This is a genomic window from Candidatus Methanoperedens sp. (genome assembly GCA_027460535.1).
Taxonomy (GTDB): domain Archaea; phylum Halobacteriota; class Methanosarcinia; order Methanosarcinales; family Methanoperedenaceae; genus Methanoperedens.
This window is the reverse complement of the sequence record JAPZAR010000011.1, coordinates 109,547-164,568: the sequence shown is the minus strand read 5'-3', so window position 1 is coordinate 164,568 and position 55,022 is coordinate 109,547. Positions and strand designations below refer to the sequence as shown.

67 protein-coding genes and 1 pseudogene (2 of these 68 running past the window's edge) are annotated in these 55,022 nt (G+C 45.5%); 30 read left to right on the top strand and 38 right to left on the bottom strand.

Going from position 1 to position 55,022, the window contains the following annotated elements; translation table 11 throughout:
• From O8C65_05380 to O8C65_05370, 3 genes are all read left to right on the top strand, one after another.
• A protein-coding gene (locus O8C65_05380; GenBank protein MCZ7356345.1) for a cupin domain-containing protein crosses the window boundary here: on the top strand, positions 1–54 show its 3' portion. Its footprint begins 237 nt before the window's first position; the window shows 54 of its 291 coding nt (coding positions 238–291); the start codon falls outside the window, past its left edge; the stop codon is at positions 52–54.
• A 156-nt stretch (positions 55–210) separates the two neighbouring features.
• Positions 211–2,025, top strand: coding sequence for a hypothetical protein (locus O8C65_05375; GenBank protein ID MCZ7356344.1), 1,815 nt, complete (start codon positions 211–213; stop codon positions 2,023–2,025).
• A 335-nt stretch (positions 2,026–2,360) separates the two neighbouring features.
• The gene (locus tag O8C65_05370; protein MCZ7356343.1) at positions 2,361–2,765 is read left to right on the top strand and encodes a hypothetical protein; all 405 of its coding nucleotides are present in this window, start codon (positions 2,361–2,363) and stop codon (positions 2,763–2,765) included.
• Positions 2,766–3,023: 258 nt separating this feature from the next.
• Here the strand turns inward: O8C65_05370 and rbcL are convergent, their stop codons facing one another.
• Both rbcL and O8C65_05360 read right to left on the bottom strand, forming a co-directional pair.
• On the bottom strand, positions 3,024–4,316 hold the full coding sequence (gene rbcL / locus O8C65_05365) for a type III ribulose-bisphosphate carboxylase (protein MCZ7356342.1): 1,293 nt from the start codon (positions 4,314–4,316) through the stop codon (positions 3,024–3,026).
• Positions 4,317–4,390: 74 nt separating this feature from the next.
• Positions 4,391–5,371, bottom strand: a complete 981-nt coding sequence (locus O8C65_05360) for a transcriptional regulator (GenBank protein MCZ7356341.1) — start codon at positions 5,369–5,371, stop codon at positions 4,391–4,393.
• A gap of 75 nt (positions 5,372–5,446) precedes the next feature.
• Here O8C65_05360 and O8C65_05355 point away from each other — a divergent pair, with 75 nt between their 5' ends.
• Entirely contained in the window at positions 5,447–6,709 is a 1,263-nt protein-coding gene (locus O8C65_05355) for a tRNA(Ile)(2)-agmatinylcytidine synthase (protein ID MCZ7356340.1), read from the top strand.
• On the opposite strand, the gene O8C65_05350 is transcribed toward O8C65_05355, so the two are convergent.
• Complete coding sequence (locus O8C65_05350) at positions 6,666–7,442, bottom strand: NAD+ synthase (GenBank protein ID MCZ7356339.1); 777 nt, start codon at positions 7,440–7,442, stop codon at positions 6,666–6,668. The two genes, O8C65_05355 and O8C65_05350, sit on opposite strands and share 44 nt — an antisense overlap.
• Positions 7,443–7,636: 194 nt before the next feature.
• Here O8C65_05350 and O8C65_05345 point away from each other — a divergent pair, with 194 nt between their 5' ends.
• From O8C65_05345 to O8C65_05315, 7 genes are all read left to right on the top strand, one after another.
• Positions 7,637–8,572 carry a replication factor A gene (locus O8C65_05345; GenBank protein MCZ7356338.1) on the top strand — a complete coding sequence of 312 codons (936 nt, stop codon included), beginning with the start codon at positions 7,637–7,639 and terminating at the stop codon, positions 8,570–8,572.
• Positions 8,573–8,575: 3 nt separating this feature from the next.
• Positions 8,576–9,145 carry a DNA-binding protein gene (locus O8C65_05340; protein ID MCZ7356337.1) on the top strand — a complete coding sequence of 190 codons (570 nt, stop codon included), beginning with the start codon at positions 8,576–8,578 and terminating at the stop codon, positions 9,143–9,145.
• 89 nt (positions 9,146–9,234) lie between these two features.
• Positions 9,235–9,456 (top strand): type II toxin-antitoxin system HicB family antitoxin, encoded by a 222-nt coding sequence (locus tag O8C65_05335; protein MCZ7356336.1) that lies wholly within the window; start codon positions 9,235–9,237, stop codon positions 9,454–9,456.
• Entirely contained in the window at positions 9,440–9,673 is a 234-nt protein-coding gene (locus O8C65_05330; protein ID MCZ7356335.1) for a type II toxin-antitoxin system HicA family toxin, read from the top strand. Before O8C65_05335 ends, O8C65_05330 begins: the two co-directional genes overlap by 17 nt.
• 27 nt (positions 9,674–9,700) lie before the next feature.
• On the top strand, positions 9,701–10,657 hold the full coding sequence (locus O8C65_05325; protein MCZ7356334.1) for a DUF1848 domain-containing protein: 957 nt from the start codon (positions 9,701–9,703) through the stop codon (positions 10,655–10,657).
• A 51-nt stretch (positions 10,658–10,708) separates the two neighbouring features.
• Entirely contained in the window at positions 10,709–11,254 is a 546-nt protein-coding gene (locus O8C65_05320; protein MCZ7356333.1) for an arginine decarboxylase, pyruvoyl-dependent, read from the top strand.
• Between the two features lie 166 nt (positions 11,255–11,420).
• Complete coding sequence (locus O8C65_05315) at positions 11,421–11,765, top strand: heat-shock protein (GenBank protein ID MCZ7356332.1); 345 nt, start codon at positions 11,421–11,423, stop codon at positions 11,763–11,765.
• A gap of 56 nt (positions 11,766–11,821) precedes the next feature.
• Here O8C65_05315 and O8C65_05310 read toward each other — a convergent pair whose 3' ends face one another.
• Both O8C65_05310 and O8C65_05305 read right to left on the bottom strand, forming a co-directional pair.
• Positions 11,822–12,859 carry a radical SAM protein gene (locus O8C65_05310; GenBank protein ID MCZ7356331.1) on the bottom strand — a complete coding sequence of 346 codons (1,038 nt, stop codon included), beginning with the start codon at positions 12,857–12,859 and terminating at the stop codon, positions 11,822–11,824.
• Between the two features lie 11 nt (positions 12,860–12,870).
• On the bottom strand, positions 12,871–14,358 hold the full coding sequence (locus tag O8C65_05305) for a radical SAM protein (GenBank protein MCZ7356330.1): 1,488 nt from the start codon (positions 14,356–14,358) through the stop codon (positions 12,871–12,873).
• A 795-nt stretch (positions 14,359–15,153) separates the two neighbouring features.
• Between O8C65_05305 and O8C65_05300 the strand changes: the two genes are divergently transcribed.
• Positions 15,154–15,372, top strand: coding sequence for a hypothetical protein (locus tag O8C65_05300; GenBank protein ID MCZ7356329.1), 219 nt, complete (start codon positions 15,154–15,156; stop codon positions 15,370–15,372).
• 135 nt (positions 15,373–15,507) lie between these two features.
• Positions 15,508–15,759, top strand: a complete 252-nt coding sequence (locus tag O8C65_05295; GenBank protein ID MCZ7356328.1) for a hypothetical protein — start codon at positions 15,508–15,510, stop codon at positions 15,757–15,759.
• A gap of 49 nt (positions 15,760–15,808) precedes the next feature.
• On the opposite strand, the gene O8C65_05290 is transcribed toward O8C65_05295, so the two are convergent.
• The 7 genes from O8C65_05290 to O8C65_05260 all read right to left on the bottom strand — a co-directional run bounded on the left by O8C65_05290 (position 15,809) and on the right by O8C65_05260 (position 20,020).
• Positions 15,809–16,237, bottom strand: a complete 429-nt coding sequence (locus O8C65_05290; GenBank protein ID MCZ7356327.1) for a hypothetical protein — start codon at positions 16,235–16,237, stop codon at positions 15,809–15,811.
• Positions 16,234–16,758: a nucleotidyltransferase domain-containing protein gene (locus O8C65_05285; protein MCZ7356326.1), complete on the bottom strand. Its 525-nt coding sequence runs from the start codon at positions 16,756–16,758 to the stop codon at positions 16,234–16,236. The genes O8C65_05290 and O8C65_05285 overlap by 4 nt, the downstream gene beginning before the upstream one ends.
• Positions 16,759–16,856: 98 nt before the next feature.
• Positions 16,857–17,129, bottom strand: a complete 273-nt coding sequence (locus tag O8C65_05280) for a DUF1894 domain-containing protein (protein MCZ7356325.1) — start codon at positions 17,127–17,129, stop codon at positions 16,857–16,859.
• Entirely contained in the window at positions 17,108–17,560 is a 453-nt protein-coding gene (locus O8C65_05275; protein ID MCZ7356324.1) for a DUF1890 domain-containing protein, read from the bottom strand. The genes O8C65_05280 and O8C65_05275 overlap by 22 nt, the downstream gene beginning before the upstream one ends.
• A complete protein-coding gene (locus O8C65_05270) occupies positions 17,557–18,993 on the bottom strand; it encodes a methanogenesis marker 14 protein (GenBank protein MCZ7356323.1) in 1,437 nt (478 codons plus the stop codon). Before O8C65_05270 ends, O8C65_05275 begins: the two co-directional genes overlap by 4 nt.
• 143 nt (positions 18,994–19,136) lie before the next feature.
• Entirely contained in the window at positions 19,137–19,853 is a 717-nt protein-coding gene (locus O8C65_05265) for an RNA methyltransferase (GenBank protein ID MCZ7356322.1), read from the bottom strand.
• 11 nt (positions 19,854–19,864) lie between these two features.
• Positions 19,865–20,020: a hypothetical protein gene (locus tag O8C65_05260; protein ID MCZ7356321.1), complete on the bottom strand. Its 156-nt coding sequence runs from the start codon at positions 20,018–20,020 to the stop codon at positions 19,865–19,867.
• Positions 20,021–20,180: 160 nt separating this feature from the next.
• Between O8C65_05260 and O8C65_05255 the strand changes: the two genes are divergently transcribed.
• Positions 20,181–21,173 (top strand): hypothetical protein, encoded by a 993-nt coding sequence (locus tag O8C65_05255; protein ID MCZ7356320.1) that lies wholly within the window; start codon positions 20,181–20,183, stop codon positions 21,171–21,173.
• Positions 21,174–21,210: 37 nt separating this feature from the next.
• Here the strand turns inward: O8C65_05255 and O8C65_05250 are convergent, their stop codons facing one another.
• The 6 genes from O8C65_05250 to O8C65_05225 are packed head-to-tail and all read right to left on the bottom strand — an operon-like array spanning position 21,211 to position 25,169.
• On the bottom strand, positions 21,211–21,567 hold the full coding sequence (locus O8C65_05250) for a dihydroneopterin aldolase family protein (protein MCZ7356319.1): 357 nt from the start codon (positions 21,565–21,567) through the stop codon (positions 21,211–21,213).
• On the bottom strand, positions 21,554–22,225 hold the full coding sequence (gene pssA, locus O8C65_05245) for a CDP-diacylglycerol--serine O-phosphatidyltransferase (protein MCZ7356318.1): 672 nt from the start codon (positions 22,223–22,225) through the stop codon (positions 21,554–21,556). The genes O8C65_05250 and pssA overlap by 14 nt, the downstream gene beginning before the upstream one ends.
• 2 nt (positions 22,226–22,227) lie before the next feature.
• The gene (locus tag O8C65_05240) at positions 22,228–22,857 is read right to left on the bottom strand and encodes a phosphatidylserine decarboxylase (protein ID MCZ7356317.1); all 630 of its coding nucleotides are present in this window, start codon (positions 22,855–22,857) and stop codon (positions 22,228–22,230) included.
• Positions 22,847–23,662, bottom strand: a complete 816-nt coding sequence (gene artA, locus O8C65_05235; GenBank protein MCZ7356316.1) for an archaeosortase A — start codon at positions 23,660–23,662, stop codon at positions 22,847–22,849. Before artA ends, O8C65_05240 begins: the two co-directional genes overlap by 11 nt.
• A gap of 35 nt (positions 23,663–23,697) precedes the next feature.
• Positions 23,698–24,708: an NAD(P)/FAD-dependent oxidoreductase gene (locus O8C65_05230; protein MCZ7356315.1), complete on the bottom strand. Its 1,011-nt coding sequence runs from the start codon at positions 24,706–24,708 to the stop codon at positions 23,698–23,700.
• Complete coding sequence (locus O8C65_05225) at positions 24,705–25,169, bottom strand: hypothetical protein (GenBank protein MCZ7356314.1); 465 nt, start codon at positions 25,167–25,169, stop codon at positions 24,705–24,707. The genes O8C65_05230 and O8C65_05225 overlap by 4 nt, the downstream gene beginning before the upstream one ends.
• Before the next feature lie 198 nt (positions 25,170–25,367).
• Between O8C65_05225 and argH the strand changes: the two genes are divergently transcribed.
• The 4 genes from argH to ftsZ all read left to right on the top strand — a co-directional run bounded on the left by argH (position 25,368) and on the right by ftsZ (position 30,668).
• Positions 25,368–26,834 carry an argininosuccinate lyase gene (gene argH, locus O8C65_05220; GenBank protein MCZ7356313.1) on the top strand — a complete coding sequence of 489 codons (1,467 nt, stop codon included), beginning with the start codon at positions 25,368–25,370 and terminating at the stop codon, positions 26,832–26,834.
• Between the two features lie 71 nt (positions 26,835–26,905).
• A complete protein-coding gene (cdhD, locus tag O8C65_05215; protein ID MCZ7356312.1) occupies positions 26,906–28,189 on the top strand; it encodes a CO dehydrogenase/acetyl-CoA synthase subunit delta in 1,284 nt (427 codons plus the stop codon).
• Positions 28,189–29,598: an acetyl-CoA decarbonylase/synthase complex subunit gamma gene (gene acsC / locus O8C65_05210; protein MCZ7356311.1), complete on the top strand. Its 1,410-nt coding sequence runs from the start codon at positions 28,189–28,191 to the stop codon at positions 29,596–29,598. The genes cdhD and acsC overlap by 1 nt, the downstream gene beginning before the upstream one ends.
• Positions 29,599–29,687: 89 nt before the next feature.
• Entirely contained in the window at positions 29,688–30,668 is a 981-nt protein-coding gene (gene ftsZ, locus O8C65_05205; GenBank protein MCZ7356310.1) for a cell division protein FtsZ, read from the top strand.
• 28 nt (positions 30,669–30,696) lie between these two features.
• Here the strand turns inward: ftsZ and O8C65_05200 are convergent, their stop codons facing one another.
• The 12 genes and pseudogenes from O8C65_05200 to O8C65_05145 all read right to left on the bottom strand — a co-directional run bounded on the left by O8C65_05200 (position 30,697) and on the right by O8C65_05145 (position 41,866).
• Positions 30,697–31,116 (bottom strand): nucleoside 2-deoxyribosyltransferase, encoded by a 420-nt coding sequence (locus O8C65_05200; GenBank protein MCZ7356309.1) that lies wholly within the window; start codon positions 31,114–31,116, stop codon positions 30,697–30,699.
• Between the two features lie 93 nt (positions 31,117–31,209).
• Positions 31,210–31,437 carry a type II toxin-antitoxin system HicB family antitoxin gene (locus O8C65_05195; protein ID MCZ7356308.1) on the bottom strand — a complete coding sequence of 76 codons (228 nt, stop codon included), beginning with the start codon at positions 31,435–31,437 and terminating at the stop codon, positions 31,210–31,212.
• Positions 31,438–31,539: 102 nt separating this feature from the next.
• Positions 31,540–33,888, bottom strand: coding sequence for a DUF3656 domain-containing protein (locus O8C65_05190; GenBank protein ID MCZ7356307.1), 2,349 nt, complete (start codon positions 33,886–33,888; stop codon positions 31,540–31,542).
• Between the two features lie 85 nt (positions 33,889–33,973).
• On the bottom strand, positions 33,974–34,540 hold the full coding sequence (gene engB, locus O8C65_05185; GenBank protein MCZ7356306.1) for a GTP-binding protein EngB: 567 nt from the start codon (positions 34,538–34,540) through the stop codon (positions 33,974–33,976).
• Positions 34,540–35,478 (bottom strand): DHHA1 domain-containing protein, encoded by a 939-nt coding sequence (locus O8C65_05180; protein ID MCZ7356305.1) that lies wholly within the window; start codon positions 35,476–35,478, stop codon positions 34,540–34,542. Before O8C65_05180 ends, engB begins: the two co-directional genes overlap by 1 nt.
• The gene (locus O8C65_05175; GenBank protein ID MCZ7356304.1) at positions 35,475–37,199 is read right to left on the bottom strand and encodes a hypothetical protein; all 1,725 of its coding nucleotides are present in this window, start codon (positions 37,197–37,199) and stop codon (positions 35,475–35,477) included. The genes O8C65_05180 and O8C65_05175 overlap by 4 nt, the downstream gene beginning before the upstream one ends.
• Positions 37,200–37,242: 43 nt before the next feature.
• Complete coding sequence (locus tag O8C65_05170) at positions 37,243–39,003, bottom strand: ribosome biogenesis/translation initiation ATPase RLI (protein ID MCZ7356303.1); 1,761 nt, start codon at positions 39,001–39,003, stop codon at positions 37,243–37,245.
• Between the two features lie 12 nt (positions 39,004–39,015).
• Positions 39,016–39,360 carry a hypothetical protein gene (locus O8C65_05165; protein ID MCZ7356302.1) on the bottom strand — a complete coding sequence of 115 codons (345 nt, stop codon included), beginning with the start codon at positions 39,358–39,360 and terminating at the stop codon, positions 39,016–39,018.
• Between the two features lie 6 nt (positions 39,361–39,366).
• Positions 39,367–40,251: an acetylglutamate kinase gene (argB, locus tag O8C65_05160; GenBank protein MCZ7356301.1), complete on the bottom strand. Its 885-nt coding sequence runs from the start codon at positions 40,249–40,251 to the stop codon at positions 39,367–39,369.
• Between the two features lie 54 nt (positions 40,252–40,305).
• Positions 40,306–40,713 (bottom strand): hypothetical protein, encoded by a 408-nt coding sequence (locus tag O8C65_05155; GenBank protein ID MCZ7356300.1) that lies wholly within the window; start codon positions 40,711–40,713, stop codon positions 40,306–40,308.
• 36 nt (positions 40,714–40,749) lie between these two features.
• Positions 40,750–41,087: pseudogene (locus tag O8C65_05150) on the bottom strand (nucleoside 2-deoxyribosyltransferase).
• A 245-nt stretch (positions 41,088–41,332) separates the two neighbouring features.
• Positions 41,333–41,866, bottom strand: coding sequence for a J domain-containing protein (locus tag O8C65_05145; GenBank protein MCZ7356299.1), 534 nt, complete (start codon positions 41,864–41,866; stop codon positions 41,333–41,335).
• A 494-nt stretch (positions 41,867–42,360) separates the two neighbouring features.
• Between O8C65_05145 and thiI the strand changes: the two genes are divergently transcribed.
• Complete coding sequence (thiI, locus tag O8C65_05140) at positions 42,361–43,530, top strand: tRNA 4-thiouridine(8) synthase ThiI (protein MCZ7356298.1); 1,170 nt, start codon at positions 42,361–42,363, stop codon at positions 43,528–43,530.
• Here the strand turns inward: thiI and O8C65_05135 are convergent.
• The 3 genes from O8C65_05135 to O8C65_05125 are packed head-to-tail and all read right to left on the bottom strand — an operon-like array spanning position 43,523 to position 45,055.
• Positions 43,523–44,002, bottom strand: a complete 480-nt coding sequence (locus O8C65_05135) for a thioredoxin domain-containing protein (GenBank protein MCZ7356297.1) — start codon at positions 44,000–44,002, stop codon at positions 43,523–43,525. The two genes, thiI and O8C65_05135, sit on opposite strands and share 8 nt — an antisense overlap.
• Before the next feature lie 47 nt (positions 44,003–44,049).
• Positions 44,050–44,319, bottom strand: a complete 270-nt coding sequence (locus O8C65_05130) for a hypothetical protein (protein ID MCZ7356296.1) — start codon at positions 44,317–44,319, stop codon at positions 44,050–44,052.
• A gap of 40 nt (positions 44,320–44,359) precedes the next feature.
• Entirely contained in the window at positions 44,360–45,055 is a 696-nt protein-coding gene (locus tag O8C65_05125) for an RNA ligase partner protein (GenBank protein ID MCZ7356295.1), read from the bottom strand.
• Positions 45,056–45,394: 339 nt separating this feature from the next.
• Here O8C65_05125 and O8C65_05120 point away from each other — a divergent pair, with 339 nt between their 5' ends.
• From O8C65_05120 to O8C65_05105, 4 genes are all read left to right on the top strand, one after another.
• Positions 45,395–45,688, top strand: coding sequence for a hypothetical protein (locus O8C65_05120; protein MCZ7356294.1), 294 nt, complete (start codon positions 45,395–45,397; stop codon positions 45,686–45,688).
• A 159-nt stretch (positions 45,689–45,847) separates the two neighbouring features.
• Complete coding sequence (locus O8C65_05115) at positions 45,848–46,024, top strand: DUF5350 domain-containing protein (GenBank protein MCZ7356293.1); 177 nt, start codon at positions 45,848–45,850, stop codon at positions 46,022–46,024.
• Between the two features lie 131 nt (positions 46,025–46,155).
• A complete protein-coding gene (locus tag O8C65_05110) occupies positions 46,156–46,452 on the top strand; it encodes a hypothetical protein (GenBank protein ID MCZ7356292.1) in 297 nt (98 codons plus the stop codon).
• A gap of 65 nt (positions 46,453–46,517) precedes the next feature.
• Positions 46,518–47,978, top strand: coding sequence for an RtcB family protein (locus tag O8C65_05105; GenBank protein MCZ7356291.1), 1,461 nt, complete (start codon positions 46,518–46,520; stop codon positions 47,976–47,978).
• Between the two features lie 2 nt (positions 47,979–47,980).
• On the opposite strand, the gene O8C65_05100 is transcribed toward O8C65_05105, so the two are convergent.
• Positions 47,981–48,325, bottom strand: a complete 345-nt coding sequence (locus O8C65_05100) for a DUF5615 family PIN-like protein (protein MCZ7356290.1) — start codon at positions 48,323–48,325, stop codon at positions 47,981–47,983.
• Positions 48,326–48,331: 6 nt separating this feature from the next.
• The gene (locus O8C65_05095; protein MCZ7356289.1) at positions 48,332–48,622 is read right to left on the bottom strand and encodes a DUF433 domain-containing protein; all 291 of its coding nucleotides are present in this window, start codon (positions 48,620–48,622) and stop codon (positions 48,332–48,334) included.
• A gap of 213 nt (positions 48,623–48,835) precedes the next feature.
• Between O8C65_05095 and O8C65_05090 the strand changes: the two genes are divergently transcribed.
• Genes O8C65_05090 through O8C65_05075 form a run of 4 tightly spaced genes read left to right on the top strand, consistent with a single transcriptional unit; the run spans position 48,836 to position 51,162 of the window.
• Positions 48,836–49,489: a hypothetical protein gene (locus O8C65_05090; protein MCZ7356288.1), complete on the top strand. Its 654-nt coding sequence runs from the start codon at positions 48,836–48,838 to the stop codon at positions 49,487–49,489.
• Positions 49,486–50,076, top strand: a complete 591-nt coding sequence (locus tag O8C65_05085; GenBank protein ID MCZ7356287.1) for an METTL5 family protein — start codon at positions 49,486–49,488, stop codon at positions 50,074–50,076. Before O8C65_05090 ends, O8C65_05085 begins: the two co-directional genes overlap by 4 nt.
• Positions 50,063–50,875: an exosome complex RNA-binding protein Csl4 gene (locus tag O8C65_05080; GenBank protein MCZ7356286.1), complete on the top strand. Its 813-nt coding sequence runs from the start codon at positions 50,063–50,065 to the stop codon at positions 50,873–50,875. Before O8C65_05085 ends, O8C65_05080 begins: the two co-directional genes overlap by 14 nt.
• Before the next feature lie 8 nt (positions 50,876–50,883).
• Positions 50,884–51,162, top strand: coding sequence for a DNA-directed RNA polymerase subunit L (locus tag O8C65_05075; GenBank protein ID MCZ7356285.1), 279 nt, complete (start codon positions 50,884–50,886; stop codon positions 51,160–51,162).
• On the opposite strand, the gene O8C65_05070 is transcribed toward O8C65_05075, so the two are convergent.
• Together O8C65_05070 and O8C65_05065 are read right to left on the bottom strand one after the other, a co-directional pair.
• Entirely contained in the window at positions 51,140–51,613 is a 474-nt protein-coding gene (locus O8C65_05070; GenBank protein ID MCZ7356284.1) for a DUF2240 family protein, read from the bottom strand. The genes O8C65_05075 and O8C65_05070 overlap by 23 nt on opposite strands.
• The gene (locus tag O8C65_05065) at positions 51,606–52,088 is read right to left on the bottom strand and encodes a hypothetical protein (protein ID MCZ7356283.1); all 483 of its coding nucleotides are present in this window, start codon (positions 52,086–52,088) and stop codon (positions 51,606–51,608) included. The genes O8C65_05070 and O8C65_05065 overlap by 8 nt, the downstream gene beginning before the upstream one ends.
• A 75-nt stretch (positions 52,089–52,163) precedes the next feature.
• Here O8C65_05065 and O8C65_05060 point away from each other — a divergent pair, with 75 nt between their 5' ends.
• Positions 52,164–53,330 carry an NAD(P)/FAD-dependent oxidoreductase gene (locus O8C65_05060; protein MCZ7356282.1) on the top strand — a complete coding sequence of 389 codons (1,167 nt, stop codon included), beginning with the start codon at positions 52,164–52,166 and terminating at the stop codon, positions 53,328–53,330.
• Positions 53,331–53,447: 117 nt separating this feature from the next.
• On the opposite strand, the gene O8C65_05055 is transcribed toward O8C65_05060, so the two are convergent.
• Entirely contained in the window at positions 53,448–54,026 is a 579-nt protein-coding gene (locus O8C65_05055) for a hypothetical protein (GenBank protein MCZ7356281.1), read from the bottom strand.
• Positions 54,027–54,113: 87 nt separating this feature from the next.
• Here O8C65_05055 and O8C65_05050 point away from each other — a divergent pair, with 87 nt between their 5' ends.
• Positions 54,114–54,626 carry a hypothetical protein gene (locus O8C65_05050; GenBank protein MCZ7356280.1) on the top strand — a complete coding sequence of 171 codons (513 nt, stop codon included), beginning with the start codon at positions 54,114–54,116 and terminating at the stop codon, positions 54,624–54,626.
• Positions 54,623–55,022 carry the 5' portion of a hypothetical protein gene (locus O8C65_05045; GenBank protein ID MCZ7356279.1) on the top strand. It continues 170 nt past the right edge of the window, so the window shows 400 of its 570 coding nt (coding positions 1–400); its start codon is at positions 54,623–54,625; its stop codon lies beyond the right edge, outside the window. The genes O8C65_05050 and O8C65_05045 overlap by 4 nt, the downstream gene beginning before the upstream one ends.

The window sequence follows — 55,022 nt, the reverse complement described above, 5'->3', positions numbered from 1 at the left end:
TGCATCCCGCCGGGATTAAGAAAGTATATCCGGAATACCGGCGAATCGGATTGATATTCATGTGCATCGTGGATATCGCCTGGCGCCCGGGGGATGAAAAAGTGTTTCCTCATGAAAGCGTGAAGAAAGGCGGAATAAGATAAAAAGGTCACGACAAACAAAAAAGTTAAGTATTATAATATTAATATTAAATAAGGTTTAGGAGATATTATGGCCATTGATTTACTCTCAAGATACCCCTTGATTTTGTTAGGCATTGCAATTCTGATCATAATTGGGCTTTTTCTCTTAATCAGAATTAGAAAATCAAGGAACAATCACCAATTGAAAAAAGAGCATGCTTTAGATGTTTCCAGAATTGCGGACATAACAAAAGATGAGTTCAAGCCTGCGAGATTTCAAATGGCAACACAGGATGCCATTCCTCAGGAAAAAAATGAAACAATCCCTTCCGCAAAACCAACACCCTCTGTGATGAAAACAGGGGAGGAAGGAAGAATTGTGGAGAACCCCGAATTGAAGGCACCTAAAAACCCCGAGGTGCAACCCGGAGTTCGTGAAGGGTCATTAATCGCCAGGAACCCCGAATTAAAGGCACCTAAAACCCCGGAGCTGCAACCGGTAGTTCGTGAAGGGTCATTAATCACCAAGAACCCTGAATCAAAGGTCCTGGTTAAAACCCCAGAGCCGCAACCCGGAGTGTCATTAATCGCCGAGAACCCTGAATCAAAGGCACCTAAAACCCCAGAGTCGCAACCCGGAGTGTCATTAATCGCCAAGAATCTCGAATCAAAGGCATCTAAAACCGCAGAGCCACAACCCGTAGTGTCATTAATTGCCAAAAACCCTGGACCAAAGGCCCCGGTTAAAACCGCAGAGCCGCAACCCGGAGTTCGTGAAGGGTCATTAGTTGCCAAGAATCCCGAATCAAAGGCTCCTAAAAACCCTGAGCCGCAACCGGTAGTTCGTGAGGTGTCAGTAATCGCCAAGACCCCCGAATCAAAGGCACCTAATACCCCAAAGGTGCAACCCGTAGTGTCATTAATTGCCAAGACCCCTGATTCAAAGGCACCTAAAGCCCCAAAGGTGCAACCCGGAGTGTCATTAATGGCCAAGACTCCTGAATCAAAGGCACCTAAAACCCCAAAGCTGCAACCCGGAGTGTCATTAATGGCCAAGACTCCTGAATCAAAGGCACCTAAAACCCCAAAGCCGCAATCCGGAGTATCATTAATTGCCAAGAGCTCCGAATCAAAGGCACCTAAAACCCCAAAGCTGCAACCCGGAGTGTCATTAATTGCCAAGAGCTCCGAATCAAAGGCCCCTAAAACCCCAAAGGTGCAACCCGGAGTATCATTAATTGCCAAGAGCTCCGAATCAAAGGCCCCTAAAACCCCAAAGCCGCAATCCGGAGTGTCATTAATGGCCAAGAATCCCGAATCAAAGGCACCTAAAACCCCAAAGCCGCAATCCGGAGCGTCATTAATTGCCAAGAGCTCCGAATCAAAGGCACCTAAGAACCCCGAGCCGCAACCCGGAGTGTCATTAATTGCCAAGACCCCTGATTCAAAGGCACCTAAAACCCCCGAGCCGCAACCCGGAGTGCCATTAATGGCCAAGACCCCCGAATCAAAGGCGCCTAAAACCCCTGAGCCGCAATCCGGAGTGTCACTAATTGCCATGACCCCTGGTTCAAAGAAACCAGTTACACGCTCAGAATTCAAACCGGCAATCCAGGAAAAAGGGGTAAGTTTGGAAGATGAAATAACGGTGTTGGATGGAACACCGCGGAAAAAAGTGAGCAAGAGAAAGCTTGTTAAAAAAGAACCTGAAGTTGCCGTTGAAGACATGGAAAAGGGAACAAAAATCTTAACCAAAAGAAAAGGCAATGAAATGAAAAAGCCGGTTAAAGAGGCCCCCAAAGCAATCGATGAAAATATTATAGAAGAGGAAACAGGAGAGAAAATTAAGAAAGGAAGGGGGACAGAGAAAAAAGTTCCTGTGCAAAAAGAATCAACAGTTTGAGCCATATTTTCATATTTTATTCCCAATATCTCGTCTATAACAAAGCTCATAATTTTTCGCAATATTTAGTCGCCAATGTACGCAAATAATGGCGGGTGTGATTATCAGCATTCATCAGAGTTTATCCACGTTTTATTTTATCAGGTCGATATAACCTTATTAAAGAATTTGACATAAGACTTTCTTGGAGCGCTCATTTCAGTTTTGTCCTTCCCTGGTAATTAAAAGGCAATCCAACAACTTTTCTTAGCGTTATATTAAGCAACAAACATATGTTCCGAAATCTTTATTACACCAAATCATCATTAGAATAATAAGGTAGGAAGTGGTTGGAAATGGATGAATATAATATTTATAAATATATAGAACTTGTAATTTTTTCATCGTATTTAATTTTCATTTTCTTATTCATTCAAATATGGTTTCTATGGAAGGACATCGACCCAGATCAATTAGTTCCTAAGACATTTGTTAATGATCTCTTTTTCAAGAAAAACAGCATTTATGTTTTTTCATTCGGCACGTTATTAATGGTCCAGCAATTTTTTGAAGAAAAATATTTTGAAATTTTTGAGATGTTAGCATTAATCAGCGTGATACTATTTGTTTACAGCTGGTATTCGACCTTAAAGCCCTACGCGTACAGAAAGGCTCTCCCGCGGGAGCTCAACAATTTTGCAGATAGTCCATGCCGAAAAATAGCAGAAGGGGAGGTCTTTGGAGCAAAGATAAAAAAATAGTTATGGGAGAAAAATACAAAAGGATACCCAGAAAGCATTATTATTTAGGATATGTGATCTCTTTTATGTTTATATTCTCCTTATCAGACCTATTAAACGAATATTTTGTTTTCGGGAGAGACATTTTGGGGGCGTTCATTGCTGCTTTTCTTCTGGCCCCTCCTGCCGCTCTAGTGATGTGCATGGTGTACAATGAAATCTATACTGTAAAAGGATAACTTATTCTAAAAAAAAGTTGTCTATGAAGCGGCATTTAGCCTACTTGGGCTTGAAATAACCCCATTTTTCCATCGCTTGCTTCAATTCCTTGTGCGCTATGGCATATTCCTGCAACTCTGTGCCTTCCATTACAGCATCTATTGCCTGCATCACAGCTCTGGCACCTGCGCGTGTCCCCTCGGGATGCCCATGGATTCCGCCGCTCACAAGAAGCGTGCAATCATTTCCAAGAAGATTCATAACCGCAGGGATTAGACCAGGATGCAATCCTCCCGAAGACACGGGAAGTACGGTTTTTATCGGGCCCCAGTCCTGTGCAAGAACATTTACATTCTCTGTTCTGGACGCACGCAGCATATCCGCAATACTCAAAACCTCTTTTTTACTGCCCACCAACTTACCGATGGCAGTACCCACATGAATTTCATCCACACCGATCAGTCGCATTATCTTGGCCAAAAAATACATGGAAATCCCATGCCTGGGATTCCGGTCAAAAGCTGCATGCATAGCGCGGTGTGCATGAATCGCCAGACCCAGATCGCCGCATTCCTGCCTGAGTGTCTGCACCGCTGCCGTGCCGCAGGTAACGACATCGATCATGGCAAACCTGAATCCGTAGTCGTGAAGTAATTTTGCTTTGCGGATCATCTCCTTTGTTTCACCTGTGATGTTCAACAGGGCATCCTTTTCTTCTCCGGTTTGCTTTTCTACTTTATCCCGCAATTTCGCCATCTGCTCTACCCTATCCTCAAATCGGTTAAAGGAAGGTGAGGTGAGGTTCTCATCATCTTTTACGAGATCAAATCCGCCCATCCATGTTTCAAAAGCGACTTCTGCATGTTCTTTTGCAGTGAACCCTATTTTGGGCTTTGGCACAGCACCTGTAACCGGTCTTTTTTTGATTTTCAGTTTTGCTCTTATTCCCTCGACGCCATATCCAGGCCCTTTGAAATGTTCAATATATTCTTTTGGAAAGGAAGCATCAAGCAATCTCAGATTTCGCAATGCTTTCATTCCGAAAATATTCCCCGCTATGCCGCTCAGCAGCTGCGGCGCATTCCCGGGTTCCCATAAGTCTAATGGATATGCTACTTTTACATATCTCCCCCTCAATTCAAAAGCATGCGCCTTGATCCTTGCCACCATTTCGGGTAATTTATGGAGGGTGGTCCATGTGCCGGCGGAACTTTCGGAGGCAATTCTCCCTATGGCCTCACCATCACTGATACCCTTCGCAGGTTCAAAATAATATAAACAGATCACTTCATTTTTTGCCGGAGTGTAATTGAGATCCACAAACTCATCGTACCAGTCAATTTTTTCTGCCATTTGAACACCTTGACATATGGTAAAGGATCATTAATTATGTAAAATACAGAAGAGGGAGAGAATATTGGATCACGTTATGAAACTTCGATTCTCCGGCCTCGACTCTGCAAAAGGTCTATAAAATCCTCTTTATCACTATACTTTTTAAGCTCCTTATCCTCAACGAGCACTGTCCTTTCGATATTTTTCATCTTAGTTATACCATGCACTATAAGGAGCGACTGTGTGCATGCGACCTCAGATATGCTACTCATCAGGCGGGCTTTTTTTACCATCGTATTTGTGTACTCGCCAACGCCTGTCAATATTGTGGAATTTTCATCCCTTCGGTTAGTTGAGATGGATACTGCATCGAAGGGTGCCTGCGAAATTGGCAACACATTAAATCCCATATCTTTAAGGAGGGAAAGGATATTTGAGGATTCTGTTTTAACAGTCTCTTTTAAAGTATCAGGAATCTGGGTTTCCTGCAGATCACCTTTATCAAACAAGCCGACAGCCACGGCAAACCCTCTGTCAAGTATTTCTTCGAGCCTGAGGGCAACATCAACACTTGCCGACATCTCCCCTTCTTCATATTTACTAATAGTTCTCCTTGAAACACCAAGCAAGGAAGCGAGGGCGCCGAGGGAAATATTTTTTCCGGTGCGTTCTTCCTTCAGAATTGTCCCATCTATTTTAACATATAAACCCCCGTGTTCTGCATAAATCAGCGGCGGGACATTCTGAATAAGATAATCGTTCAGGGTGTTCATATCGAAAGCCGGGATCCCGTACCTGAAATAAGCCACTCCGGTCTCCAGGGAATGATCCCGGGTTTTTTCACCTAATACCAGGGGATTTCCCCGCAAATGTTTCGAGAGGAACAGCATCTCCTGAGCAGTTTCTTCATTCAAGCCATCGATATTATACAGCACTTTTATTAAGAGTAGAAGGTTATCACGCCTCGCTGCCATATCAAAACTTCTGGGACGTATATCGCAACGGTCGGAAATAATGAAGCCAGCCTTGTTCAAAATAGCGATTGCCCGGTTGAGAAGCAATTCCTTGTTCATCAAAATTTGATTGTTTCTACGTCTATATAAACAGTTGCCAAGATTTATTATCCAAGGCATAGAGATTAGCGATTCATGATTATCGGTCTCGATGATACGGATTCAAAAGAAGGAATGTGCACGACATATATTGCAGCCGTGCTTATCGAGAGACTCCAAAAATATGGATCGGTAGAAAGTCCATTGTTGGTGCGTCTAAACCCGAATATAAGATATAAAACACGGGGGAACGCAGCCCTTGCACTCCCTCTTGAAATGAACAGCAATGAAGATGCTGTGCGGGTCAAGGAGTTAGTCATTGAAACTGTTAACAATATGGCTGTTTTTTCGGATGAGAATACGAATCCAGGTGTGGTTTTCATCGAAGGGACCTCAGAAAAGATGCAGGACGAACTTGCTCGGTTTTCCCTGCGTGCGGTGCAGGATGTGCTGGAAATCAATGAGGCGAAGGAATTACTTGCTCGCTATGATATAAGTCATAAAGGATTTAAGAATGAAAGAGGTCTCATCGGAGCACTTGCAGCTGCAGGTTTTGCGCTATGTGGTCTTCCCGATCATACATACGAGCTGATCGCTTACAGGGAGAAAAACAGATGGGGTACGCCCAGGGTCATAAATGAAGATTCTGTTTGGGCAGCATCGACCACCCCGGATACATGGGACACTGTTGACCGGGACAACAGGCGTATCGTGTTCGCGCCCCACTCGCCTGACCCCATCCTATTTGGCATTCGTGGAAAAAGTGAAAACGCAGTGAAGAATGCATTTTCATTGGTAAAAAGCGAGCCTGTGGAAAGACATGTCATTTACATGACCAACCAGAATACGGATATGCACCTGATCCATGCAAAAATATGCGAAGTTATGGATGAGAGATCGTACATCATAGAAGGAAGGGTAAGCAAAACTCCAAGAACAATTAAAGGGGGCCATGTAATCTTTGAAATGACGGACGACCACAGCCTGGAATGCGCCGCTTTTGAGCCTACAAAAGGGTTCCGAAAGATTATCACACAGCTCCATATCGGGGATGAGATAACCGCCTGCGGAAGCGTGAGAGGTGGGACTATGAACCTTGAGAAGATAAAGGTCAAAGAGTTGAATTTGCATGAAGCGCGTAACCCGCTCTGCTGCGGCAAAAGAATGAAATCCATGGGAAGGGAGCAGGGTTACAGGTGCGAGAAATGCGGGGCAACAAAAAGAGAACAGGTCATGGAGACATTGCATAGAGACCTTGCACCCGGATTCTACGAGGTTCCGCCGAGCGCCCGAAGGCACCTTGCAAAACCACTTTTCAGATTTCAAATGCCTGTGGAGGCATCCGCTTATGCTGATTAATTCGAGACAGCGCAACTAACCTGTCCACATGGGAAGCGGGAAAAATTTTCCTGAGATCAGCGACATTCTGTTTTTCATCCACAAGTTTTGAGAGGATCAGGTCAGCGACTTCATAGGAAACTCCGAGCTCACCCTCATCTGTCTGCCCTGGCCACAGCCCTGCAGTGGGTGTTTTGTCTATTATATGGGCAGGCACCCCCATATAACGCGCAAGCCCCCGAACCTGGGTTTTATAGAGACCTCCTATCGGCTCTATGTCAACCCCGCCGTCGCCGTATTTCGTGAAATATCCAAGCAGCAGTTCTGTCTTATTCCCTGTTCCTGCGACCATCCGGTGCATCAGATTGGCATGGTAATAGAGGATGCACATGCGAATGCGTGCCTTCAGATTCCCGTTCGCAGTTAGATTTTTTTCATCGAAATCGGGCAGGACCTTCGAGTAAGAGGCCAGGATCTCTGAGATCTCAATGAGCTTATGATCGATTCCCAGGATGTCTGCGATCTCTTTTGCATCATCGATATCCAGGTCAGAAGTAATACCCTTCTCAGGAAGAAGCAGCCCGAGCACATTTTCACGGCCAAGCGCTTCCACCGCAAGATACGCGGTCAGGGTTGAGTCAATACCTCCGCTCAGTCCGATGACTGCGCCGCTGGTGCCGGCTTCCGAGACTTTGGAGCTTATGAAAGCGACGATCTTATCTCTTATGTTATGATAATCCTGGTTCATTTTCATCTATTTCATGAAGAGCTTCTCTTATCTATTTTTGGTAATATTACTTCCTATGAAAATTGAATTTTTTCATACAGTATCTATGAACCATCAGGTTCATGAATAGTTTCACCCCGCTCCGGGAAGCTTTATGTATCCACAGATGAAAGTGTGATTTGCCTCTCAATTAAAAATCAAACAAGAGGCTTGAGGAAAATATGAGTGAAATAGCAGCAAAGATAGAAGCCCGATTCTCAGAACTGGGCGTTAAAGTACAGCCAAGCGAAATCGAAACAAGATTGGACCAGCTGATAAATAAATACAAGGTCCCTCCAGAAGAAGCGCGCCGGAACGTCATCAACTATTTTCTAAAACAGCATAATATCCCGAAGACGGAATTCTTTACACAGCGCGAGACACCCCAGGTTAAGGCATCCGATATCAAAGAGGATGGGAAGTGGGTAACACTGCGTGGCAAAGTCGTGCAGCTGTGGGAGACAAACCACGAATCCATTTCGCAGGTGGGACTGCTGGGAGATGAGTCAGGAACTATAAAGTTCACAAAGTGGACGAAGGCAAATCTGCCTCAGGTAGAAGAGGGTAAAAGTTACCTCTTCAAAAATGTCACAACCTCCGAGTGGCAGGGGCAGTTCAGCGTAAAGCTCAACAAGACAAGCGAGATCGTCCCGATAAAAGAAGATATCGAAGTAGGCTCAACACTTACCGAATTCACAGGCGCGATCGTGGATATCCAGAGTGGTTCTGGATTGATAAAGCGCTGCCCTGAATGCAACAGGGCGCTGGTGAAAGGTGCATGCGGCGAACATGGCAAGGTGGAAGGTACATACGACCTGCGAGTGAAAGCTGTCATGGATGACGGCGAGCGGGTGCAAGATATCCTGCTCAACAGGGAAATTACAGAAGCTCTGATTGGCATTACCCTTGAAAAAGCCAGGGAGATGGCTACGGAAGCACTTGACCAGGCTGTTGTGCTTGATATGATAAAGAGCAAGCTCGTGGGCAGGTATTTTGTGGTACAGGGAGCGAAGCTTGACAGGTTCATCCTCGTGGATTCGATAAAGCAGGATGCAAGGCCGATTGAAGAAGAGATAAACAGGTTGCTTAGCGCTTCACCAGTGGCACAGGAGGCGTAAATCATGGCAGACAGTGGATTTGTTCGTGAAGTAGCGCATCGCATATTCGCATTCGAGTTCAAGGATTCAAATCTCCAGGCACGTGAGGGGCAGGATCAGTATTCACCGCAGTATCTCCTCACGCCCACGGGCGCAAAATGTAACCGCGTATTCATCGTGGGCACGCTCACGGAGAAGGAAGATGTGGGCACAGACAACGAATTCTGGCGCGGGCGCATCGTTGATCCCACGGGTGCGTTCTTCGTGACCGCGGGTCAGTACCAGCCCGAAGCTGCGCAGGTGCTTGCCAGGACAGCGCCGCCGGAGTTCATCGCTGTGATAGGAAAACCAACCACATACACCACAAAAGAAGGGAATGTCCTGACCTCCATCAGGGCAGAATCCCTTCAGATAGTGGACGGCGCCACACGCGACAGATGGGTGGCTGATGCAGCCAAGCACACCCTGGCGCGCCTTGCGAAATTGCAGGGCACGGAGCCGGATGCTGTGAAGGCGAGGGAGCATTATGCTACGAATGTGGAGCAGTATCGCGAGGTGGTGGGGATGGCTCTGGAGTCGGTGAAGATGAAGTGAGAGGGCACGGGGTGCCCTTTTTTATTATTAATTAGGGGAATCATTTCCGGATACAGGTTTAAGTAATATACTGTACATTCTAAATCATTATGACAAAAATGAGTACTTTTACTGCAATTCTCCATAAAGAAGAAGATATGTATGTTGCTGAGTGCCCCGAAGTAGGCACTGTTAGCCAAGGAAAAACTATCGATGAAGCTTTGAACAGTCTTAAAGAAGCTACTGAACTCTATCTTGAAGAGTTTCCACTAAAAGAAATGAGTAAAACTCTGATGACAACATTTGAGGTTGCCGTTGGCGCCAAAGCTTAGAGTGGTTTCAGGAGAAAAAGTCATCAAAATTCTCTGCAATAAAATGGGTTTTAAAATCAGTGGGAGAACAGGCAGTCATGTTAGGTTATCAAAAGAAACATCTGAAGGAAAAATTGGTACTGTTGTCCCTATCCATGATGAGTTGAAAATAGGAACATTGAAAGGAGTCCTGAAATTGGCAAAAGTTAGCGATGATGAGTTTTCAAAATTTCTTTAACCCCGGATATCTTATTCTCACTTAAAAATGCCCCGCATCATATCTGTTTCCCGCCGCACCGACATACCTGCATTCTACGGCGACTGGTTCATGAACAGGCTGAAAGAAGGCTTTGCAGGCTACGTGAACCCGTTCGGGGGACAGAAATACACCGTATCATTGAAGCCTGAGGACGTGTCCTGCTTTGTTTTCTGGTCAAAGAATTTCAAACCTTTCATTGAAAAACTGAAGGTAATCGAAGACCTGGGTTACAAATTCTATTTCAATTACACGATCACAGGTTTGCCAAAGATCTTTGAATGCAACGAAAAAGAGATCGCCATCGAAGCCCTGAAAGAGTTGAGCAATTCATATTCGACGAAGCATATCAACTGGAGATACGATCCCATTATCATTTCAGAAATTACCGATTACGATTTCCATATCAGGAATTTTGAGAACATCGCTTCCGTGCTGGAAGGTCATGTTGAGCGCTGTATCATCAGTTATGTATTCCGTTATGGAAAAGTAAAAAGAAATTTCGAAAAATTACGGAGCGAGAGTGGAATAAATGTCACTGATCCGGATAACAGTTCAAGGATCAAACTCGCAAATGAGTTTGCGGATATCGCGGCAAGGCATGGCATCACAATGTTCAGTTGCTGCGGCGATTATCTTCTCGGTCACAAGATTGCAAAAGCGCACTGTGTCGATGGGAAGCTAATAGAAGAACTGTTCTATGAGGATGGTTTCAGGTACGGTGAAAGGCCCACAAGAAAAGAATGCGGCTGCACCGAAAGCGTGGATATCGGCGCTTATGATACATGTCCGCATGGATGCATCTACTGCTATGCGAACACCAACAAAAAAGTAGCAGAAGCCAGGTTCCGGAGCCATGATAGAAGCGCTGCGTTCCTGGGTTATACAAAAGTGGAATCCGATAAATGGGTAAAAGATATAAAAGGTGATAATAGCCTTAATTCAACTTTATCAGACTACCCATAACAGATATGTATTCGCGTCACCTGTTATTGAGGCAAAGGGAGTGAATGATTCATGTACATACCAAAAAAAGTATTTTTGACAAAAGGGGTAGGCATACATAAAGACAAACTCGCCTCATTTGAGCTTGCTTTAAGAATGGCCGGTATAGAGAAATGCAACCTTGTTCCCGTTTCGAGTATCCTGCCCCCATACTGCAAGATAATATCGAAAGACGAGGGCCTGAAGCTTTTGAATCCGGGCCAGATAATCTTCTGTGTATTTGCCAGGAACGAGACCAACGAGCCCAACCGATTGATCTCCGCAGCTGTCGGGATAGCCGTTCCAAAAGATACTAGTATCTATGGTTATTTATCCGAGCATCATTCCTTCGGTGAGGTGGCCAAAAAGGCGGGGGAACATGCAGAAGACCTTGCAGCTACGATGCTCGCGACAACAATGGGCATCGAGTTTGACATAGGCCAGGCATGGGATGAAAGGAAGCAGATATACAAAGCCAGCGGCCACATATTCAGGACGACCAACATATGCCAATCTGCGGAAGGCGACAAGGACGGGTTGTGGACAACGGTGTTTGCAGCAGCGGTGTTTCTGGAATAAAACTCTTTTGTCTTTTTAGTGTTCCGGAGCATAGAAATCGTATTCTACCCAATAATCTCTAACCTTACGCCAATGTTTAAATACTTTTAATTATATTTTTCTCTCGAGGGATACTATCGATCTAAAATCCAACGATTTTGTCAAAGTCCTTATCATAGTGGTGGGGATGGCCTTTGTCATGATCTCTGTGGCGTATGGTATAAGATACATTCTCTATATTGATCCCTTCCCTTTCGAGCCTTATTATATCCTTCTGATTTTCGCTATCAGTTTCGTGCTTTTCTCTGTGTACTTTGAAAAAGAAAGGGGAGCTGTCTTTCCCTGGTCACTTTTAGGCGGGGCGATAGCATCAGCGATCTTATCATTCATAATTACAGCAGCGGTTGGCGGGATGATTTATCTTTGGAAAATGGGCTTCACGGCATTGGGCACTGATACTCTTGTTTATGCCATTTCGATAGGCATCATTCTGAGCATGATATTACTCAATCTTGCGAGACATAAATTATAAAGCTATATTCTTGCAATCTCTTTATCTTGAAGTGAATTTTTGACATGGTACCGTAATTAGACCAGCACATCCTCAAGCCCCCCCTCTTTCACCATGTCAAGAGCCCTCTGCATCTCCTCTGCAGTGAGGCTTCGGTTTATCTCTGGATACTCATAAGCCCTGTACTCAGGGCGATACTGGAACATCAGGTTGAACCTGACTTTCGGGATATTCTCTTTCGTCCACTCCACTATCGGCTTCGTGCAGCAATCAAGATGCCCTGGAAGAACGAGCTGTCTTAGCAGGATCTCACCATTCGAATATGCCAGTTTGAAATTCCTTTTCACAACTCTCAAATAATCGGGCGCGTTTGAATACTTCTTTGCGCATCCATCATTTCCATATCTGAAATCCCCGAGGTACACATCCACGACGCCCTCAAGCAGCCGTGCTATCTCCTCTGAATAATACATGTTGGAATTCCATACCACAGGAATATTGACCTTCAGGCCGTTCAGGATCTTCAGTATTATATGGGTATGAGGGGTCGGGGTCACGAAATTAACATTCCGCGAGCCGTATTTGCGCCGGAGCGTGATAACTCCCGCAAGCTCCTGGGGCAGTATGGAAATCCCGCTCTGTGGCGCCGTGGAGATCTCCCAGTTCTGGCAGTAAACGCAGGAAAAATCGCAGCCCGTGAAGAATATCGTGTGCGAAGGCACAAGTTCATGCTCCTCCCCGTGGTGCAGGAACTCCGCTGAATAATGTGAAACAGCCTCGCACCTGCAGTATCCCACCTCTTTTTTTCTGCGGTTCGCCCCGCACCGCCTCTCGCAGAAAAGGCAGCTCTCAAGGATCCTATCTGCGATGGCGGATTTCAGGTCAAGCAGCGAGGGCTGGGCCCGCACGAGTCCGGCCAATGAGAAGGTCTCATCAAATCTCTCGCGATAAGACATCATCGCTTTGTCATGCAATTCCCAGAGTTCGGAAAGGGGAGCATCCCTTTTGAAATCAATCTTAACCGACCCGGAGATAATGAACTGCGAAGGAAGTTTATCGCTAATTACGTCAAAATATCTAGAGAGATAGAGCGGTTCCCCAGAGGCGCTTTTCATTTCGCCAATTTCTAAACCCTTGCCCTTAAAAGCGGCACAGCGAACTTCCGTTCGACCTCAACCCTGTGTATCGTGTTATAAGTGCAGAACGGGATGACCCTGCCATCGGGGGTAGCGTAGTGGACGCCGCATCGTTTTACTCTTTCAAGATCCATGTTATACAGGTCCATGAAATGCATGGCCCCTAAAAAGAGCGTGTGGCGATGGAATTCCTTGATAGCGTCCCCCGTTCCCTCTTTCAGGACATCAACAAAAAGCTTTTTCACATCCACTGACTTCGGGGCTTTCGCCAGGTCGATGTACTTAGGCAGCGCAGAGATCAGACTGCCCATCCTTTTTATATTGCCGATGGATTTGCCCGTCCAGTTATCTCCGGTATTAGCAAGCTCTTCGACATGTTCAATAAGCCCTTCCACATCAATAAAGCGTGTAATCGGTATCATTTTTCCATTCTCGACATAGATGTATGTTCCTGTGCCGCAGTGAGGATGCACGGTGAACTCTATATTGGGGATTCCCCCCTGGGCAGTAGTAAAATGCGAGATCGGCACAACGAAAGGAACGGGATAAAAGTCCTTTGCTACGATGGCCCCGTCTGTCTGTTCTTCGATAAGCTTGAAGAGATCAGGTATTGTTATCCTCTTTTCCATCCTCTCTTTCATATTTATCCTGCCCGCGAACGAAATGGGCTGGAAATTGACGCCTTTGACGGTATCCACGTTCTTGACCGCAAATCGTATTATATCCCCTACCTGCATATCGTTCACACCTTTTGCAAGCGTGGGTACAAGGGAAACACTGTTCAGGCCTGCAGCCCTGCAGTTCTCTATGGCTTTGAGCTTGATCTGGAGGGCATTGAACCCCCGGTTGATCTTGTACGGCTCTTCGGTTACACCGTCAAATTGCAGATAGACCGTGTGCAAGCCTGCAGCCATTAAATCCTGGCAAAATTTCAGGCTTTTGGCAATTTTAATGCCATTAGTTGCCATCTGCACCTGTGTGAATTTGAATTCCGTTGCCATCTTTACTATCTGGACTATGTCCTCGCGTACCGTCGGTTCGCCTCCTGCGAACTGGATGGCAGGGCATGGAACTGGTTTCTCATTCCGGAGCATCTGCATCATTGCCCTTATCTGCTCCAGCGAGGGTTCGTACAGATAACCTGCGGCTTCGGCATTCGCGAAGCATACGGGGCAGGTCTGGTTGCATCTGTTGGTGACATCTATATTTGCCAGGATGGTGGTTGTTTTGTGGGAAGGGCATAACCCGCATGATTTGGGGCAATTTCCATCGATGGATACGTTCGGGTTTTCAACTCCGGTCCCATCATGCCAGTATTGGTCAAACCTTTTGAACTGTTCAGGATCAGACCAGTAAATATCTTTAAAGGAACCATGCTTGCTGCATGTTTTTTCGAGCATCATTTTTCCATGCTCTTCGAATATTGTGGCGTCGATCACAGAAAGGCATTCAGGACACAACGATTTCGTTGTTTTCATGAAATCACCCCGGTTTTTTTATGAAAAAGGGCATTAATCATATATGAGCCTTTCCTTGATTTTTACATTGATTTTTGACACTACAAACTCCTTGTAACTCAAGGAGTCCTCACCATAAGAAGCTATCTGGCACCTGCCGATTTTTAGACGAACTGATTACATTCCATATTTTTCATGATATGCATCTATTAATTATTATACTCATTATTCTATAATTTTTGATATAGTTAATGGTTCACAAATGGGGAAAATTGAGCTTTATATTTTTATCAAATCCATCACTAAATCTTCTTCTTTCATTCGTTCTTTGAGATAATCGCAGTTTGATGGCGATCAAGTGACAGGCCTGGAAATTGATTACTGTAAGGGTGCAAGACTCATATTTTTTAACGCATAGGAAGCTAAACACTTACCCCATATTGCGGCTTATTTTTAATACGGCTTGCGCTCGTATATACAAGGTTCTTGCGTGTACTAATGTTTTTAAGGTTGAAAAATAATCTTTTGGGTATTATGATACCTGGAAGTAAGCAATCTGAGGATATGAAATCGCGTAAAGATGGAACAATACCTCCTTTTCATCCAGATTTAGAATCAGAAAAGCATGTTCGTTGTAAACATTGTGGTGACACCTATAAGGAAAAAGAAATAAAGTGGGATCCAATAAGTGGTAACTGGGTCTGCAAGCATCATCCCAAATGCGATGGCGCGGGTTGGCTTCCATTTTAAAATCTGATTTTCTGCTGTTCTTGTGTGCGATTAAATAAGTGGGTTAGCAAATAGTGTATTAAGAATATGACAGACGAAAAAAAAGAATCTGATGGTATTAAAATATTGAAAATGATTCATGATGCTTTGTTTTCTCCGTCTCAACATGATGACCTGTATAAACCATCAAAGTTAATACCAGGAATGGTTTTTTATTATTTGATTACAATTATAGTCGTAATTGTGGTTATCTACCTTGCGTTAAGTTCCATTGGTTTCGATTGGAGTTCATTGGGTTTTAAATAAAAGTGACGTAACTGCATAGAGTTTGAAACTGCTGACGAAAGATGAGGCTTACTGAGAGGAATTATACACAGCCTCTGTGCGCCTGCCCTCCTGCTACATCTATTTAAATAATCATGCATAAGTTATGTTGAACCTATGGAAACAGAAGAAATGCATGGCGAAACAGTGGAAATTAATGTTTTAAAGCAGATACAAAGCGACCTCTCTTTTATCAAGCAAAATGTGAGCATAATTGAGGAGGAAGTGGAGGCGATAAGCGGGGACATTCATGAACTTCGCCCTGAATACGTCAAAAGGCTTCAGGAAATAGAAAAAAAAGGGAAATTTCTTTCTTTCAAAAACGTTGACGAACTGAGAAAGCCCATAGAGTCCTCCGAGCGGGCATGATGGTTGATGCAGGAAATTTTTTGCCGAAGCAGAGATTACTGCATTAGATTTATTTTTCTAATTTTTCTTTCAGAACAGTTATTGTTTTCAGTGCAAGTTCCCTCATTTTTGCATCGTTTCTTTCAACAAAGTCAGGGGAAACGAAAAACCCTCTGTATGCGATTTTGTTTCTCGTCTGCCTTAGATTATCCGCAAGCAAGATTTCCGCATCTGAAAACCGGGGATAGAATTCCTTCAGATATGCTATCAGCACCTCGTGGCTCAGCGTTTTATAACCGTCTATTGCCATTAGAGCCGTCAGCGCTTCCTTTATTATTTCATAATAATCCTCCACGACGAGGGAGGCGAACTCGCGCCTGCCTTTTAGCTCTTCCAGCGCTTGCATCCTGACTTCGATCATGCGAAGTATTGCTGAAGCCATCTGCCTGTCAGGCTTGATTTTTCTAACCTCTTCCTGCGATTCCTTCCACGATATCATTGAAACACCGTAAGATAACCATAGACCACTACGCCATTGACTATATTGTTTAATAATTCTTTCGGAATTTGCGAAACGTTTTCTTCGAAGTGGAGAGATATCTTCCTTTTGAGCACAGATTCGAATTTTTTTAGCTCGATTTCTTTTTCTTTTGCAACCACCAGCAGGTCCACGTCGCTTGTTTCTATATCCTCACCCCTGGCGCACGAACCGAAAAGCACTATTGTGTCGGGCATGAATTCTTCCGCGAGATAATCAACCAGCCCGGATTCAAACAATCTGAACAAGATGTCGTTTCTCCTGTAAATCCTGAACAGGTCATTTTTTCCCGAAACATAACTCTCATAGACCCCTCTTTTCTCTTTATTGATTAAGCCCTCTTTTTCAAGTTTTTTTACGTGGTTTATCACCGAGGGCATTCCGAGCTTGAGCATCCTCGAAATCTCCCTGAGCTGAAAGTGCCTTGTGGGCTGGTCGAAAAATAGCGTGATGACGCGATAGGTGGTATATTCTTGTAGCATGTGATATAATTTTGTATCAGGTGATATATAAAGTTATCAGCTGCTTCGCACCATGCCGAACTGTATCCGAAAATGCTTATCTCCTGGTTCCTTCACTCTTACTTCCCCTTCCTCATCCTCTCCACTTCTTCCTTCCCCGGAATCCTGAGCACGAAACACCCGTGGCAGGGCTTGACATATGGCATAATAATATCCTCACCGTCAACAGCAATCGGAATCGGCGGAACCCCGATCAAATAATTTTCGAAAATCTTGAAACCCGCTTCGACATAATATATCTCCTTGAAATTCTTCTTTATGTACTCAGCGCATTCCTTGAAGGAGCTATTGGGCAGCAGTATCTCATAATTCATCTCGTCAATGCAGCCCAAGACCTCACCCCGTCTATTTGAATGCGCAGCGGCATAGGATTATGCACGGCCTTTGCAGCAATGATTATGGAATCCCCGCTTGCCTCGATGAGCGGCTCTATCTCTTTTCCGAAAATCACGGCAACGGTTTTACCTTTTGACAGGGATTTGACCGTTGCCAGATATGAAATACCGCTGTCGCTGTGAATGAACACAAAACACAGGTCGAAATCCATTTTCTTTTCAGCAAGGGCGCCAATGCATTTGTCAATGTCCATAACCTTCCTGACATAATGTTTTTCAGGGTCAGAGTTCAAAAGCAGGCTGATCGCGGCCTTATTCCCGGCGATGGTCACCTCGAAACCTTCCAGGTTCAATTTATTTGCGATATACAATGCCGAAGAGGTCTGGACGGGAAGCTCCGGGCATCCCATCAATAAAAGCGCTTTCATACAGTATTCACCTCTTTCGATTTTTTATAATATTCTATACGCTTGCTGAGAACGCATCCGCCGCCCCTTATCCCACCTATGGGGTTCCCGGGCACGCCCATCGAGTTCATGCATCGTGCCATCACAGCCGCCCCCCGGGCAAGCCCGTCGTCCACGAATACAACATGTTCTCTCGCATCTTTAAAAATCCCGAGCTTTTCGACACATCTCAATATCAGATAAGGTTTGCAGCCGGTTATGGCCGCCCTGCCCGTCAAGCCTATCGATGTTTTCTCGGAAATAAGTTTATTATCAATACCCAGCCTTACAAGGCGCTCAACCATCATCGCTGAAACAAGATCGAGTGTGGCGAACATTGTCTTTAAACCGTGCTTTGAAAATATCTCAGCTCCAATATCTGAAAGATCGGGCATAAGACTTCCGTTCACTCCAACATCACATCCGATAAGGGTGACTCCGATATTCTTTGCCGCTGCCGGATCAACCGGGACGCTTCCATACCTGTCCCTCGCCAGGGGAACTAGATCGATGGTTATCAGGGAATTGATCATCGAGGCATATTTCTGAATAACTCTGCTTTTTGAAAGCCAGATCATGACCTCTTTATTATCGTGAAACAGGTCGAGTGCCGCCCCGTATCTTTTATCCACCAGACCCGTGCCTTTGATCACGGCGTCAGGGATGGCTCCCGCGTAGCCGCAGAGGTTGGCAATGGTCATGGCGTATGGGATCTCGTCGTTGGTGATGCGGCCTTTCAGCGTCGTTCCAAAGTCCATCGAGAAAACAGGATTCCTGAAATCTATACCGGCCCATTTTGCACCTTCTTTGATACCTGCTGTTGAGAGTTCACCTTCCATCTCGTTCGCCACGATTTCAACCCCCGTGGAGCCTACCGGTGGGAGAACCCCTCCCACAGCACCCGTAAATACGATCTTATCAATGAGCGTATGGTCTTTGAATTTTGCGGGTATGTTGTCTATGGACATGGCAGGAACCATCTTTTTTGGCGGGATGCCAGCAAGAAGGCAGCCATCCGCGAGCGCCTTTATGAACTCTCCAACTTCATGGGGGGATGAGAAACCCGCAACCACCCCTGTCGACCTCACTGCAAAATCAAGGTCTGTCCTGATATCAAGATTGACAGCATCGTGTGCTTCCAGGAGCGTGTCTCGAACGAGTTCAGCAATAGATTCCTTTGTCAGGGACACACCGCTCAACGTTGTGCCGAAGATCCGTTCGTTTGGTTTGGGCTTCCTGACATCACGCGTCATTTTGACGGTTTTGTTTAAAATCCGGGTCCGCCCTTCTTTCATGTTTGTTGCTGTGAGGATGCATTTCGTGGTCGTGTTCCCTACTTCGATGGATGCCACAATGAAATACGGGATGAACTCAGCCATTTTGAGATCCCCTTTGAGTTCCGAAGGATTGATCATCTGGCTTTCTGCGATCCTGGGTTTCGGGCCGAATGAGCAGGCGAGTATTAGTTTAATGGGATTTTCCATAGACTCCGTCAATACCATACTTTAAAACTTAAAAACCTAACTACCATGGAACATAATCAAAAATGGATTTTTGACTATATTTCAACATCGCTATTTCCTTTCAATTTCCACTGTATGCGGCGCAGCACCCCGCGCAGGGTCTGGACCTCGCGCCCGGTCAGCTCGGCCCGCCCCAGAATTCTCTGCAGCATAAGGTTGGTTTTTCCTTTCTTATGTTCTTTATATTCGATGTCCAGAAGCATATCCTCGATATGTTCGTATAAGAGCTCAATATCAACATGGTCTGCAAGGTAATCTTTCCCGCCCTGCACATCGCTCAATTCGTACAGGACGACAGAAACGGCATGGGACAGGTTCATGCTTGGATAATCCGGGCTTGTCGGGATATTCACGATCAGGTCGCATAGTTCCAGCTCATCGTTGTGGAGCCCGTCATCCTCCCTTCCAAAAAGCAGCGAAATGACCCCATTCTTGCCCGTGAGTTTTTCTTTGAGCTTACGAGGAGAAATCGCGGGAATTCTCATGTGTTTATTATCGGTTTTGCCGGGAAGTCCCGTCATTCCCACGATAACATTTGAGCCAGCTACTGCATCTTTCAGAGAAAATTCGATCCTTGCCTTCTCGATTATATCATAAGCATGCACAGCCATCCAGCGGGCAGGATTATCAAGCTCGCAGGGATTTAACAGAACAAGCTCGCAAAAGCCGAAGTTCTTCATCACGCGGGCTACTGAACCCACGTTACCGCTGTGGAGGGGTTCAACGAGGACGATGCGGAAGGTGAGGGGCATATTTTCACGAATTATGCAACAGTTCTATTGAGCTTTGCCTCATCAATGTCATGGGAGGCTTTTAAGGCTTTATCAACGGCATTCGGTGAGGCGCTGACGAATAGTTCTGAGGGTTCTCCCTTCTGCTCAGCTACATGATTGTTTTTTTTGTTTTTCTGAAAAACCATGAGCTTTCTGTCATCTCCCTTAATTTTTTTGGGATATATCCGTCCCCTTAATTGAAACTGTCACAGTTGTCATGAGAGTATTTAAGACGTTAATCTTATTTATGCATTATTATATGATATAGTAACTAATTTAAACAATAATGTTTAATTAACTCATGTTATGCCTGAAGACAGAAAAACCCTTACAAATTGTATTGTATCTTTTCTATGCTTAGTAATTATCTTTCTTATAGGTGGCTATTATTCAAAACTTGAAAATCTCCTTTTAATATCGGCCTTTTTTCCGATAGTATTTATTCCAATTATACTCTTAATCGCGTATAAAGGACTGTACGTTAAAACCAAACAACTTGTCTATTTTACAGCAATGATTTTTTCACTGTTCTTTTTTGTGTTAATGGCTAATTTCAGACAGCCTGAATTACTCAACTTACCTACAATTAGAGATTCATACTTAGTAATTTTACTTTTTTCTTTTATTGTTTCTTTGATTATTCACATATATTCCTACCAGTTAATCAGATTCTTTGGCATTCGAATTGACGATAAAGTTATTGAAAACATAAAAACCATTTCTTTCACGGTTGAAGCTGATGCTAAGAAGACAAAAAGTTTGGTAAAATTTTTTCTTACCGAAATTTTAACATTTGAATACATTGGTGGGGTTGATTTTGAAGAAATGTATAAGTTTTATAGGGAACCTAACGAAACTGTTTTAATAAAATACGCAAAAAATCAAAGCCCATCTACTTACTCATTAAGTTTAATCATATTTTACAACGACCAAGATGGAATCAGAGCGTTTGATTCAGAAATAGTTCACTCATATTCTCTAATTATGGAAAAGCTTATTGGTGGCAACATTACCGAAACCCCAGAAGGAATTAAAGACGAACTAAATAAATATTTTTCAAGATATAGGCCTATAGTAAAAGAAATTAGTGAATATTTTGGAGAAAGCCAAATAAAGTGGCGAGAGATAAAAAGTCCAATAATAATTGTAGCGTTGGTGATCGCTGTTGCATATGCAATTTTTAATATCGAACGGATTATTCAATTTATTTCAGGCCTTAGTATAGATACTGTAGTCAAAATTGCAGTCTTGCCTGCTGCGACATATTATATATTAAAAATATTTGGCAAAGTAAAATAAAATTCATTAAATTTTTTGCTGGTATATCGATTCCAGTTTACATCTCCTCAATCTTCTTGACTTTCATCATCGGATAATCCAGTTCTTCATCGTATGCAAGTTCCACATGCGCAATAATATTTTTGTAAAGCACCTGCAGGGTCACGTGCAGCATCCTCCCCTCAAGCTCGCAGTATTCGAACTTCGGGTTCTGCTTTTTCTCGACCATCTCACGGTCTATCATAACGCTCACGCTCCTGACATACGGCTGCAGGACCACGCTCTGCTCCATTGCTCTTGAAAGGTCATCAATAGTTTCCGTATTGATGGGTGTTCCCACGAACTGGTGGTAAAGCGCTCCGAGTTTGATCCCGGCTTCGAAGACCGCTATATCCCGCTCATTAACTTCTGCCATAGAACCTCCGTCCAAGCGGACTCAATATGTAAGCACATACAAGGACAAGCAATATTAAGGATGCGATTTTGGCCATATCCGGGTACCCAAAATAGAAAACAACAATATCAAGAACAAGCAGTATCCCCATCGGTGCCAGGATAGCGGGGCTTTTTAATTTGGGGTAACCTATCGTGCTGACCATGAGGAGAGAAATGATAACAAGAAGCAGGGAAAAAGCATATTCCACATATGGTATGTAATCCCTCGCGAGGAGAAAAAGTGCCACGAGAAAACCCGCCGAAGTTATTGGTATGCCCTCAAAGCTATCTTTTTTACCTGCCACGTTGAACCTTGCAAGACGCAGCATGCCGCAGACCAGGAAAAGACCCGGAAAAATGCCGGACCCATTGAGATAAACAAAAGCGGCAACTGCAGGGGCAACGCCAAACGATATCACGTCTGCAAGGGAATCCAGGTTCGCACCAAGTGTTCCGTACCCGGTGTACCTCGCCACCGCGCCGTCTGCGCCGTCAGCTATTACAGCAATAAGGATCACCACAAGCGCTCCCTCGAACTGTCCCTGAATTATCAATATTATCGAAAAAAATCCCAGTAATGCGTTGATGAGGGTTATTATATCGGCAGGTTTTATGAGTCTGAGGATGTTCTCTCCCATTTTCATCTCCTATTTTTCTCTTTCAGCATTGCGATAATCGTCTCGCCCGCCCTGACCCTGTCATTAACTTTGACTGTGAACTCATAACCTTTCGGGATTATCACGTCCACGCGCGAACCGAAACGGATCATGCCTATGCGCTCACCTCTTTTCAATTCGCTCCCTTCGCTGATGTAAGAGACTATGCGCCTTGTCAGGACACCTGCTATCTGGGTGATCTCAAGAGCACTATGCTCTGTTTTCATTACAACATGGTTGCGCTCGTTCACATACGAGTCCTTATTGAAAGCAGGGATATAGCCGCCTGGTTTATAATCAATATGGGTGACTGTGCCCGCTAGAGGCGCCCGGTTCACATGCACATTGTGGATGTTCATGAAAATGCAGATTGTCCTGTCTTGCATAGATATGACCCTCCCATCTGCTGGTGAAACGGCATCGTTCTCATCCCCCTCAGGCGTTCGCTCCGGGTCGCGGAAGAAAATGATGAAAAAGATAGCTAGGATCACTAGAATGCCAAATAGAAAAGCAAACATCATAGAAGCAAGACCTGAATAAATGAAAGCATATCCGGCTGCGAATGCAAGGAGAATTGCACCGCCGATCCAGGATAATGACCCCTTAGCCAGCATTCTTGAATATTCCCCCGACCAGGTTCATAATACCATCTATCATGTCTATGATCTCAGGGAGTATTTTCAGGACAGCCCAGGCTATTAAAAATAGCGCTATGAGGGAACCTATTTTTGCTATGACCGTGTGCGCGATATAAAAACTCATGTCGGGGCTTCCGAACCAGGTCATTCCATAGGCATCGACCACGAACACGTTTCGAATGAGGTTCAGGCCGTAAATAACGGGGACGGAAACAAGGAATGCCTGCGCCTGCCTTTTAATTGGCGTATTGACACATGCGATAATTCCTATGAACAGCGCAATGCTTTCAATCGCTGTGCATGCAAGTATGATCTCCACCTTGTAGCCGTTGACCGCTATGATGTTCCAGTCCAATTTCGTTATCGTAACGCCAACAAGCGATGCAAGCCAGATAGTCTGATCGGTCACCGTTGAGATGATCCAAGTATTCATCGTCTGGATCTCGGAAAAGATAAAATATGAGATACCTCCGATAGCTGCTGCAGTAGTGGCCATAAAAAGGGACGTCGTGGTGCTTATGCCATTGATGTCCCTGAGGATCCTCTTATCTTTGCGTATCATGACATACCCTATAAAAACACATAACACAGCAGCAACAATTGTCAGGACCACATTAACATAGTCTTCAACCTGCGCATAGTGCGGTGACTGGAGTACCCAGTGCACTGCAAAAAACCCCCAACCAGCACCTGCAAACTTGAATTTGAGATCATTTTGCCTCGGGATGATCGAAGCTGTTACAAGCAGGCCGAGGGCCAACCAGAGTATGCTTTCTGTCATATTTTATTACCTAAGGATTTATCAGATTATATATTTTATATACGAGCCAATGTTTTTATCAGGAAAGGGGCAATCTTTAAACCGTTTCTTTTATTTTTAGTCAGAATATCTTCTACAAGCTTATTAAATCTATCATCATCCCTTATAGCTCTCACGAACGCTTCCCTGGCATTATCGCCTGATAATAGCCGGGAAAGTATTTTCAATGTGGAAAAGTCGAATTCTCTTTTCCAGCATCTTTCATATTCTTCCAATCCATTCTTGCCAGAAATGGCACAGGATACCGTTTCAGCGGCGATCTCGCCCGATCGCCTGGCATAATAGATCCCTTCCCCTTCGAACGGGGATACGAATCCCGCAGAATCCCCGGCAAGAAGGCATCTTCCGGAAAATGAATTTTTCATAGGTTCGAGGGGTATCAAAGCTTTTTCTCCGGGAATATCAGGGTAATCACGGAGCGAGGAAGTGCCTGTAAGAACGTGCTCTTTTTTTGGGGCTATCCAGGAGTATCCCTCATTATGCAGCTCCATTTCAAAATAATCGCCGGGTTTTTGGTCTTTTTTTTGCTGGACGCAGAACGCATACCTTCTGGTGCCTCCATGGAGTGCGCTCAATTCCGATGCTCCTGCTGCGACGATGGCATAATCTGCGATGATACGTTCCTTTCTTGTCCTGACCACAACAGCGGACTCCTTCTCATCCAATGATAAGACCCTTTCTTTCCTGAGTTCGCAACCCGCAGCAAGAGCCAGATCCAGATTGAAGGAATCATATAACGCGCGGTTTATGGAGTAATCAACCGCCTTCCTGTAGGTTATTTCCGCCCTGATATCATGGACCGATATTCTGACACCTCTCAATTCCTTTTCTACAAGAACATCTTCTATCCCGTATCTCCTGGCATACTGTGAAGTGAGTATCCCTGCGCATACCTTTTTCGTTTCCAGGGGGTCTATCAGCAGGGTTCGGTGGCCAAGTGAAGAAAGATGCATAGCCGCAATTGAACCTGCAGGCCCGGCGCCGATGACAACAACATCATATCTCATGCCAGCTTCCTGCCTATCATTTCCGTAAGGATATAGGCTAGATCGAATGCAAGAAGGATAAGCAGAGCGTTGATCCCCGCGATATTCAGAATGACAAGGGCAAGTATCCCGAGCTTAAGGATGACCCTGTAATCGAATATGAATGTGAACTTTTTGACATGCATCATATCTCCAGTTTCATCCAGGGCAGCCAGCGCCGCGATTAAAAAGACGAGCGGAGAGAGCTTTATACCTTTCATGAAAAGCACTGCAAGTATACCGGTGAGACCGAAATAATGACCGATGCCATTTATTTTTCCTGTCACCAGGCAGCCGAGAACGATCCCTCCAAAGAGAACCGCTGCATTTGCATCTGCGATCATCAGATATCCCATAAATAACCCGTACGCAAGCCCTGGAGGTATGGATAACAGGTGTGAAATGCGGAGGTTCCGGTCCATAATATCGTCGGTGAGTTTCATCAACGAGCCTGAAAGAAAACTTAGGGTCAATAGAAGGGGCAAGTACACGTGTCCAAATGCTACCTCTAAGAATTATATATGTTATCAGTAGAAAGAACTGGAGTATATCCAGATTGGATTCTGGATCTTAGCACAAATTCCTTCTTCTAACATTTACATGGGAAGTCTATATTTATAATGACATGAATTAGGGAGACTATGGATATATTGAGACGAGGGCGGCTTACGATAGAGCCGGATAAAGACGCGATGCTTTATACATCATCCATGGAGGCAGATAAGAGAATATTTGACTCCGACATAGAAGTCGATAAATCCCATGTTATAATGCTCAATGAACAGGGCATTATTACTGACGGGGTTTGTTCTATCATTCTTACTGCACTTGATAAGATCCGAAAAGAGGGGATCTCCGCTCTTGACACAACCTACGAAGATGTACACATAGCCTTAGAAGCGCGGCTTATTGAACTTGTGGGCGAGGATACTGGCGGAAGGATGCATTCGGGCAGATCTCGCAACGATGAGGTTGCAGCGTGTATCCGGCTCTCGCTTCGGGATGAACTCATAAACCTTATGGAAGAAGTCTCAGACCTCATCGTGACCCTCCTCAGCACCGCTTCAAATCACCACGAAACCATTATGCCGGGCTTTACCCATACCCAGCATGCACAGCCCACCACTCTTTCGCATCATCTTCTTGCCCATTCGAACGCTTTCTTGCGCGACCTTGAACGCATCAGGGGTGCATACGAGCGCACTAATCAGAACCCGCTCGGCGCAGCAGCATTTGCCTCCACGGGTTTTCCGATAGACAGGCAGAGAACGGCGGCGTTGCTGGGCTTCGGCGCAGTCCTTGAAAATTCAATGGATGCTGTAAGCACGCGCGATTTCATGATCGAATCCATAAGTACATTCAGCAACCTTATGACGGATCTTTCCCGCCTTGCAGAGGAACTCATCCTGTGGAGCTCATCAGAATTTAGCTTTATCGAACTTGATGATACATACTCTTCCACATCTTCCATAATGCCGCAGAAAAAAAATCCGGATGTTGCAGAACTCATGCGCGCAAAAGCAGGAACGGTCCACGGCGCTCTGATGTCTGTATTGACGATATGCAAAGCGCTTCCATACAGCTACAATCGCGACCTCCAGGAAGCCACCTGGCATCTGTGGCGCGCCGCTGATGCGGTGCGGTCTTCAACGCGCATGGCACGGGGAATGGTTGGAACGATGAAGGTCAAAGAAGAAAAGATGAGAGACGCATCGGAAATGGGATTCATGACCGCGACAGAGCTTGCGGATACCATTGTGCGCAGCACGGGTATCCCGTTTCGGACAGCACATCATATAGTGGGAATGATCGCAAAAGGCGGGAAGACTCCGACACTCTCTGACTTGGATGAGCTCTCATTAGAAATCCTGAATGAAAAATTGAGTGAAAGAGGTTTGACTGAAAAAAGCGTAAAAGAAGCCCTCGATTCTGTGGGAAATATCAAGAAGCGAGCGGTATTGGGGGGTCCTGCGCCGAAGGAAACTAAGCGCCAGGTGAAAGTGCTTAAAGGAAAACTCGATGATTGCGGGAGAGAGATCAATGCCATACGCAAAAAGATCAATATTGCTTCGGAAGAACTTGAAAAGGTACTCAGGCAGTGTAGGTGAATCTTTTTGTAAAAGTATATATGTAGCCTGTCATATTTTGGACGATTAATAATGCAAAATGGGATGTAAGAATGACTAAAAAGATTAAACTCTCTGAACTTGGCAGCCTGTTCGGCGGTGAGATCGAAGCTCTTGAGGGAGTGAAAATAGAAGGCGATGTAGAGATAGACCTTGGCGCGGCAGGCCTTAATCCTCAGATGGCTTATGCGTTGGGGCATGAGACAGCTCAGTTAGCCCTTCACTTAATGAATATATCCAGAATTCTTGGCTATCCTGTTGACCAGATGCTTGGCGGGCTGCCAAAACCCATGAGGCTCAGCAAGCTTATAGAATCAAAATTCAGCATAAAAAAAACTGAAGAATGGAAAACCCCGATACAGGAGGTCGTGCTGGGCGCCACTTCGTCCGATGGGGGCTCGCGCAAGAGCACTGTAACCCTGGGGGGAGAGAACGCACTTCCCTATTATTTCGATTCCGCAATGCCTCACAGGAATCACATCACAATGGATGTTTTCGATATGCCAATCAATATGGCAAAGGCTGTCAAATCCAACTATGAGGACGTGATAAACAGCCCGGCGGAGTGGGCAAAGAAAGTCGTGCGTGACTTCGGTGCGGACATGGTCACGATCCATCTCATAAGCACAGACCCTAACATCAAGGATACGTCGCCTGCGCAGGCTGCGAAAACCGTGGAGGAAGTGCTCCAGGCCGTGGATGTACCCATTGTGATCGGGGGCTCCGGCAATCCTGAGAAGGACCCCGCAGTACTTGAGAAAGCGGCAGAAGTGGCAGAAGGCGAGCGCTGTCTTCTTGCCTCCGCAAGCCTGAACCTTGACTATGCGCGGATAGCGGAAGCCGCGAAGAAATACAATCACGTCGTGCTTTCATGGACGCAGCTTGAGATAAATGCGCAGAAGGAACTTAACCGGAAATTAATGAAACAGTGTGGCGTAGCCCGTGAGAATATGCTGATGGATCCCACGACAGCGGCGCTTGGATACGGGCTTGATTACGCTTATACGAACATGGAGAGAATAAGGCTTGCAGGTCTGACAGGCGATACCGAGCTGAATTTCCCGATGTCAAGCGGCACTACCAATGCATGGGGTGCGCGTGAGGCCTGGATGGTCTCCTCGCCTCTGAAGGAGGATTCCGACTGGGGCCCGAGAGAGTACAGGGGCCCGATCTGGGAAATCGTCACGGGATTGACACTATCCCTTGCCGGGAACGATCTTTTCATGATGATGCACCCGACCGCAGTCCAGGTGCTCAAAGAGATAACGCTGATGCTATACGGCCAAAAGGAAAGCGAGCCGGCGAACATTGATAACTGGGTCTCGGCGGTGTTATAATGAAGCTGAACAGCCCTCTTCAGGTCTATAAATACTTGCCCCAGATAAATTGCGCCGAATGCGGGGATGCGACGTGCATGGCGTTTGCCGCCCATCTCATCGACAGGTCAAAAAAAATGGATGACTGCCCGCCTCTTCTGAAGGATGAATACCAGAAAAAATATCTGGAACTGCAGACGCTCCTTGCCCCGGAGATCCGTGAGATCATAATAGGTGTTGGAGAAACTGCAAAGAAGATAGGCGGGGACGACGTTCTCTACCGCCACCAGTTGACCTTCTTTGACCCAACGGCGTTTGCTTACGATGTCTGGGATACCCTGCCTGAACAGGAGCTGGTTGATAGAATAAATAAGATCTCGAACTTCAGGAAATTCTATGTCGGAAAATTCCTTAAGGTGGACATGGTGGCAGTAAGGTGCGTTTCAGGAGATGCCCTGAAGTTCGCGGGCGTGGTAAGGAAAACAAGCGAAACAACAAAACTCCCCCTCATTCTATGTTCTCTTGATCCTGCGGTCCTGAAGGCAGGACTTGAGGTTGTCAAGGATAAGAATCCACTAATATATGCGGCTACGGAGAAGAATTGGGGAGAAGTTAGCGAACTGGCTTTAAATTATAAAGTCCCTGTAGTGTTGTTCTCGACAGACCTGGATAAGCTCAAATCGCTTGCCCTTACTTTTCGCGAAATGGGAATAAAAGACCTTGTACTTGACCCGGGCACATACCCTCAGGGAAAGCAGCTAAAAGAGACATTTGAGAAATTCACCAAGCTTCGACGGGCAGGGATAAAAGAGGGACAGAAGGACATAGCATACCCTCTCATGTCTATTCCGCTCAACGCGTGGCTCGTCTATAAGGATGCAGTCACGGCCTCGTACTGGGAAACGGTGCTTGCCTCGGTCTTCATAGTGAGATACGGGGACATTATGATACTTCACAGCCTTGAGCCTTATGCCATGCTGCCTGAGGTCCACCTGCGGGATACCATTTACACCGATCCCAGAACGCCGGTCAAGGTAGCTCCTGGGGTCAATGAGGTTGGAACTCCCATGAAGGATTCACCTGTAATAGTCACCACCAACTTTGCTCTAACATATTATACCGTGGAGAGCGATCTTTCCTCCAATAAAATAAATTGTTATCTTGCAGCGGTAGATACCGATGGCATAGGAGTGGAAGCCTCCGTAGCCGGAGGACAGCTTACCGCGGCAAAGATCAATGATACATTCCAGAAAGCCAAGTTTGATTTCAAGGAGAAGACATCTCATAGTACTCTCATTCTACCGGGGCTTGCCGCGCGGTTGCAGGGAGATGTCGAGGATGCCACAGGACTTCGAGTAATGATAGGTCCTCCGGACTCAGGACGCATCCCCGGATGGATGGAAAAAAATTGGCCGCCAAAACAGAAATAAGGCCGTTTCCAGCACCGTTCATCAATAATATCTATATACTTAAAAGGTGTAAAGAGAGTAGCCACAATTTTAGTCAAGGAGGCTATAATATGGTTAACGAAAAGTTAGCAGAGCTTGTAAGGACATCAAAACCATCTGTGGCCGTAGTCGGGCTTGGTGGTGCTGGATGCAATATTACGACTTGGATAGCAGAAAAAGGAATGGCCGGCGGAAGGATAATCGCAGCTAACACTGATGTAAATCACTTAAGTACAATGAGTAAAGCTGATAAGTTGATCTTACTTGGTGAGAAATTATGCAAGGGACACGGGTGCGGAGGATACCCAGAAATGGGTGCCCAGGCAACCAAAGAGAACCTGGCAGAAATAAAAGCTGAACTGGAGGGTACAAACCTTGTATTCCTGGTAGCAGGATTAGGAGGAGGAACAGGCACAGGAGCAATACCCGTTGTCGCTGAAGTGACAAGAGAAATTGGTTCTCTTACAATCGCATGCGTTACGATCCCATTCAAGATCGAGCAGTTCAGAAGAGAAAAGGCAAGAGAAGCCATAAAGGCACTTACTGAGAGCTGCGACTCAACGATAGTGATCGATAACTCAAAGTTAAGGGAAGTAGCCGGGAACCTACCTCTGAAAGAGGCACTTGCTGTAGCAAATGCGCTGGTCGGAGCGTTCGTCAAGAACATTACAGAGACGATCACCCAGCCAAGCCTTATCAACCTGGACTACGCAGATCTTCGCGCGGTCATGGAGAGGGGCGGAATATCAGCAATCGGCATCGGTGAAGGCGACGGCGAGGATAGAGTAGCGAAGGCAGTCTCACAGGCACTTGCAGTTCCACTGCTTGACATCTCGGATATGTCAGCAACCTATGGTGTGCTCATCCACATCGTGGGAGGCGAAGACCTGACACTTGAAGAGGTCGCGGTCACAGGCGAATTGATCATGGACAAAGTCCCGAACACAAAGAGAGTAATCTGGGGCGCAAAAGTCGATGATCAGCTCACTGGCAGAGTACGTGTAATGGCAGTCTTGACAGGTGTCAAGAGCCCATTCATGGAAGGTCAGTAAAATTTCAAAGTGATGTGATTTCTTCACATCACGCAATTTCTTTTTTTTCCAGAAAATTTAGCAGTATTTCTTCAAGTTGTTTCTTATCCGAATACTGTCTTGCTGTTACGCTCGCATTCCCAAGTACCATCGCGGAAGCTTTCGTTCCTTTTTGATACACGCAAAGTACGGGTTTGTGATGCTTGACCGCATGGCAAATCTCGTATCCCACCCCGATCGATGGAACCGTGACTTCGGCAATCATGCAATCGCTCTCTTCGATCCATTCTGTATCCTTCTGGAAGATCTCCGGCTCTGACATTTTAATTTCCACTTTTTCAAGAGCCTCTGAAGCCACATGCTCGCTTATGACGTTGTAATTATGCGATTTAAGGAAGCGGATGATGTGCTCGTAAGTGGAGATAAGCTGCCGCCCTCCTCTTATGGAACCAGCGAAGAATATTTTCATAAAAATTTTATGAGATAATATAATGCGGTAAATCCTGTGCAATCGATCGAATCGGAATACCGGGATATTTTCTGAGTAATGAGTGTAGGAAGTTTAGGCATAAGCCATCAGGGTATATTCCAAAGTCCCTTCCTCTGTTGGTATCTCTTCACCATGCTCTTTTAAACTATCTAGGTATAACTCGATAGCTTCTCTTGCCATCTCTATTGCTTCTTCTATCGTCTCCCCGTATGTAACACAACCGGGAAGAGAGGGAACTATTACCGTATAACCTCCCTCTGGTTCCTTTCTTAGTATGACCCTATAGCTCATCACTTTCATATTATTACCTCGTGCTGTTATGTGGTAATAAAAATTTCGGCTGACGTGCGTCGAATGGCGAGGTCACGCATTGGAGGGATTTGCACTGGTCAGAATTCATCTTCACACCACACCTCTGAAATAATGACCTGTTGTATATTTCCCTATGCAATCCTTCCCCTTCCTCCTATCCATAGCCTCCCTGTACGCCCTCGTAATCTCCCCGATCTTATCCTTATCATACATCCCCGCCTCTATCCTTAGGCACCCCACGCCCGCTTCCATTATCTCAGGCACGTACTCAAGCATGCACAGCTCGCGGGAGTTCATCACGCAGGTTCTTCCCTCCGTGTCTGTTCTTACAGGAAAAGCAAAACCCTTCTCATCCTTCAGCATGCCATCCTTGATGTCTCTCGAAAAAAGGCTGCCCACAAGATTGTGCTCTGAAACCATAAGAGGGAAATTGCCGTGCACTACGCATTCGGTTGCGCCATATTGCGTAAGGTTTTTGATTTCCTCAAGTGTAAGTTCGGGTGAGAGAGTTATCCTCTGGCTATAATTTAAAAGAAAATTCATCGTCAGCCTGTTGAAGACATTGAAAGGATAATCCAGGATTATCGACTTATCCATATTGCGAAGATAATACAAAACCCCAAGATTTGAAACAAGGAAACCATCAGAATCCAGATTAGCATTTAAGTTTTTGATATCTTTTATTATTCTTGGCGTGCTGATAAATACACCTGCGCCCCTTTTGTGCGCGTATTCTATAGCATAATCGTAATCCCCCCTTTCTACAAATCTGCGTTCATCTGCGTTCATCTGCGGTTCGTTATTTTCAGACACATCGCCACCAATGTACACAACATCGGCGCCGCTATCAACAGCAGCCTCACAAGCTTCAATGGTATCGGTCTTCACAGCCAAAATTGGTTTGATTTTAGCATTTCTCTTTCCAGAGGCGATCTCAGGTTTCTTGCATCTACGCTTCCATTTCTGCACCCTCTCTGCCTCAAGCTCGGCAACCGCTCTGCGGCGAAGCTCGTTCAGTTCAGAAACCGGAATAAAAATGTTCTCGTCAGAATCAAATGAGATTTCATGCGCCTCAAAAACAGTATTTCCGAGTTTTTTTAACTGAGTTGCCATCCAGTCTTTTGAGATCGGCTTACTTTCTGCCCTGCTGACGATTCCACCTTGAACTGCAATTTCATTTTCGCCATCGTTGATGCAGAGTTGAACAGGCTCGCCTATTCTGGCTTTAACTGACATTTTTACTGGAATCTTCCTGATGCTCTTTGCTTCTAAAGAAGCCATAAGCCTGCTGTCGTAAGTCTTGAAAACGGCGCTGCCTTTACCTATCTCGATATCAAAAGGTATCTTGACCAGACCTGAGCCCGCTGCGCTCACTCTTTTATTGTTTGCATACATGCTCCTGACAACAAATCCATCCCCTCCTCCTGTCCCGATGCCATCTCCAGCACTCAGCGGCGCTTTCAGGTATAATGAAAGTAATTTTTTCCTGTTATCATATCCAACAACAGTGCCGATTTCCGTACCGATATTATGAGGATATTTTCTGCTCATCAGTTGGCTTCCCGGATTCCCAAAAAAGTATCCCGTGGTGAATCCCCGGTTGAACAACTGGAGCAGCGTATGCTTCTCTTCATCCGTAACATGGAAGTTCCCCTGCGCCTCAAAATATCTCTCGATAAGCTTTCTGTATATGCGAACCACTCCGGCCACATATTCATGCCGCTTCATCCGCCCTTCGATCTTGAAAGAGTCAATCCCAGCCTTTACTAAATCTGGGATATGCTCGCTCATATTGAGGTCTTTGGGGCTGAGGAGATAGCCTTCAATTTCTTTAATTCGGTATTTTTTCCGGCAAGGCTGGGCGCAGTATCCGCGGTTGCCGCTCCGTCCTCCTATCATGCTGCTCAAAAGACACTGCCCCGAATATGAAAAGCATAAAGCGCCGTGGATGAAGGTTTCAATCTCGCATGAGGTTTGTGATTTTATGCTGCGGATTTCATTAAGGGACAATTCACGAGCCAGAACCACGCGCTTAACCCCCATCTCATGGAGGAACTTCACCCCTTCAGCGTTGTGAATGGTCATCTGTGTGCTGGCATGGACTGGGAGTCCGGGAAGCTGCTCACGCAGAAGCCGAAGGATGCCCAGGTCCTGCACAATGACCGCATCAGCGCCGGCATTGCAGAGGAATTGAAGATAATCAAACGCCTCTTCAAGCTCTGAATCCTTGATCAAAGTGTTCACAGTCACGTACGCTTTAACGCCTCGCACATGCGCATAATCGATAGCCCATTCAAGCTCCTCGCGATTGAAGTTCGAGGCGTACTGACGTGCGCTGAAAAGTCTCCCGCCAAAATATACAGCGTCAGCCCCGTTCTCGACTGCTGCTATGAGGGCTTCTTCGCTGCCGACAGGGGCGAGAAGTTCCGGCTTTTGCATGGTGGGATATAATATTATGAAGGGTTTAAAAAGCTAAGCACAATTTTAAATTCCCCAAGCGAAATTCCTCTGGCACAGCTGTTTTTTATTTTGTTCTCCCTTCCATCCTTTTCTGCATTATCTCTTTCAACCTTCTCACTTCCTTTTTCTTCGCGCTCACTGGCACTATCACATCAATCCACTGTTTCCACGGAGGCATCATGCCCAGGCGCTCCGCGATTCCATCAAGCGTTTCATCAACGGCCTTGACTTTGTCTATTTTGTTCGCAGCCACCACAATATCGATATCCAGCTCATGCAAAAATTCAAAAAGTTCAACCTCCACGGGTATTTCGTTCCTTGCAGCCCACCTGTCCACGATCTCAGCAAAAGATGCAGCGTTCACAACCATAACCGCCAGGACTATATTCGGCGCATTCTTTTCCAGATAGTGAACAATATTGTCCTTGATGGCATCCATGCTTTCTTCACTTGTGCCGCTCATGAACCCGAATCCGGGCATGTCCGTGATCTGGAAATCCTGGTAAGGTATATGCTGTGGCTTTCTCGTCACACCGGGGCGCCTTCCTGAAGGGAGCTTCCTGCCCGTGAGCGCTGTAATTAGCGTGGACTTGCCCACATTGGAGCGCCCCACGAATATTATTTCTTTCATTACCCTAACGCATCGTCCAGGTCATATAAAAAAGCTTCCAGCTCTCTTTTCGGAATGCGAGCACCGCCTGCAAAAGGGTGCCCTCCTCCCGTCCCGCCATGGCTGAGAGCCACACGGCGCAGTATTGTATTCAGATCCACCCCGCCATTGCGAAGGCGGATACTTATATCATACACATGTTTCTGTGCCCTGTACTCGCAGGATACACCCACAAGTGCATTTCCGTAGGAGGCAGCGTAGATTGCCGCTTTTGACATATATCCATTGATATCGATAACATAAGCAAGATTTTTCAATTTCACCACACTCTTCCTGACCAAAGACCTGATCTCCTCTTCCTTCCGTGAAGCTATAACAGCCGCATCAAGAAGACCTTCTATCTCCGGAGGCGGCATATCATAGGATAGCGCGTCAGCAATCTTTCTCTTGCAATTATAATCTCTGCCTGCGTAGGTTATCCCCTGTATCAAGGTTCCCGCATAAAAATACAGCGTCCTCTTATCCCAGTCTCGTTCCCATTTTTTTACTACGGCGGTCTCACTGAAATCCCCCATGGCGCCATAGATCGCCACGCGCCTCATATCGCGGTTCAGGTTTTTCTCAAAGATACGGAATGCCAGTTCAGCAGTGGAACAAGTATCGTAAAAGAACCAGTCCGAATTATACCTTCGCTCAGGCAGTGGATGGTGATCCATGTAAATTACGTTTGATTCATTGGCCAGCTCACTTAATTTTATCTTGAGCTGCGGGTATGTTTTTTCATCTATCGCGATATCGCAAATCACGAGATCATCATACCTTTCACGGATATTGTTCAGTTCGCTAAGAAGACCTACAGGACTTGTGAAAAATATGGTTGAATCCGGAAGTGCACTTTTGACTATGGCGCCAGAGCATATCCCGTCGCAATCCCCATGGGTGAAGATTATCGAACTCATCTGCGTCTTCTGGAGGCAGCGAACACCAAGACCAGGACAGCGATTATGCCATTAAAACCAGGGGTTATGGGAGTCGGAGTTGGTTCAGGCGTACCCTGCGATGAATTCTTAGACTTTGCACCTGGAATTAACGATTCAAGCGAGTGGATTATTTTCTGTGTCAATGTTTCCTCAGGCACTGTTGTTTGCTGAGGTCCGGCCAGCGCCACTGTTTCAGCCGGCTTTGGGGTCTCTGTTGGAGTTGGTGTACTCTTGTTAGGGTTCATAACAGAGACGATGGGCCTATTCGACATATTTTTCGCACGTAATAACCCTCTGTATTCCACCTCGGTATAATTAATCACAGCCGCAGGTAATTCAATGTTTCCTTCTTGATTCATGCGGATGGTATAGGTGAAGTTCATGACAGAATCAGGGTCAGACCAATTGAGCAGTGATGTTGGACCACCGACCATACTAACACTGTCCGGCAATGAGTCTTTAACTTCGATCTTTGTACCTATATCCCCCACATTTCTAAGACTCACGGTTACATTTACATTATCACTCAGGTTCACCATAGACTTGTCCACGGTCTTGTTAAATAATATCTTTGGACCGTTGACAACCACTGTGATTGTTTGTGAAGAGGCACTGTAAGGTTTATTATTGACCGTGAAATTCGCATTCACCGCCGGGATTATAAACCCATCGAGGTTGGCTTCAAGAGGTTTAAGTGAATATGTCGTGCCCCATTCCTGTCCGGGCTTGAGCACGGGTATAACCCATTGAAGCGAGGTATTGGACATAAGTGCAAAATTATCATTCAAGCTGTCGTTAACACGGATATTGTATATATCAAACATTCCCCCGTTCCCCACGTTTACTCTCACGGTGGCGATGTTCTTAAGATACATACGGTCTCTCATGCCTTTGCTGATAACGAAGTAATTCAGCTTTGGAGAGACTGTGATGGCTAATTTACTTGTCGCAGCTTTGTACTCCAGATATTTGATATCAAAACCTTTTGCATCTGCGCTCAGGTTGTATGTATTCATATCGATCAATTCAGGAACAACCAGTATGACCGAGAAGCTCTGGCTCTCTCCGGAATTCAATTCGTAATAGTATTTGTGAAGCTGATTGGTATCCCCTCCCCGGAGTTTCAGATCGTCTATATTAAGGTAAACATCTATATTTTTGGCATAACCGTGACCACTGTTAGTTACCTGCGCAGTGGCCGTAATTATCTGGTCGTCGTATGAGGTGTAGGTCGACTTATCGGTCGTCACTGTAACATCAATTTTGGGAAGCGCCCTCCTCTGGATGGATATGGCGGCATATGGTTTATAATACTCAAGTACCCACTCTTGTGAATTCTTAGCTGGCCCTCCTGTAAAAGATACCTTGACTTCATTATCCGGATCGGTATAAACTCCGCTGGCCAGAGTCAATATAAGTTCTTTGATGAGGGTGCCATTATTATAGACCTCAAGAAAAACCTGCGGATCCACGGGGTCTTCCGGTACAATAGTTCCATCGATCTTTTTTATCCCTGGAACACCGGCAGGGAAATTCACTGCTTTGACCGTATACGGCCCGTTGCTCAGTGTGTCGCCTTTATAAAGAGTACCAGTGACAGCTGTATCCCACCATGCCGCATCTTCAGGACGGGGAGCGTTTGCCAGTGCAAGGTTTGCCGACCAGAGGATTATTATCAAAACTGCCAGGTACTGTTTCATCTCATTATAATAATGACATACAAACTAATATATTTTTCTAAGACTAATAACTATAATAATATTCTCCCCTTGCCTTCTGGGTCCTGTCAAGCTGAGAATCAGGTTTATTGACCCTAGGCCTTTTTGTCTCCTCGTCCCGCCTGAATGTGATACCTATATTCTTAAGGAACAGGTTCATACCTTCCCTCATATTGAACGGGCCATGAACCTCACCTATTACCATTGGTTCTCCCTCAAATACAAGGAGCCTGTCGCTCAACATATCTATCATGTAGATATCATGGTCCACAACCATCGCGCTCACCTTGTTATTCTCGGCAAACCTCCTTATGACCTTTGTGGCCAGTACCCTTTGTTCTACATCAAGATGGGCTGACGGTTCATCCAGAAGATACAGGTCTGCGGTACGACTGAGGCAGGCCGCTATTGCCACCCTCTGGAGTTCGCCCCCGCTCAGGTCATTAACTTGCTGGTTAAGCAACCTCTCGAGCTGGAGCGGTTTTATTATTTCAGTCTCATAATAACTGGTACCGAATTGTTTGTTTATGGAACTGAGATAGTCCGAAACCTTGACAGCTTCATCAGCTTTGATATACTGGGGCTTATAGGATACTTTGAGGTTCATCTCCAACATTCCCTTCGTGGGCTGGATCTCACCTGCCAGTATCTTGACAAAAGTTGATTTGCCGATCCCGTTAGGGCCTACGATGCCGGTCACTTCGCCTTTCCTTATCTCTCCACCCCTGGCAATAAGCTCGAACCCTTCCTCGTATTTTTTCGAAAAAGATTCAAATCTTAAGAGAGAGGCGATTTCCTTAGTGGGCTGAGGCGCATGAACCTCGAATTCTATTGCTTCCGTGCGTATCCTCACATTTTCCTCTCGCAGGAAGCCTTTGAGGTATTCGTTTATCCCTATCCTGACCCCTTTTGGATGGGTGATCACACCGAAAGCTCCGGGTGTGCCGTAGGCAACATGGACTACGTCAGCAAGCAGGTCCAGTATCGCAAGGTCGTGCTCAACTACCATCACGGCTTTTTTCTGCGCGAGCTCTCTAATGATATGTGCGGCTTTTATTCGCTGGTAGATATCAAGATATGGGCTTATCTCGTCTATGAAATAGAAATCTGCCTCCTTTGCAACACATGCTGCAAGGGCTACCCTCTGGAGTTCACCGCCGCTTAACTCTTCGATTTTGCGCTCCATTATATTTTCGATATCGAGCCGCGATACTAATTCTTCCAGAATTCCGCGGTCATCTGTCCTGGATAAAAGTTCAGAAACGCTGCCTTTGAATTTCTTGGGGATCATATCAACATATTGCGGTTTCTGGGATGTCTTTATTTTCTTCTTCGATACACCTTCAAGGTAATCATGAAGAACAGAGCCTGCGTAATATTCCAGGATGTCCTCCCAACCGATCCTGCCTCTTCCGAGATTGGGTTTTAGCGTTCCCGAGAGTATGTTTATCGCGGTGCTTTTCCCTATGCCATTCGGTCCAAGGATACCGGTCACTTTTCCGACCGTGGGAACAGGAAGACCGTAAAGGGCAAAACCGTTCTTGCCAAATCTGTGCGTCGGCTCTTCTAGCTTCTCAGGCAATCCGATTATTATAATAGCATCAAAGGGGCAGCGTTTGACGCAAATCCCGCAACCTACACACAGCTCTTCGGAGATGACTGGCTTATCATCCTCGCCCATCGTTATTGTCTCATCCCCCGTTCGTACCCTGGGGCAGAACTTGATGCACTGGATACCGCACATCTTTGGCTGGCATCTATCCTTGTCTAAAACCGCAAGTCGCATAAAGCACCGATCTCATTCATTCAATAAAAGAGTCCAGATTACAAGCATGAATATTACCGTCAGAAACTCTACGTACAACCAGTCTTTTATTTCAAATTCCTTTACCCTTACGCCGAGTAAAGGATACAGCAGTCTCTGGATGTAATACGAGAGGAGCACGACAAGCAGAAGGATGGAAACCCATGACACACTGGTTGCCTCTTTGAATTTGAAAAAGAACAGGAGCGCAAAAGCCGCACCTATGAATGCCGGCAGGACGGTTTTCTTTATCCCCTCGATGAGCAACCTTTTCCTTTCTTCCGGGGTTATGATCTTGGCTACCGGTTCTGTTTTCTTCTCTTCCTTTTCTTTTGTCACTGTAATTCACTCTTTCCTGTAGATCATTGTTCCTATACCTTCGTGCGTGAACAGTTCAAGCAGCAGGGAATGTGGCATGCTTCCATCGATGATATGGACCTGCCCGACGCCACCTGCTATTGCAGCCGCGCTTGATTTGACCTTTGGTATCATCCCGCCGCTTATAATCTCGTCTGCAATAAGTGTTTCTATTTCTTCGTATGCTATCCTGGAAATGCGCGTCTGGGGGTCTTTCGGGTCCCTGAGTATGCCCGGAACGTCGGTGAGGGATATCAGCTTTTTGGCACGAAGGGCTGCTGCTATATCGCCTGCAACAGTATCTGCATTCACGTTCAGGTCATTGCCCTTTTCATCGGTCGCTATGGGAGATATGACAGGTATATACCCTTTACCGGAAAGGATCATCACGAGTTCGGGATTTATGACCTCGGTTTCTCCTACCCAGCCAAGGTCGATCTCCTTCTCCACACCTTTCACCGTCACGCGCTGCAGTGCAACCTTCTTTGCAACGATGAGCCTGCCGTCGCTTCCCGAGAGGCCAACGCCTTTCCCGCCATGTTTTCCTATCAGCGATACTATCTTGCTGTTAACATTCCCCACCAGGACCATTCGTGCGATCTCGAGGGTCTCATCATCCGTCACGCGGAGGCCGGCAACGAATTCGGGCTTTTTCCCCATACGTTCCATCTTTTCCGTGATTTCAGGGCCACCGCCATGAACTATTACAGGATGGATACCAATGAATTTCAAAAGCACGATATCCTGCACTATCTGTTCCATTACAACAGGGTTTACGATCGCATGACCTCCCATTTTTATTACCATGATCGAGTCGTAGAACTCGCGTATGTACGGGAGGGCTTCGATGAGTATGTTTTCACGCTTGAGCATCTGGGGTAAAATGGGGATACGGATATTAAAAGTTATTCTTGATGTGAATCCAGATCACAGCATATCGGACAGCAGGCTTTTCCCGGGCGGCTCTACAATCTTTTTCTCGCTTTCCTTGAGTTCAAAAAAAGAAACCATCCTTGCGCCAACTTTTTTCCGCGTGTAGATTATCTGCCCGCCTTTCTCAAGGAATAAATCATACAACTCTTCGAATTGCGCTTTCTCCTCATCCGTGAGCTCGATGGATGAAAGTTTCCCGGAAAGATGGTTTATTGCGATCATTACATTCATCTCCCTTACCCTCTTGAGCTTTGATTTCTCCTCCTCTTTCTCTACGTACACGCTTCTTTTAAGTTCCGTAGACCAGCCCACCAGCTTTCGTTTGAACTCCACGAAGGTAATGGGAACATATTCCCCTTCTTTTGGTTTTATGAACTGCTTGATTAAATGATACTCGTCCATTTACTTGAATCTCGTAAGCGTCTCGTTCATGCATTATCACAATTCATTTAAATGATTTAACAGCTCCGGGACGCTCGCACAGAGCCTGACCGAGCGCTCTATCATCAGGTTTACCGTGCCTTCAATGCCAAGCGTGCGGAAGTCCGTCCTCAAACCAACGATTGGTTTACCCAGCGCATATGCATATCCTATCTCCCATGCAGTCCCGGAATCGACATCTGTCCCGTCGATCACGGCCACGATTATATCTGAATCGAATCCTCCTGGGGCAGGAAAACATTAAAGCCTGCTTTCTTTATCTTATCTCTGAGTTTTCGATTGAAATCAAGCTCGGCCTCTGAAAAAAGCGGTGCAGCGAGATAGACAGTCCTCATACACTCATCATAGTATTGATAAGCAAATAAGCTTTCTCAAGCGGGACGAAAGTATTGATCGGAAATATTTGTGCCCTTTGTAAGAAAAACTTCAAAAAATCCCTCGCCTCTAACTGCGAGCGCAGGAGTATTCGCTTTTCCCGTGCTGTGCGACCCGAAAAGAATTTTCTTTGAAACTTTCAATCTTTAAGCAAAACAAGCACTCATTTTCATAAGAAATTACGAGCAACGGCACCGTTTTAAATCTAGGTTAATTCTCTTCTTAAGATTTTATGTGCATTATTTAGCTGCTTAAATTTCTCAGTGTCCCCGGAAGGCATATCCGGATGTAATTCTTTTGCCATAGCTTTGTATTTTTTAGTAATAATCTCCAAATCGTTCAAATCAGGGTCAACGTCGAAAAATTTTCGTGCCTCTTTGCGTTTATCATCAACATCTGAATCCTCCCTGAACTCCGAAATAAAGTCGTCAAAAGTTTTTTTTTCAGAAAGAACCAGGTTGGACTCAATCTCAATTACCTTGAATAGAACATGGAGATTATCAACGAATTTACTTTGCATGTTATGACTGTAATACATTCGATGGCCTGAGTAGTACCAGGTCGCAGAAGCTTTGGCTTTTTTTATCGCTACATTTTCAACAGGGATATCAATATCATTTTCGTTGACGCCTATACTTCTTAAAAGCATAATAATATTATTTTTAAATTGCAAAGCCCTTCGATTATGAGCATTTTTAATAATTACTGTCTCTATTTCGTGTCCTTTTATTATTATCATTTGATTCACTCATTTTCGTTTTTGAAGACCTTACTGGTGTTGTGTCAACCATACTATATCGTAAGAAATTTAGTAACTCTAAATTTTATTGCTCAACACTAAGTGAGTCAGCTCTTCTTATAATTACCATCGTGGCATAAACTTATCCATGCAGGCTCCCTATTGGAATTTCATAGTGTGTTAGTATCTAAATAGAAATATTTTGGGAAAAGATACGTTACTCCGCCAGCATCCTCCCTACAAACGCCTCCATCAATCTCTCGCCTGCGAGCGCAGGAGTCCGGCTTCAAGCTCAACGAAATACATGCCCGGCCACACGTGCTAAGTACGCCTCTCCTGCAGGCAGATTATAGCTCGTGCAGCAACTTGGAAGGCTGCGTTGTTAGGGCGGACTGCGATCTATGACAGCCCATTCATCTTGTTCATCTTGTTCGAAAGAATTAAAAGTAAGTAACTGGTTGAGATACAAAGTTTATTTTCAATAAAAAGGTGAAATGATACTGAAATTTACTGATGTGGTTTTGGTAAGGTATGATGAACTCGCCCTGAAAAGCAATAAGGTCAGGACAAGATACGAGCAGATACTGGTGAAGAACTTGAAAGCAATGCTCAATGCCGATGGTTGTGATTATTCCGAAATCAGCAAGGAAATGGGCAGGATCTTCATACATTCCGCCGATCCAGGCGCCGTAAAAAGCGCGGCAAAGGTATTTGGCGTTGTCTCTGCAAGCCCTGCTCATACATGCGAACCAACCCTGGAATCCGCGGCGAAACTCGCGGCAGAGGTTGCAGCCGGTATGATACAGGAAGGCCAGTCCTTCGCTATAAGGTCGCGGCGGGCGGGGAACCACGATTTTACCTCGAGGGATATAGCCATTGCCTGCGGGGATGCGGTATTCCAGAAGGTGGACAGGAATACCAGGGTCGATCTTGATAATCCAGATGCAGAGATCTTCGTAGAAGTGAGGCAGAAAATAGCCTATGTTTTTACGGGATCGGTGAAAGGCGTCGGGGGACTACCCATGGGCACCCAGGGAAAGATGGTTGCCCTCATCTCGGGAGGCATAGACTCGCCTGTGGCTGCCTGGATGATGATGAAAAGAGGTTGCGAGATAGTACCGCTGTACCTCAATAACCAGCCTTTTTCAGACGAAACCACGCGCGAAAGGGCGATGCAATGCATTGATGTTCTCCAGAAATGGTCCCCCCAGAAGAAACTCACAATATATGAAGCCCCGCATGGAGAGAATCTCCTTGCTTTCCTGAATAACTGTGACAACAGGCTCAACTGCGTATTGTGCAGGCGGATGATGTACAGGATCGCATCCGAGGTCCTGAAGCTCGAAGAGGCGCACGGGATAATCACGGGCTCATCGCTTGGCCAGGTGGCATCCCAGACCTCGCTGAACATGCTTGCTGAGATGTATGGCATGGAATACCCGATATATCATCCACTCATTGGGCTTGATAAACTTGAGATAACGGATATAGCGCGCAAAATTGGGACTTTTGAGCCCTCAACAAAGCCCGCGACATGCTGCATGGCGGTGCCGGAGTACCCATCCACTGCAGCCAAACCGCAAGAGGTGATCGAGGCTGAGAAACTGATCGATGTGCCTTCGCTTGTGGTTTCAATGGTGAAAAATATGAAGAAATTCACCTGATAGCTATCTTTTTTATAACAAGTAATGGAATTATCGCCAATATTAAATCCGGTATTTCAAACCCGGAGGTTTCCTTCGGCAATTTGCCTCGGGATTTTCTTATCTCTTCTATCATTTCCTCAGGCCCAAGATAGCCGATATGCCTTCCCACCTCTTTACCCTTTGGATCCAGGAAGACCACCGTGGGATAATAGGCAATGCCATACTTTGTTTCGATATCGATCCTTTTCTGGGTATCCACCTTGATCGCTATGAAATCAGCCATCTCCCTCACAACGCGCGGATCAGGATACGTCCCCTCCTCCATGGCTATGCAGGGCCCGCACCAATCGGCATAGAAATCCATGATGATAGGTTTGTTGCCTGTTCCGGCGGCGAGGATGCCCTCCTCGTAGGTGTACCAGTGGGTGGCTGCCCCAGGCAGAACTAACGTTGCAGCTGAAACGAATAGTAGTAGCCAATTACCTCTCATAATGGCAGAATTGGATATTGAGTTTAAATCATATTCGAAATCTATCGCTACTTCCTCACCTTTGTCTCGCCCAAAAATCTCTTAACCATCGGCGCGTCCCCGAACACTTCCTCTCGCTTTCCTTTCCAGTTGATATATATCGCAACGAGTGTTATTGTCATGCCGATGGAAGGATTTTCGGGATTGGCGGCCGTCACACCCATGCCAATGAGCGCGAGAGCGCCCGCGGTCATGCCGCGCAGGGCACCTTTCCTGTACGATTCGATCCTGGTGCGGTGGAAGATGCGGATATCCCTGAGGGTTAGGAAGATGATCACACAAAACACGAAGGCTGTGATGTATACGAAGATGGACATATTAGATCATGCTTGCCACTTTTTCGGGTTTAGTGCGTTTCAGGTATTCCTTTATCATCGCGGGAAAGGATTTTGCGTTCACGAAACGAAGGCCGAGCTGCTCTGCCCATTTCTGGATCCCTACATCGCTTGCCACAACAGCAGCATCAAGCTCTTTGGCAAGAAGGAGCACATCAATATCAGGAGCGCTGTCAAGGATACCATAGCGCAGTGCGTTCCTGTATTTATCCCTGAATTTGTTTATTATCTCGCCAATGACATTGCGCTCTATCTCCGGCTCGATCTCATGCTTTGTGCGGGCTTTGGTCGTGCGGAAAAGGCACTCTGTAGCCCCTTCCCATATCGCTTCCTCGGCTACGTCCATACCTTTGTTGATACGCCCGCGCATGAAATCCACATAGTCATAGAATATCTTTGAAGGGATTTTCACTTCATACCTGTCAGGGGTTTTTTTCACAAGCCACGTGTCTATCTTTGCCAGGGTTTCATCACCACAGCCGTTGTTCCTGGAAAAATCCCTCAACTCGTTGTACACCGAAGGAAAAGGGATATAGCAGCTTATCCCCAGGTGCAGCCGTGCCTCTGCTATAATGTCCAGGATACCCCCCATGGCAACGCAGAGTGTGCCGCCCTCAAGTTCCCTTGTCTGTGTATCGGTAAGCGCACTGGTATCCAAAACGAATCGCTGGCGTATCATAAAAATTATTTTTATATTACTATTTGTTTATTATAATCCTATTCTTTATTCTTGTTATGGTCTTTGAGTATATCATAATCACCCTATCATAAAAAGCTTTAGCTTGTCCTTAACGATATCTAATTTATGATCGAGTAACCGAAATTGCAATGTTTTTCAAGAACAATATCGAGTTAAAGAGCACTGAAAACTGAAATTAATTAGATTCGTTACAGCCATTGCCGCCAATCTGGATTGCAGAAAACATTATAATAATAATGAGTATTAATATTTACATATATTAACATATTAATAAAATATATATACTTGAAATTACACTTCACTTATTGAGGAGTTGACATGAAAGTGCGAGAAGTGCTCCAGGAATTCATACCATGTGAGGTATGCGGAAACAGAGATATAAAAAATTTCTATTTTCATGTATTCGTCCATCAGGGATTTCAACCATACGTGAAATGCTGCGAATGCGAAGAAGAATACTATTCCACAAAAGCCAGAAGCATCATAACGCGGATAGAGGACTTAAGAAAAGCAAAAGCTCACTCAAGCCTGAATCATAAAAATGCAGAAAAAAGTGTTTTCAGGAAGCAGGAATACGGCCATCCACTTTTGAAAACGCTGTCTCAAATATAGCCCTTATTCCAGGGTGGCATGCAATTCGTCATGGAAAATGTTTTTGGCAAGAGCCAAGAAAGTGCAGATGTATATGATAAAGAAAAGGGTTGAAACGGGGAAAGGTTTATGAATAACTGGAATTATTGAGAAGCCAGACAAATCACTGGAGGAAATCACATGGGAAAAACAGGCACAACGAAATGGGGCAGGATAAAGCACCGGAAAGGACAGATCATACTGGTGCCGGAATCCGAGCTCACCCACAAACGCCCTGGCCCGAATCAGCGTTACACTTCTGCGGGCGCAAAGCGCAGGAAGATAGCGCGTTCACCTAAAGCTCTCGTAAAAGCTTAATCTTCTTTTAGACCATCAAATTGGTGGTCTATTTTTTTCAGTTTTGTTCCTGAAGGATGAGTCCATGGTGAATCCTTTTTCAGACCCAAATGCTAAATTAGATATGTACATAGATACAACTCTAAATGGTTATGCTTACAGGAAGAGTCCAGCACGAACTTGAATTATTGAAAAGGCACGTCATAGTGCTAAAAAAAGTAAATGATAGCGGCCCGATCGGGATAATGAAACTTTCACTGGAAACAGGCATACCTGATCATCTGGTAAGGTATTCTCTTCGTGTTCTTGAGCAGCAGGGGCTGATCGCCCCATCCACGCAGGGGGCGGTGGCCAAAGGGTCGGCAGCAGAAAGATATTCAAATTTCAAATCCGAGCTTGAGAGGATAGTTGAGATTACAGGAGAAATCAAAAAGATTGGTTTTGGGTAGCTGTTAAAGTCAATAACTTTGGACTCCAGATATCCATCTGAGAATAATATTAACAGGGAGATAACATGCCAGACTTAACCAAAAAGGATGCAGCGAGCATCCTCACGAAAGTCAATGACTATACATGGGATATACCCCAGACTTATAAAACCGGCATGAGAGTGCCAGGCCGGATATTCGTCTCACAGAAATTGCTCGAGAACCTCGAGCATGAAACCCTGGAGCAGACAGCCAACGTGGCAACGCTCCCCGGCATTCAGAAATATTCCATGGCAATGCCTGATGCGCATTCAGGTTATGGATTCCCCATAGGTGGAGTTGCGGCTTTTGACAGGGATACAGGAATAATCAGCCCGGGAGGCGTGGGATACGACATCAATTGCGGGGTGCGGATAATCAGAACGAACCTCACAGCAGATGAAGTGCGACCAAGGATGAAAGAATTGATTGAACTACTTTTCCAGGAGATCCCCTCGGGTGTGGGCTCCAAGAGTAAGATCCGCGCCTCAGATAGAGAATTGGACGATGCTTTTCTTCATGGCGCTAAATGGGCTGTAGAAAGCGGGTATGGTGTTAAGGAAGATATTGAACATTGCGAGGAGAATGGTTTCCTGAAGATGGCAGACCCATCGAAAGTGAGCGAGAAAGCGCGAAAGAGGGGCAAGCCCCAGTTCGGGACACTGGGCAGCGGCAACCATTTCCTTGAGGTCCAATGCGTTGATGAAGTGTATGACGAAGAGGTAGCGAAGGTATTGGGTCTCCATAAAGGACAGGTCACCGTGATGGTACACTGTGGCTCGCGGGGTGCGGGTCACCAGATATGCGACGATTACCTCAAGATCCTTGAAAAGGCTACCCGCAAGTATGGTATAATCCTCCCCGACAGGCAGCTTGCATGTGCCCCTGCCGAATCAACTGAAGGCCAGAACTATTTCAAGGCAATGGCATCAGCGGCAAATTATGCATGGGCTAACAGGCAGGTCATCACCCACTGGGTAAGGGAGGCGTTTACAAGGTTCTTCAGGCGAGACGATCTTGAAATGAGACTTATCTATGACGTGGCGCATAATGTTGCGAAGCTTGAGGAACATATCATAAACGGTGAAAAAAAGATGGTGTATGTGCACAGGAAAGGAGCCACCAGGGCTTTCCCCCCCGACCATCCAGAGGTTCCGCTGGTTTACAGAAAAATAGGTCAGCCTGTACTCATTCCAGGCAGCATGGGCACGCCATCGTTCGTGCTTCACGGGACGCAGAAAGCGATGGAACTCACGTTCGGGAGCGCATGCCACGGTGCAGGAAGGGTCTCAAGCCGGTCGGCGGCGTTGCGGATGTTCCGGGGCGAGACCGTACAGCAGGAACTGGCGGCGAGGGGCATATCTGTAAGAGCGACAGAGCCATCAGTGATAGCTGAGGAAGCCCCCGCCGTGTATAAGCCCAGCGAAGATGTGGTGGATGTGGTTCACCAACTGGGCATTGCACGTAAGGTCGTAAAGCTCATGCCGATGGGAGTGGCAAAGGGATAGGTTCACAGGAACAATATGCGGTTGTGCATTTCTTCAGGGGACATGGTTTCCACTATTGCTTTCAGCCTGCGAATGCACTCCCCGACTGATAGATGCTGCTGGTGAACATATATTATCCCGTAGTGTTCCATTCCAGATTCAGCAGCCATGCTGAGGAAATCATCGTCATGGGTAAATATTGTTGCCCTTTCCTCTAAAGCATATTTCAATTGTTCTTCATCGCTGAGCCCGAGCTTTTTTTTATCTATGGCAGACCACGCTTCCACACCCCGGCGCCTGAGACCGTCAACGATTGCCACATTCACATTCTCATCTGTGTAGATCTTGATGCGATTTTCCTCGTTCAAAAATCCTCATGAAGTAAACTTTTTACGAAGTTTTGCTACTTTATCTTTCCTTTGCCTGATTTCCTGGTCCAGCTCTTCCCTGTGTTCATAATAAAAAGACAGAGCATCATGAACCTGGGGGAGAATCAGGTGGGGGTGAGCATTGACAATATCATCAGGAGCATGGCCGAGATACTCATATTCAATGATTATGTCCAATACGCGGATTCTTGTTCCTGTTATTATCGGGCTGCCTTTACTTATCCTCTTATCGGTTGTGATGTATGGGTGTTTGACCACTTGTTTTTGCATTGGCATTTGATGTTATTTATGGTACAATAACATAAGTATATTACTATTATTTTTAATACAAGTGGTTAATGTGACAGGAATTTATACAATAAAGAGAGAGAATTAGGAATTAAAAGTATGGTCCTATTGAATAAAGGCGTACGCAGGGAAATAAAACCAGAAAAGAATATTGATAACAAAGTTAAAGCAATAATTGAAGGATAATGAAATAACCAGCTTATGCCCTACGCAGCAAGAGACAGACAGGAATTCATTAAGCGGTCAAATCTGAACCCGGGATCGCGGGTGCTGGATCTCGGAGGAATGGTTTCCGGAGAACTTCCATCTGCGGTTTCAGGGATAACCTCAATGAGACCAGTATCCAACGCGGTTCTCATAAAACCAGAGAATTTGCCATTCAATGATAGTGCTTTCAATGAAGTGGTTTCCTACCATTACCTTGACCTGGTCTCATCCGATATGCTCGGAATTGTGTTAAAAGAAGTTGCAAGAGTACTGGGTCATGGCGCGATATTCTCCTTCATGGTACTCCTATGGTCTCCTCAGAATGAAGCCCAGCGCTCAAGCCTTTTTTTCAATGAGCTGCTAAAAGGCACAGGGGCCCTATACTCCCATGACTTCGAGATCGTAAGCAGGCAGCTTTCCTCATCAGGCTTTTGCGACATCACGGTTGAAACCATAAAACGTGATATAATAATCCCCAGGGATTTCACAAGATCGCATCTCCTGATGCTCGGGAACCTGATCAAGAAAGAAAAGGAACAGGGAGGGTTTGGAATAAAGGCTCCTGCAAGACTATATTTCAAACAGGTGAAAGTTTACGGGGAGGCCATGCTGCCAGCGCTCCATTTCATCGCAAGGAAAGCATTATGAGAAGAAAGCACCTGGAAATGCTTCTCGAACAGGTAGAAGGCTTCAAGTCTCCCAAACCCTCAAAAGAGCAGTACTCAACACCATCGATTGTAGCGGCTGAGCTTCTGCATTTTGCGTTCATGAAAGGAGATATCACTGACACCGTCTATGACCTGGGGTGCGGCAGCGGGATACTTGCGATCGGAGCTAAACTTCTGGGAGCAGAAAAGGTTATAGGTTTTGATGAAGATAGAGACGTTCTTGAGATTGCACGGGCGAATGCAGAAAGACTCGGAATGGATGTCGAGTTCGTATGCAGCCGCATAAATGAAGTGTGCGGAAAAGCGCATACAGTAGTAATGAATCCACCATTCGGCGCCCAGGTGAAAGGAAGCGACCGCCCTTTTTTGAGGAAAGCCCTCGAAGCAAGCAGCGTGGTTTACTCCATACACAACGCCGGAAGTGCGGAATTCATAAGAAAATTCATTAGTCCGTCGGTCATAACAGAGCATCGATTAATCGATTTTCCTATTAAAAGGACATTCAGATTTCACACAAGGGAAATAAAGGTCATAAAAGTAGAGATATACAGGATTGAGAAAAGATAGAGGGATTGTTATTCGAATAAAGAGAAGGAAGGAAACGAGCCGGAGAAAACTCGGAAAAAGCGAGTCAAGAGAAAAGCCTGAGAAATTAGAAGAAAAAGAATTTGAAGAGAAAGAAGAGGAAGTAGTGGAAGAGGAAGCGGTAGAGGAGGAAGTAGTAGAAGAGGAAGTAATAGAAGAAGGTGAGGAAGAGATAGAACAACCGGTAGAGCCAGCGGCGGAAACAGTTGAGGAAAAGCCAGAAGAAAGCAAGCTCGTTTTGCCGGGTGATCTCATCGGAACATCTGAAGAGTTCATACCAAAGAGCGGCACTTTCATGGACAAGGGCAACATTTATGCCGCGGCAACAGGACGGGTAAAAACAAATACCAGAGACCGTTCCATTTCAGTTCTCCCAGTAACGAATACCCCCCCCAGCCTTCAGGTTGGGGATATCGTTATCGGACAGGTAACTGATGTGAAAGACTCGGTCGCGCTGGTAGAAATTGCTGGCATTAAAGGAAAGGGAGAGCGTGAGATAGTCAACGCGGAACAAGCGGCGATCCATGTTTCGAATGTCAAGGATGCTTACGTTAAGGAACTTTACTACGAATTTGCACCTTTTGACATTGTAAAGGCAAAAGTGATAGACCTTAAGACCATGCGTCTCACGACATTGAACAAGGACCTGGGGGTCATGAAAGCTTACTGTGGAAATTGCAGAACCGTGCTGAAAAACGAAGAAGGTAAACTTAAATGTCCTAAATGCAAGAGAATAGAGACTAGAAAAATTTCCCAGGACTATGGAACGGGTATAATCTAGGTGATTTTATGGAACTTACAATTCTTAATAAGACAAAGAACGAGATCAATATAAAAGTCGCAGGGGAGACGCACACTCTTCTAAATGCGCTCAAGACCGCTTTGCTTAACAACAAGCATGTCGAAATCGCAACATATGATATTAAACACACTACTATCAGCGACCCCGTGCTTTTTGTAAGGACGGACGGCGCCGACCCCATAGAAGTGATCAAGAAGGCGTCGAATGAAGTGGTTAAAGAATGTGAGGAATTCATTAAGCTTTTTAAGAAGAAGGCAAAGGCTTAGTTAAAGCCATATATTCCTCTTCCATAAGGTCATCCACCAGCATCCCGAGTTCCATTGCGACCAGGATGGCGCTGACTTCTATTTCAACCAGCTTGGAGAGATCTTCGTGTTTTTTATTTATGAGTGATATCACTTTTCTTTTTTCCAGACCTGTGCCGAGTACGATGCGCTCAATAACCCTGTCAAATATGGGTTTTTTTTCAAAAACATTGACCTGCGGCTTGAATCCGGAAGGGATCTCAAGCGAGGCCAGGTCAAAAGAAGGCCGGATCAGTTCCCCATCCTTTCTTAGAAGTCCTTCTTTTTCGGCCCTGATCAATATATTTTTTGCCTGTTCGGGATTGAACCAGTTCAGATCCATAGCAAGTGCAAGCACGAACTCACTCTCTTTCAGTTCGTCCTTTCCCTTCATTTTGAAGGGCATTGAAACCGTGTAAGCCAGGTCAGACATTTGGTGTCTTTCTCAATATCTCATCTACAATAGTATCCGCTATTCTTGCGCATTCGGTCCTGCCCATTCCATCGATATGGTGCACCTTCATCGTGAGTACACCTTTCTCAAGATTGGCGCGGACAAGGTAGGAGTCCCCTTTAAAAGGTACCCGGTCGAATTTTTCATCCAGGTAGGAATACCTGAGAGCTACCCTGAAATCTATCGTTCCTTCGTTGTCAACGGTAGATAACACGGATCCAAGATTATTTTTGTTGAGCGAATAAAAATCAGTGCTTCTATCTGCGATCTCAATATTTATGGATCTCTTTGCTTTTATCGTGCTCCCTTTGAGGTCAGGGGCATCTGTAACAAATGTTCCGGATTGTCCGTCCATCCCTGCCATTACTGTCACGATATAGGGAAGATCTGCCTTGAAGTTATATTTTCGTTCAAACTCGGGTTTTTGGGGGAACTGATGATAAGTACGCTTCATGGTACTTGATATCGTCCGGGAATCTTAAAAGCTTTCTGCTAAGAGTTAATTATCCAGCTGACCATTAGGGAAAATATGAAATATGATGTCGTGGTCGTTGGCGCAGGTCCTGCAGGCGCAATGGCCTCGAAATATGCCTCACGCTGCGGGGCAAGAACCCTGCTGATAGAGGAACATGCCAGCATCGGCTCACCGGTTGAGTGCACAGGGTTGATCAGCACAGCTGCCCTCAAGGAATGCGAAATAGGAGAGGGGAATTTTATCCTTGCACGAATGAAAGGCGCTTTCGTGTACGCCCCGAACGGGGAAGAGCTGTGCATTCGTGGAAAAGGTGTGAAAGCGTATGTTATAGACAGGAAAATCTTCGACAGGTCACTCGTGGAGCGATCGCTTGACGAAGGCTCAGAGCTACTTCTAAAGACGCGTTTCGTGGGCATGGAAGGGAGTAAAATAAAAGTGATATCTAATGGTGAACGACAAGATATCGAGGTGAACATCGTTATCGGGGCTGACGGGATACAGAGCAGCGTTGGGAGGGCGGCAGGACTTGGGCGATGCAAGAAATTCTTATCAGGGATACAGTTCGAAGCCCCATACATAGCAAGAGATTCTCAGTTCGTGGAGATATTCACAGGGAAGGATATGGCTCCCGGATTCTTTGCATGGGCAGTCCCTTTTGAAGGCCTTGCGCGTATTGGTCTTGCCAAGAACCCGGACAATTTCCCGGCCAGGTATTATCTTGAAAAAATGTTAAAACATCCTGTCATTGCCCAAAGGTACAGAGGTTCGCGGACAGAATATGTTCTTGGAGGCATTCCGCTTGGTCCGCCCGACAGGACCACAAAGGATAATGTTTTACTCGTGGGTGATGCGGCAGGTCAGGTGAAGCCCACATCTGGAGGAGGAGTTTACATGGGCGCTGTGTGTGCAAAGATAGCCGGAGAAGTTGCGGCAAGAGCAGCGCGCAAAGAGGCGATCCCTGAAGAGTATGAAAAGAGATGGAGAGACACGGTTGGAAGGGAACTTGCCATAGGGATGAGGATTCACAAGAGCCTCGGGAAATTGAGTGACGAGAATATGAATGAGTTTATAGGATTCCTGAACAAGCCTGAGATAAGAGAGATAATCACGGATTACGGTGACATGGACCATCCCTCTATCCTTTTGCAGAAGCTCATTAGCCACGGAGATAAGAAGCAGCTCGTCAGGTTGCTCGGAGTCGCCTTTAGAACGCTTTTTTAGAAGAATAACTCCAACTGTGAAATATTCGGACTCCCAAAGGAATTCTATTTATTTAGTATTCAATGCCATAGCTACGTATTTTTTAACAAATATTTTCGGACAGCCAAAGAATTGTATTCACATTTTCCATGAGCCATCAGGTTGCTTCTTCAGCTCTAAACGCATCTCACCTGAGGTCCATTTTATAATGACTGATAGCATGCCCTCGGACGGGTCATCTTCCCCGGGTTCAAGCTCGAAGACATAAGGTTTATCTATATCCTTTAAATCCCTTCGAAATGATTCGAGTATCTGCGTCGAATTGTAGCCTCTCATGGCCCAGTCATTCTTAGTGTTCTGTGTCATTAAGATATCAAGGGCTTGCGGATCCCGGCTTCCAATCGATTCGACGATTGCCAGTGCCGCCTCTTTTGGATTTGAAAGGTTATAGAGCAGGTTCTTATGCTCCGAATCCCACTTGACGTTACCAGGAACTATATAAGGCACATAGCCCTCGGATGTGTTGATCATTCGTACTTCAACCGGAACAGAGTACTCATTTTGTACAGTTAAAGCAAGTCCATAATCGGGATACCTTTCACCATAATAGTACAGCACTGCCATTCCAGCCGCAATTAATGCAACCAGAATCCCAATGGTGAGGATCACTGTATAGGCCATCTTGTTGAGAGATTTTGCCATGATTATTCTACACATATTATATTATGAAACAATATATATTTTACGGCAAAATACTGAAGAATACGTAATCTTTATTATAGTCAAAACCAATCTATTATGATTATGATAATGATAAGAAATCTGGTAAATGATGATGGCCAGATAAGTTTAGATTACGTAATAGGCGTTTCCATCTTTGTGGTATCCTTTTTTTTCCTATATAACATTCTAACCAGTCTATTCCTCCCATTCCAGTCCAATTCAAACGAGAATAAGCCAATGGCCGATAGGGCCAGTATGGTACTCATAGAGAGCACCAGCGGGCTGGCAGTAAGTGAATCAAGTCCAAACATCATCGATAAGACAAAAATCGTACAACTTGGCGCTGATCTGAATAACCCATTGACATACGATGGTACACGGGCCAAACTGGGTCTTGTGACGAGCAACCTGAAGTACAACCTAAATATCTCTTTACGCTATTTTAATAACAGTTTATATCCAAATTCATCCCACCCGATCCTTGTGGTAGGGTCAACGCCGGATGAATACACCAATGTGGCCCAGACAATGCGTGTGGTCTACCTTTCGCAGGATTCCAAACGATTGATGCTTGTAGTAAAGGTGTGGTTATGAATCGGGGAGAGAGTGCCCAGCTTTACACCATCGAAGGTGTTGCCTCGGCCTTAATGCTGGTCCTGGTAATCATCTTCGTGTTGAAGGCAGCACCGCTGACACCGAACACATCATCCGCCTCCCATCAGCAGTTGGAGGCGGAACTTGTGACTCGAGGGCAGGATCTGCTCACAATCCTTGACTATGCACCTGAAGGCAGCTTAAATTCTCCATTGGAACAGGCCATAGTGGGATGGACGGGAGCAGAGTTTGACGGTCAAGCAGCAGTCCGTCCTCTAGGGGGGGCAACAAATGTTACCTTGAATGTCCTAAAAGAGGCACTGGGGGACAATGGCGTTGCATATGACCTTGAGGTTTCTTTCTACACACCCTCGGGCATTTATACAAAGCCAATGC

Coding starts and splice junctions, on each gene's coding strand:
- O8C65_05110 (MCZ7356292.1), top strand. CDS start 46,156: ATGCTTACAGGAAGAGTCCAGCACGAACTTGAATTATTGAAAAGGCAC.
- O8C65_05180 (MCZ7356305.1), bottom strand. CDS start 35,478: ATGAGTTCGATAATCTTCACCCATGGGGATTGCGACGGGATATGCTCT.
- O8C65_05375 (MCZ7356344.1), top strand. CDS start 211: ATGGCCATTGATTTACTCTCAAGATACCCCTTGATTTTGTTAGGCATT.
- O8C65_05175 (MCZ7356304.1), bottom strand. CDS start 37,199: ATGAAACAGTACCTGGCAGTTTTGATAATAATCCTCTGGTCGGCAAAC.
- thiI (MCZ7356298.1), top strand. CDS start 42,361: ATGATACTGAAATTTACTGATGTGGTTTTGGTAAGGTATGATGAACTC.
- O8C65_05260 (MCZ7356321.1), bottom strand. CDS start 20,020: ATGGTTTTTCAGAAAAACAAAAAAAACAATCATGTAGCTGAGCAGAAG.
- O8C65_05170 (MCZ7356303.1), bottom strand. CDS start 39,003: ATGCGACTTGCGGTTTTAGACAAGGATAGATGCCAGCCAAAGATGTGC.
- engB (MCZ7356306.1), bottom strand. CDS start 34,540: ATGAAAGAAATAATATTCGTGGGGCGCTCCAATGTGGGCAAGTCCACG.
- O8C65_05345 (MCZ7356338.1), top strand. CDS start 7,637: ATGAGTGAAATAGCAGCAAAGATAGAAGCCCGATTCTCAGAACTGGGC.
- O8C65_05125 (MCZ7356295.1), bottom strand. CDS start 45,055: ATGATACGCCAGCGATTCGTTTTGGATACCAGTGCGCTTACCGATACA.
- cdhD (MCZ7356312.1), top strand. CDS start 26,906: ATGACTAAAAAGATTAAACTCTCTGAACTTGGCAGCCTGTTCGGCGGT.
- O8C65_05250 (MCZ7356319.1), bottom strand. CDS start 21,567: ATGGCAGAAGTTAATGAGCGGGATATAGCGGTCTTCGAAGCCGGGATC.
- O8C65_05350 (MCZ7356339.1), bottom strand. CDS start 7,442: ATGAAAATGAACCAGGATTATCATAACATAAGAGATAAGATCGTCGCT.
- O8C65_05275 (MCZ7356324.1), bottom strand. CDS start 17,560: ATGAAAGCGCTTTTATTGATGGGATGCCCGGAGCTTCCCGTCCAGACC.
- O8C65_05135 (MCZ7356297.1), bottom strand. CDS start 44,002: ATGAGAGGTAATTGGCTACTACTATTCGTTTCAGCTGCAACGTTAGTT.
- O8C65_05155 (MCZ7356300.1), bottom strand. CDS start 40,713: ATGGACGAGTATCATTTAATCAAGCAGTTCATAAAACCAAAAGAAGGG.
- O8C65_05360 (MCZ7356341.1), bottom strand. CDS start 5,371: ATGAACAAGGAATTGCTTCTCAACCGGGCAATCGCTATTTTGAACAAG.
- O8C65_05315 (MCZ7356332.1), top strand. CDS start 11,421: ATGGCCTTTGTCATGATCTCTGTGGCGTATGGTATAAGATACATTCTC.
- O8C65_05265 (MCZ7356322.1), bottom strand. CDS start 19,853: ATGCCCCTCACCTTCCGCATCGTCCTCGTTGAACCCCTCCACAGCGGT.
- O8C65_05070 (MCZ7356284.1), bottom strand. CDS start 51,613: ATGTCTGACCTGGCTTACACGGTTTCAATGCCCTTCAAAATGAAGGGA.
- argH (MCZ7356313.1), top strand. CDS start 25,368: ATGGATATATTGAGACGAGGGCGGCTTACGATAGAGCCGGATAAAGAC.
- O8C65_05075 (MCZ7356285.1), top strand. CDS start 50,884: ATGGAACTTACAATTCTTAATAAGACAAAGAACGAGATCAATATAAAA.
- O8C65_05145 (MCZ7356299.1), bottom strand. CDS start 41,866: ATGATAATAATAAAAGGACACGAAATAGAGACAGTAATTATTAAAAAT.
- argB (MCZ7356301.1), bottom strand. CDS start 40,251: ATGCTCAAGCGTGAAAACATACTCATCGAAGCCCTCCCGTACATACGC.
- O8C65_05355 (MCZ7356340.1), top strand. CDS start 5,447: ATGATTATCGGTCTCGATGATACGGATTCAAAAGAAGGAATGTGCACG.
- O8C65_05105 (MCZ7356291.1), top strand. CDS start 46,518: ATGCCAGACTTAACCAAAAAGGATGCAGCGAGCATCCTCACGAAAGTC.
- O8C65_05225 (MCZ7356314.1), bottom strand. CDS start 25,169: ATGAAACTCACCGACGATATTATGGACCGGAACCTCCGCATTTCACAC.
- O8C65_05060 (MCZ7356282.1), top strand. CDS start 52,164: ATGAAATATGATGTCGTGGTCGTTGGCGCAGGTCCTGCAGGCGCAATG.
- O8C65_05295 (MCZ7356328.1), top strand. CDS start 15,508: ATGGAAACAGAAGAAATGCATGGCGAAACAGTGGAAATTAATGTTTTA.
- O8C65_05325 (MCZ7356334.1), top strand. CDS start 9,701: ATGCCCCGCATCATATCTGTTTCCCGCCGCACCGACATACCTGCATTC.
- O8C65_05255 (MCZ7356320.1), top strand. CDS start 20,181: ATGCCTGAAGACAGAAAAACCCTTACAAATTGTATTGTATCTTTTCTA.
- O8C65_05320 (MCZ7356333.1), top strand. CDS start 10,709: ATGTACATACCAAAAAAAGTATTTTTGACAAAAGGGGTAGGCATACAT.
- O8C65_05050 (MCZ7356280.1), top strand. CDS start 54,114: ATGATAATGATAAGAAATCTGGTAAATGATGATGGCCAGATAAGTTTA.
- O8C65_05200 (MCZ7356309.1), bottom strand. CDS start 31,116: ATGAAAATATTCTTCGCTGGTTCCATAAGAGGAGGGCGGCAGCTTATC.
- rbcL (MCZ7356342.1), bottom strand. CDS start 4,316: ATGGCAGAAAAAATTGACTGGTACGATGAGTTTGTGGATCTCAATTAC.
- O8C65_05055 (MCZ7356281.1), bottom strand. CDS start 54,026: ATGTGTAGAATAATCATGGCAAAATCTCTCAACAAGATGGCCTATACA.
- O8C65_05190 (MCZ7356307.1), bottom strand. CDS start 33,888: ATGCAAAAGCCGGAACTTCTCGCCCCTGTCGGCAGCGAAGAAGCCCTC.
- artA (MCZ7356316.1), bottom strand. CDS start 23,662: ATGACAGAAAGCATACTCTGGTTGGCCCTCGGCCTGCTTGTAACAGCT.
- O8C65_05270 (MCZ7356323.1), bottom strand. CDS start 18,993: ATGATCAATCCTTCGGAACTCAAAGGGGATCTCAAAATGGCTGAGTTC.
- O8C65_05240 (MCZ7356317.1), bottom strand. CDS start 22,857: ATGCTGGCTAAGGGGTCATTATCCTGGATCGGCGGTGCAATTCTCCTT.
- O8C65_05310 (MCZ7356331.1), bottom strand. CDS start 12,859: ATGAAAAGCGCCTCTGGGGAACCGCTCTATCTCTCTAGATATTTTGAC.
- O8C65_05065 (MCZ7356283.1), bottom strand. CDS start 52,088: ATGAAGCGTACTTATCATCAGTTCCCCCAAAAACCCGAGTTTGAACGA.
- O8C65_05195 (MCZ7356308.1), bottom strand. CDS start 31,437: ATGAAAGTGATGAGCTATAGGGTCATACTAAGAAAGGAACCAGAGGGA.
- O8C65_05085 (MCZ7356287.1), top strand. CDS start 49,486: ATGAGAAGAAAGCACCTGGAAATGCTTCTCGAACAGGTAGAAGGCTTC.
- O8C65_05115 (MCZ7356293.1), top strand. CDS start 45,848: ATGGGAAAAACAGGCACAACGAAATGGGGCAGGATAAAGCACCGGAAA.
- O8C65_05340 (MCZ7356337.1), top strand. CDS start 8,576: ATGGCAGACAGTGGATTTGTTCGTGAAGTAGCGCATCGCATATTCGCA.
- O8C65_05300 (MCZ7356329.1), top strand. CDS start 15,154: ATGACAGACGAAAAAAAAGAATCTGATGGTATTAAAATATTGAAAATG.
- ftsZ (MCZ7356310.1), top strand. CDS start 29,688: ATGGTTAACGAAAAGTTAGCAGAGCTTGTAAGGACATCAAAACCATCT.
- pssA (MCZ7356318.1), bottom strand. CDS start 22,225: ATGGGAGAGAACATCCTCAGACTCATAAAACCTGCCGATATAATAACC.
- O8C65_05095 (MCZ7356289.1), bottom strand. CDS start 48,622: ATGCCAATGCAAAAACAAGTGGTCAAACACCCATACATCACAACCGAT.
- O8C65_05090 (MCZ7356288.1), top strand. CDS start 48,836: ATGCCCTACGCAGCAAGAGACAGACAGGAATTCATTAAGCGGTCAAAT.
- O8C65_05120 (MCZ7356294.1), top strand. CDS start 45,395: ATGAAAGTGCGAGAAGTGCTCCAGGAATTCATACCATGTGAGGTATGC.
- acsC (MCZ7356311.1), top strand. CDS start 28,189: ATGAAGCTGAACAGCCCTCTTCAGGTCTATAAATACTTGCCCCAGATA.
- O8C65_05285 (MCZ7356326.1), bottom strand. CDS start 16,758: ATGCTACAAGAATATACCACCTATCGCGTCATCACGCTATTTTTCGAC.
- O8C65_05290 (MCZ7356327.1), bottom strand. CDS start 16,237: ATGATATCGTGGAAGGAATCGCAGGAAGAGGTTAGAAAAATCAAGCCT.
- O8C65_05335 (MCZ7356336.1), top strand. CDS start 9,235: ATGACAAAAATGAGTACTTTTACTGCAATTCTCCATAAAGAAGAAGAT.
- O8C65_05370 (MCZ7356343.1), top strand. CDS start 2,361: ATGGATGAATATAATATTTATAAATATATAGAACTTGTAATTTTTTCA.
- O8C65_05305 (MCZ7356330.1), bottom strand. CDS start 14,358: ATGAAAACAACGAAATCGTTGTGTCCTGAATGCCTTTCTGTGATCGAC.
- O8C65_05230 (MCZ7356315.1), bottom strand. CDS start 24,708: ATGAGATATGATGTTGTTGTCATCGGCGCCGGGCCTGCAGGTTCAATT.